Source organism: Rhizobium sp. SG741, from assembly GCF_012275435.1.
Classification (GTDB): domain Bacteria; phylum Pseudomonadota; class Alphaproteobacteria; order Rhizobiales; family Rhizobiaceae; genus Rhizobium; species Rhizobium lusitanum.
This window is the reverse complement of sequence record NZ_JAAZQP010000010.1, coordinates 115,072-170,517: the sequence shown is the minus strand read 5'-3', so window position 1 is coordinate 170,517 and position 55,446 is coordinate 115,072. Positions and strand designations below refer to the sequence as shown.

The 55,446-nt window shown below is 60.0% G+C and carries 58 protein-coding genes and 1 tRNA gene (2 of these 59 cut by a window edge); 24 read left to right on the top strand and 35 right to left on the bottom strand.

Annotated features, from left to right (window positions below):
* From FHT29_RS24075 to FHT29_RS24065, 3 genes are all read right to left on the bottom strand, one after another.
* A protein-coding gene (locus FHT29_RS24075; RefSeq protein ID WP_092573926.1) for a mechanosensitive ion channel family protein crosses the window boundary here: on the bottom strand, positions 1-639 show its start. 1,956 nt of this gene lie to the left of the window's left edge; only the first 639 of its 2,595 coding nucleotides appear in the window; the start codon lies at positions 637-639; the stop codon falls past the left edge of the window.
* A 417-nt stretch (positions 640-1,056) separates the two neighbouring features.
* Positions 1,057-2,472 (bottom strand): FAD/NAD(P)-binding protein, encoded by a 1,416-nt coding sequence (locus FHT29_RS24070; RefSeq protein WP_037202612.1) that lies wholly within the window; start codon positions 2,470-2,472, stop codon positions 1,057-1,059.
* A 381-nt stretch (positions 2,473-2,853) separates the two neighbouring features.
* Positions 2,854-3,453 carry an alpha/beta hydrolase gene (locus FHT29_RS24065; protein ID WP_047558122.1) on the bottom strand — a complete coding sequence of 200 codons (600 nt, stop codon included), beginning with the start codon at positions 3,451-3,453 and terminating at the stop codon, positions 2,854-2,856.
* A 195-nt stretch (positions 3,454-3,648) separates the two neighbouring features.
* On the opposite strand from FHT29_RS24065, the gene FHT29_RS24060 reads away from it, so the two are divergent.
* Positions 3,649-4,845: an SfnB family sulfur acquisition oxidoreductase gene (locus FHT29_RS24060; protein ID WP_047557961.1), complete on the top strand. Its 1,197-nt coding sequence runs from the start codon at positions 3,649-3,651 to the stop codon at positions 4,843-4,845.
* A 45-nt stretch (positions 4,846-4,890) separates the two neighbouring features.
* Here FHT29_RS24060 and FHT29_RS24055 read toward each other — a convergent pair whose 3' ends face one another.
* Positions 4,891-5,358, bottom strand: a complete 468-nt coding sequence (locus FHT29_RS24055; protein WP_047557963.1) for an Rrf2 family transcriptional regulator — start codon at positions 5,356-5,358, stop codon at positions 4,891-4,893.
* Between the two features lie 206 nt (positions 5,359-5,564).
* Positions 5,565-7,025: an FAD/NAD(P)-binding protein gene (locus FHT29_RS24050; protein WP_047557965.1), complete on the bottom strand. Its 1,461-nt coding sequence runs from the start codon at positions 7,023-7,025 to the stop codon at positions 5,565-5,567.
* 1,136 nt (positions 7,026-8,161) lie between these two features.
* Here FHT29_RS24050 and FHT29_RS24045 point away from each other — a divergent pair.
* The gene (locus FHT29_RS24045) at positions 8,162-8,425 is read left to right on the top strand and encodes a PilZ domain-containing protein (protein ID WP_037202620.1); all 264 of its coding nucleotides are present in this window, start codon (positions 8,162-8,164) and stop codon (positions 8,423-8,425) included.
* A gap of 332 nt (positions 8,426-8,757) precedes the next feature.
* Positions 8,758-9,093 (top strand): DUF982 domain-containing protein, encoded by a 336-nt coding sequence (locus tag FHT29_RS24040; protein ID WP_348644880.1) that lies wholly within the window; start codon positions 8,758-8,760, stop codon positions 9,091-9,093.
* Positions 9,094-9,176: 83 nt separating this feature from the next.
* Here the strand turns inward: FHT29_RS24040 and FHT29_RS24035 are convergent.
* The 8 genes from FHT29_RS24035 to FHT29_RS24000 form a co-directional block, all read right to left on the bottom strand.
* Positions 9,177-9,252 (bottom strand) — tRNA-Lys (locus FHT29_RS24035).
* A gap of 124 nt (positions 9,253-9,376) precedes the next feature.
* Entirely contained in the window at positions 9,377-10,294 is a 918-nt protein-coding gene (locus FHT29_RS24030; protein ID WP_168600245.1) for a PhzF family phenazine biosynthesis protein, read from the bottom strand.
* 68 nt (positions 10,295-10,362) lie between these two features.
* Complete coding sequence (locus tag FHT29_RS24025; RefSeq protein WP_037202622.1) at positions 10,363-11,103, bottom strand: DNA mismatch repair protein MutT; 741 nt, start codon at positions 11,101-11,103, stop codon at positions 10,363-10,365.
* Positions 11,100-12,215, bottom strand: coding sequence for an endonuclease/exonuclease/phosphatase family protein (locus tag FHT29_RS24020; protein ID WP_037202624.1), 1,116 nt, complete (start codon positions 12,213-12,215; stop codon positions 11,100-11,102). Before FHT29_RS24020 ends, FHT29_RS24025 begins: the two co-directional genes overlap by 4 nt.
* Before the next feature lie 51 nt (positions 12,216-12,266).
* Positions 12,267-13,262 carry a 2OG-Fe(II) oxygenase family protein gene (locus FHT29_RS24015; RefSeq protein ID WP_047557968.1) on the bottom strand — a complete coding sequence of 332 codons (996 nt, stop codon included), beginning with the start codon at positions 13,260-13,262 and terminating at the stop codon, positions 12,267-12,269.
* 80 nt (positions 13,263-13,342) lie between these two features.
* The gene (locus tag FHT29_RS24010; protein ID WP_037202628.1) at positions 13,343-14,374 is read right to left on the bottom strand and encodes an ABC transporter ATP-binding protein; all 1,032 of its coding nucleotides are present in this window, start codon (positions 14,372-14,374) and stop codon (positions 13,343-13,345) included.
* Positions 14,362-16,056 carry an iron ABC transporter permease gene (locus FHT29_RS24005; protein ID WP_047557970.1) on the bottom strand — a complete coding sequence of 565 codons (1,695 nt, stop codon included), beginning with the start codon at positions 16,054-16,056 and terminating at the stop codon, positions 14,362-14,364. The genes FHT29_RS24010 and FHT29_RS24005 overlap by 13 nt, the downstream gene beginning before the upstream one ends.
* A gap of 17 nt (positions 16,057-16,073) precedes the next feature.
* Positions 16,074-17,054 carry an ABC transporter substrate-binding protein gene (locus tag FHT29_RS24000; RefSeq protein ID WP_047557972.1) on the bottom strand — a complete coding sequence of 327 codons (981 nt, stop codon included), beginning with the start codon at positions 17,052-17,054 and terminating at the stop codon, positions 16,074-16,076.
* A gap of 172 nt (positions 17,055-17,226) precedes the next feature.
* Between FHT29_RS24000 and FHT29_RS23995 the strand changes: the two genes are divergently transcribed.
* The gene (locus tag FHT29_RS23995) at positions 17,227-18,285 is read left to right on the top strand and encodes an aldo/keto reductase (RefSeq protein WP_047639848.1); all 1,059 of its coding nucleotides are present in this window, start codon (positions 17,227-17,229) and stop codon (positions 18,283-18,285) included.
* Between the two features lie 159 nt (positions 18,286-18,444).
* On the opposite strand, the gene FHT29_RS23990 is transcribed toward FHT29_RS23995, so the two are convergent.
* Positions 18,445-19,674, bottom strand: a complete 1,230-nt coding sequence (locus FHT29_RS23990) for a PLP-dependent aminotransferase family protein (protein WP_113108163.1) — start codon at positions 19,672-19,674, stop codon at positions 18,445-18,447.
* Between the two features lie 158 nt (positions 19,675-19,832).
* Here FHT29_RS23990 and FHT29_RS23985 point away from each other — a divergent pair, with 158 nt between their 5' ends.
* Complete coding sequence (locus FHT29_RS23985) at positions 19,833-20,420, top strand: class I SAM-dependent methyltransferase (protein ID WP_047557977.1); 588 nt, start codon at positions 19,833-19,835, stop codon at positions 20,418-20,420.
* A 103-nt stretch (positions 20,421-20,523) separates the two neighbouring features.
* Here the strand turns inward: FHT29_RS23985 and FHT29_RS23980 are convergent, their stop codons facing one another.
* From FHT29_RS23980 to FHT29_RS23970, 3 genes are all read right to left on the bottom strand, one after another.
* Positions 20,524-21,279, bottom strand: coding sequence for a hypothetical protein (locus FHT29_RS23980; protein WP_051964424.1), 756 nt, complete (start codon positions 21,277-21,279; stop codon positions 20,524-20,526).
* 119 nt (positions 21,280-21,398) lie between these two features.
* Positions 21,399-22,418, bottom strand: a complete 1,020-nt coding sequence (gene ilvC, locus FHT29_RS23975) for a ketol-acid reductoisomerase (protein ID WP_037202641.1) — start codon at positions 22,416-22,418, stop codon at positions 21,399-21,401.
* 43 nt (positions 22,419-22,461) lie between these two features.
* A complete protein-coding gene (locus FHT29_RS23970; RefSeq protein WP_037202871.1) occupies positions 22,462-23,112 on the bottom strand; it encodes a TetR/AcrR family transcriptional regulator C-terminal domain-containing protein in 651 nt (216 codons plus the stop codon).
* A gap of 180 nt (positions 23,113-23,292) precedes the next feature.
* Between FHT29_RS23970 and FHT29_RS23965 the strand changes: the two genes are divergently transcribed.
* Entirely contained in the window at positions 23,293-23,805 is a 513-nt protein-coding gene (locus FHT29_RS23965) for a hypothetical protein (RefSeq protein ID WP_246703089.1), read from the top strand.
* Positions 23,806-23,807: 2 nt separating this feature from the next.
* Here the strand turns inward: FHT29_RS23965 and FHT29_RS23960 are convergent, their stop codons facing one another.
* The gene (locus FHT29_RS23960; protein ID WP_047557979.1) at positions 23,808-24,719 is read right to left on the bottom strand and encodes an AraC family transcriptional regulator; all 912 of its coding nucleotides are present in this window, start codon (positions 24,717-24,719) and stop codon (positions 23,808-23,810) included.
* A gap of 200 nt (positions 24,720-24,919) precedes the next feature.
* On the opposite strand from FHT29_RS23960, the gene FHT29_RS23955 reads away from it, so the two are divergent.
* Entirely contained in the window at positions 24,920-25,963 is a 1,044-nt protein-coding gene (locus FHT29_RS23955; RefSeq protein ID WP_037202644.1) for an NAD(P)-dependent alcohol dehydrogenase, read from the top strand.
* A gap of 53 nt (positions 25,964-26,016) precedes the next feature.
* On the opposite strand, the gene FHT29_RS23950 is transcribed toward FHT29_RS23955, so the two are convergent.
* From FHT29_RS23950 to FHT29_RS23940, 3 genes are all read right to left on the bottom strand, one after another.
* Complete coding sequence (locus FHT29_RS23950) at positions 26,017-27,279, bottom strand: NAD(P)/FAD-dependent oxidoreductase (protein WP_168600212.1); 1,263 nt, start codon at positions 27,277-27,279, stop codon at positions 26,017-26,019.
* A 106-nt stretch (positions 27,280-27,385) separates the two neighbouring features.
* Entirely contained in the window at positions 27,386-27,946 is a 561-nt protein-coding gene (locus tag FHT29_RS23945) for a PH domain-containing protein (protein ID WP_168600211.1), read from the bottom strand.
* 116 nt (positions 27,947-28,062) lie between these two features.
* Entirely contained in the window at positions 28,063-28,527 is a 465-nt protein-coding gene (locus tag FHT29_RS23940; protein WP_047557986.1) for an Lrp/AsnC family transcriptional regulator, read from the bottom strand.
* Positions 28,528-28,687: 160 nt separating this feature from the next.
* Between FHT29_RS23940 and FHT29_RS23935 the strand changes: the two genes are divergently transcribed.
* The 5 genes from FHT29_RS23935 to FHT29_RS23915 all read left to right on the top strand — a co-directional run bounded on the left by FHT29_RS23935 (position 28,688) and on the right by FHT29_RS23915 (position 33,006).
* Entirely contained in the window at positions 28,688-29,407 is a 720-nt protein-coding gene (locus FHT29_RS23935; RefSeq protein WP_037202648.1) for an aspartate/glutamate racemase family protein, read from the top strand.
* A gap of 74 nt (positions 29,408-29,481) precedes the next feature.
* Positions 29,482-30,411 carry a helix-turn-helix domain-containing GNAT family N-acetyltransferase gene (locus tag FHT29_RS23930; RefSeq protein ID WP_047557988.1) on the top strand — a complete coding sequence of 310 codons (930 nt, stop codon included), beginning with the start codon at positions 29,482-29,484 and terminating at the stop codon, positions 30,409-30,411.
* A gap of 84 nt (positions 30,412-30,495) precedes the next feature.
* Positions 30,496-31,002: a GNAT family protein gene (locus FHT29_RS23925; protein ID WP_047557989.1), complete on the top strand. Its 507-nt coding sequence runs from the start codon at positions 30,496-30,498 to the stop codon at positions 31,000-31,002.
* Between the two features lie 111 nt (positions 31,003-31,113).
* Positions 31,114-31,731 carry a TetR/AcrR family transcriptional regulator gene (locus FHT29_RS23920; RefSeq protein WP_047557991.1) on the top strand — a complete coding sequence of 206 codons (618 nt, stop codon included), beginning with the start codon at positions 31,114-31,116 and terminating at the stop codon, positions 31,729-31,731.
* A gap of 60 nt (positions 31,732-31,791) precedes the next feature.
* Positions 31,792-33,006, top strand: coding sequence for an MFS transporter (locus FHT29_RS23915; RefSeq protein ID WP_047557994.1), 1,215 nt, complete (start codon positions 31,792-31,794; stop codon positions 33,004-33,006).
* On the opposite strand, the gene FHT29_RS23910 is transcribed toward FHT29_RS23915, so the two are convergent.
* Positions 33,007-34,254 carry an NAD(P)/FAD-dependent oxidoreductase gene (locus FHT29_RS23910; protein WP_047557996.1) on the bottom strand — a complete coding sequence of 416 codons (1,248 nt, stop codon included), beginning with the start codon at positions 34,252-34,254 and terminating at the stop codon, positions 33,007-33,009.
* An 8-nt stretch (positions 34,255-34,262) separates the two neighbouring features.
* Positions 34,263-34,679, bottom strand: coding sequence for a helix-turn-helix domain-containing protein (locus FHT29_RS23905; protein ID WP_047557999.1), 417 nt, complete (start codon positions 34,677-34,679; stop codon positions 34,263-34,265).
* 138 nt (positions 34,680-34,817) lie between these two features.
* Between FHT29_RS23905 and FHT29_RS23900 the strand changes: the two genes are divergently transcribed.
* Positions 34,818-35,705, top strand: a complete 888-nt coding sequence (locus FHT29_RS23900) for an SDR family oxidoreductase (protein ID WP_047558001.1) — start codon at positions 34,818-34,820, stop codon at positions 35,703-35,705.
* Between the two features lie 305 nt (positions 35,706-36,010).
* On the opposite strand, the gene FHT29_RS23895 is transcribed toward FHT29_RS23900, so the two are convergent.
* Positions 36,011-36,595, bottom strand: coding sequence for a glutathione binding-like protein (locus FHT29_RS23895; RefSeq protein WP_047558003.1), 585 nt, complete (start codon positions 36,593-36,595; stop codon positions 36,011-36,013).
* 125 nt (positions 36,596-36,720) lie between these two features.
* Here FHT29_RS23895 and FHT29_RS23890 point away from each other — a divergent pair, with 125 nt between their 5' ends.
* Positions 36,721-37,089, top strand: coding sequence for a helix-turn-helix domain-containing protein (locus FHT29_RS23890; protein WP_047558005.1), 369 nt, complete (start codon positions 36,721-36,723; stop codon positions 37,087-37,089).
* Between the two features lie 33 nt (positions 37,090-37,122).
* On the opposite strand, the gene FHT29_RS23885 is transcribed toward FHT29_RS23890, so the two are convergent.
* Positions 37,123-37,875, bottom strand: a complete 753-nt coding sequence (locus FHT29_RS23885; RefSeq protein ID WP_037202658.1) for a pyridoxine 5'-phosphate synthase — start codon at positions 37,873-37,875, stop codon at positions 37,123-37,125.
* Positions 37,876-38,061: 186 nt separating this feature from the next.
* The gene (locus tag FHT29_RS23880; protein ID WP_047558007.1) at positions 38,062-39,189 is read right to left on the bottom strand and encodes an ATP-dependent RecD-like DNA helicase; all 1,128 of its coding nucleotides are present in this window, start codon (positions 39,187-39,189) and stop codon (positions 38,062-38,064) included.
* A gap of 152 nt (positions 39,190-39,341) precedes the next feature.
* Here FHT29_RS23880 and FHT29_RS23875 point away from each other — a divergent pair, with 152 nt between their 5' ends.
* Genes FHT29_RS23875 through FHT29_RS23865 form a run of 3 tightly spaced genes read left to right on the top strand, consistent with a single transcriptional unit; the run spans position 39,342 to position 41,060 of the window.
* A complete protein-coding gene (locus FHT29_RS23875; RefSeq protein WP_047558010.1) occupies positions 39,342-39,722 on the top strand; it encodes a lipoprotein in 381 nt (126 codons plus the stop codon).
* Between the two features lie 25 nt (positions 39,723-39,747).
* Positions 39,748-40,260, top strand: a complete 513-nt coding sequence (locus FHT29_RS23870; RefSeq protein ID WP_047558128.1) for an RNA polymerase sigma factor — start codon at positions 39,748-39,750, stop codon at positions 40,258-40,260.
* Positions 40,257-41,060: an anti-sigma factor gene (locus FHT29_RS23865; protein WP_047558012.1), complete on the top strand. Its 804-nt coding sequence runs from the start codon at positions 40,257-40,259 to the stop codon at positions 41,058-41,060. Before FHT29_RS23870 ends, FHT29_RS23865 begins: the two co-directional genes overlap by 4 nt.
* A 17-nt stretch (positions 41,061-41,077) precedes the next feature.
* Here FHT29_RS23865 and FHT29_RS23860 read toward each other — a convergent pair whose 3' ends face one another.
* The 3 genes from FHT29_RS23860 to nthA are packed head-to-tail and all read right to left on the bottom strand — an operon-like array spanning position 41,078 to position 42,721.
* The gene (locus FHT29_RS23860; protein WP_131512094.1) at positions 41,078-41,467 is read right to left on the bottom strand and encodes a nitrile hydratase accessory protein; all 390 of its coding nucleotides are present in this window, start codon (positions 41,465-41,467) and stop codon (positions 41,078-41,080) included.
* Positions 41,436-42,095: a nitrile hydratase subunit beta gene (gene nthB, locus FHT29_RS23855; protein ID WP_047558016.1), complete on the bottom strand. Its 660-nt coding sequence runs from the start codon at positions 42,093-42,095 to the stop codon at positions 41,436-41,438. Before nthB ends, FHT29_RS23860 begins: the two co-directional genes overlap by 32 nt.
* Positions 42,092-42,721 carry a nitrile hydratase subunit alpha gene (gene nthA, locus FHT29_RS23850; RefSeq protein WP_037202665.1) on the bottom strand — a complete coding sequence of 210 codons (630 nt, stop codon included), beginning with the start codon at positions 42,719-42,721 and terminating at the stop codon, positions 42,092-42,094. Before nthA ends, nthB begins: the two co-directional genes overlap by 4 nt.
* Before the next feature lie 137 nt (positions 42,722-42,858).
* On the opposite strand from nthA, the gene FHT29_RS23845 reads away from it, so the two are divergent.
* Together FHT29_RS23845 and FHT29_RS23840 are read left to right on the top strand one after the other, a co-directional pair.
* Positions 42,859-44,148, top strand: coding sequence for an SDR family oxidoreductase (locus tag FHT29_RS23845; protein WP_047558019.1), 1,290 nt, complete (start codon positions 42,859-42,861; stop codon positions 44,146-44,148).
* A 2-nt stretch (positions 44,149-44,150) separates the two neighbouring features.
* The gene (locus FHT29_RS23840; protein ID WP_047558130.1) at positions 44,151-44,627 is read left to right on the top strand and encodes a DUF2269 domain-containing protein; all 477 of its coding nucleotides are present in this window, start codon (positions 44,151-44,153) and stop codon (positions 44,625-44,627) included.
* On the opposite strand, the gene FHT29_RS23835 is transcribed toward FHT29_RS23840, so the two are convergent.
* Positions 44,619-45,212 carry a LysE family translocator gene (locus tag FHT29_RS23835; protein ID WP_047639863.1) on the bottom strand — a complete coding sequence of 198 codons (594 nt, stop codon included), beginning with the start codon at positions 45,210-45,212 and terminating at the stop codon, positions 44,619-44,621. The genes FHT29_RS23840 and FHT29_RS23835 overlap by 9 nt on opposite strands.
* Before the next feature lie 219 nt (positions 45,213-45,431).
* On the opposite strand from FHT29_RS23835, the gene FHT29_RS23830 reads away from it, so the two are divergent.
* On the top strand, positions 45,432-46,277 hold the full coding sequence (locus tag FHT29_RS23830) for an aldo/keto reductase (protein WP_037202668.1): 846 nt from the start codon (positions 45,432-45,434) through the stop codon (positions 46,275-46,277).
* A 2-nt stretch (positions 46,278-46,279) separates the two neighbouring features.
* Here the strand turns inward: FHT29_RS23830 and FHT29_RS23825 are convergent, their stop codons facing one another.
* The 3 genes from FHT29_RS23825 to FHT29_RS23815 form a co-directional block, all read right to left on the bottom strand.
* A complete protein-coding gene (locus FHT29_RS23825; protein WP_037202669.1) occupies positions 46,280-47,314 on the bottom strand; it encodes a capsular biosynthesis protein in 1,035 nt (344 codons plus the stop codon).
* A gap of 93 nt (positions 47,315-47,407) precedes the next feature.
* Positions 47,408-47,980 (bottom strand): acetolactate synthase small subunit, encoded by a 573-nt coding sequence (ilvN, locus tag FHT29_RS23820; RefSeq protein ID WP_037202670.1) that lies wholly within the window; start codon positions 47,978-47,980, stop codon positions 47,408-47,410.
* A gap of 101 nt (positions 47,981-48,081) precedes the next feature.
* Positions 48,082-49,875, bottom strand: coding sequence for an acetolactate synthase 3 large subunit (locus FHT29_RS23815; protein WP_168600210.1), 1,794 nt, complete (start codon positions 49,873-49,875; stop codon positions 48,082-48,084).
* Between the two features lie 328 nt (positions 49,876-50,203).
* Here FHT29_RS23815 and FHT29_RS23810 point away from each other — a divergent pair, with 328 nt between their 5' ends.
* Positions 50,204-52,240 carry an ATP-binding protein gene (locus tag FHT29_RS23810; protein WP_168596946.1) on the top strand — a complete coding sequence of 679 codons (2,037 nt, stop codon included), beginning with the start codon at positions 50,204-50,206 and terminating at the stop codon, positions 52,238-52,240.
* Between the two features lie 9 nt (positions 52,241-52,249).
* Here FHT29_RS23810 and miaA read toward each other — a convergent pair whose 3' ends face one another.
* Entirely contained in the window at positions 52,250-53,146 is an 897-nt protein-coding gene (gene miaA, locus FHT29_RS23805; protein ID WP_168596947.1) for a tRNA (adenosine(37)-N6)-dimethylallyltransferase MiaA, read from the bottom strand.
* On the opposite strand from miaA, the gene serB reads away from it, so the two are divergent.
* The 3 genes from serB to FHT29_RS23790 are packed head-to-tail and all read left to right on the top strand — an operon-like array spanning position 53,145 to position 55,229.
* Positions 53,145-54,035, top strand: coding sequence for a phosphoserine phosphatase SerB (serB, locus tag FHT29_RS23800; protein WP_168600209.1), 891 nt, complete (start codon positions 53,145-53,147; stop codon positions 54,033-54,035). The genes miaA and serB overlap by 2 nt on opposite strands.
* Before the next feature lie 34 nt (positions 54,036-54,069).
* Positions 54,070-54,633 (top strand): GNAT family N-acetyltransferase, encoded by a 564-nt coding sequence (locus FHT29_RS23795; protein WP_168600208.1) that lies wholly within the window; start codon positions 54,070-54,072, stop codon positions 54,631-54,633.
* Positions 54,630-55,229, top strand: a complete 600-nt coding sequence (locus FHT29_RS23790) for a GNAT family N-acetyltransferase (protein ID WP_168600207.1) — start codon at positions 54,630-54,632, stop codon at positions 55,227-55,229. Before FHT29_RS23795 ends, FHT29_RS23790 begins: the two co-directional genes overlap by 4 nt.
* Here the strand turns inward: FHT29_RS23790 and FHT29_RS23785 are convergent.
* Positions 55,207-55,446, bottom strand: partial view of a DegQ family serine endoprotease gene (locus tag FHT29_RS23785; protein ID WP_168600206.1) — the end only. It continues 1,473 nt past the right edge of the window; 240 of the gene's 1,713 nt are visible here — the last part of the coding sequence; its start codon lies off the right edge, out of view — the gene reads right to left on this strand; its stop codon occupies positions 55,207-55,209. The genes FHT29_RS23790 and FHT29_RS23785 overlap by 23 nt on opposite strands.

Sequence of the window (55,446 nt, the reverse complement as noted above, 5' to 3'; positions counted from 1 at the left end):
CGCGTCACGGAATTCGACGCCCTCGTCGACGAGCGCCGACGCTGCATCCTGGAATGTCCCTGCGGAAACCTCCGTGCGCTTTAGCAATGTCTCGGTAAACAGCCTGCGCCGCGTCTCCATGAGCTGCATCGAAAGTCGATTGGTCTCCGCGGTCAGATTGTCGGCGTCGAGACTTACGGCGCTGATCTGCTTGCGCTCGGCATTGAGGCGGTCTCGCTCCTGCGTGACGATGACAGCCTCGGGCGGCTGCCCCTCCTTAGGCGCGGCGCCGAGCTGGGTCAGGCGCGCATCGATCTCGGCGGAACGGGGTTTCAACCTTGTCGAAATTGCCGCAACAGAGCGGTTGAGAACGTCTACCTGGCCGGAAAGCGCCACCAGTGCTTCGTCGTCCGCTCCGGCCTGCTTGGCACTGTCTTGGATGGAGCCGTATTCCTTCTTCGCCTTGTTAAGATCGGCAACGGCGGCATCCAGTAAGCCGTTGGCAAGCTGGGGCGGCTGCTCGGCTTGCTGGGGCGGTTGCGACGGCTGCTGATCCTGCGCAAAGGCATCCCTGCCCACGAGTGGCACGGCGGCCGTGGCAAGGCCCAATCCCAGCAGCAAAAGCGGCAGAAGACGCAGACGGAATTTCAGCGGGCGCAAGCAAAGCTCCTCGTCGCAAATAAAGTCATGGGAAACTGAACCAGAATCGCCATGGACATGAAGGACAGATTCGTCCTCTACTGTGATTGCAGATTTCATAGTCTCTACGCGTACGCCTTGTAAGACAAAGAAAGGCGACACAAAGGCGTTCCACACCTTATCGGGCCGGACATACCCAAGGCCGAAGATCGCCGTTCTGACTTTCCGAAGGCTACACCCAAAGACAGGCCCGGAGATAGGCTGAAGAATGCAGCCGGCAATGGGGACGGCCCTGCTCGTACCATTTCGCAGGAATAAGGATGAAGGCTGCGTCCCGACTACAGCCGCAACCGTGCCGATCGGCGTGTCCTGCGACAGCGACGTCTATTCCGGAAGGACGAAGCGGCCGATCTGTTCGTGAAAAATCTGAAAAGTCGGCTAGACCGCCTTGCACTGCGGATGGAAGCGCTCCGCCATAGTCTCCGCGGCCGCATAAGCCTGTGTGACGATTTCAGGCACGAGGTCGATGTCAGGAAGACTGCCGAGCCCTAGCGGACCTATCGCAAAAATTCCGTCGGTCGTTCGTCCATCGACAGCAAGCGCGCCCGTTGCTTCAACGGCAAGGCCGAGGCCAAGTTCGTCCGGCACGGCAAGGCCGGCATCGATCAGTTTGCGCAGCAGCGGCGCATCGAGATCGGGCGCCTGGCACCGACAGTCGATCACCTCATCCGCATAGAGCTGTTCGATTTCCTGCTGTCCGGCGGGCCTAAGTGTCAATCCGGTCGGCGTCCGCCGGATAAAGTGACCTCGCCGCAGCAACGTATTGCCCTCAGCCAGTTCCTGTTTCAGGCGAACATGCAACGCCTCGGGCAGTCGGTTGCGGTGGCTGTCATAGAGTGCCCGCAGATGGCGGTTGAACCGCTGCTTCTGACCGGCAGGCAACGCTCGCCAGAGCGAGCGCGCGTGCTTGCGCAGGCCGTTCATGACGGATTGCCAACTCTGGCCGTTCGCTTCTGCATCTTCGCAGGCCCTGCGGATGAAGCGGATGATTTCGCTCAGCTGATTGGGCATCCTGTCGGCGGGAAAGACGGGCTCGGCATTGTTGCGCGTATGGCTCTGCGGCAGGAATCCACGTCTGGAAACAATGGTGATCTGACCCGCATAGCCGCCGTCGCGCATCTGCAGCAACCTGTCGACGACGCGCAAGCCGCTGCCGAGCAGCACCGTATGCGGCCGAGACACCAGGCGGCGAGCACGGACTGCCGTTGGGATATTCACCGATTCACCGCTTTGCGATTCCTGGTCGGCAATGCCATAGCCGGTCGCCAGTACGACCATATCGAACGGTGCGTTGGCGGCACCCTCGCTTTCCACCAGAAAGCAGCTGCCGCGCAGGCGGCGAAGGCCTGTGACCATCTCGCCGCTGACCTGAACCGTCACGTCCCGCCGCGATGCAAAGGCTTCGGAAAAGCGCTGATAGACATAATCGCTGAAAATGCTCTTCGGAACGAAGATCTGCTGAAAGCCCGGTATGGCCGCCGGGACGGCGCTGCGGAAGGGAGCATTGCCGCACAGCCATTCATTGAAGTCGTCAGGATCTCCGGCTGAAACGGAAAGGTCGCGAACGCGGCTGTTGAGGATTTCGCTGCTGTGGCCGGACGCCAGGGCCTGCCCCCCGCTGACGCTGGAATTCGGATCGAAAAGCTGCAGGTGGAACGGGTTGCGCACCGTCTTCATCAGGGCGATCGCGATCATCATGCCCGAGAAGCCGCGGCCGATAACGGCGATACGGGGCATCGCGTAAGCCTGGGCCGCCGCATTTGCCTTGGCGGAAAAAAATCCCTGAACCGTCATATCAACTCCTGGGGCGAGAAGTGGTCGATCATGCCTTTCTCGGGCTTGCTCACTTTACGGCCTGCGAAACACAAACTCTGATTATGATGTTTGGCGGCCAGAGCGCTGCGGCTCATAAAACGCATGAAAGCCGCATCGGTTCTCAAAATTCAGCGCATCGCCTTCAGCCGGGAATACCTTCCCCTCACGAAGCAAGATGCGACACGCAGGCTCAAACCCGGATTCAAGAACCGGACACCTGCAACTGGCTACGCACACGGCTGCCCGTCAAAATAGTCAGGCAACGGAATTGTTCCCATTGTCTACTCATTTAGTCGTATATGAAAGCGTGAAAATGCGCCGTTAGCAAGCGCTTTCTTGCCTACCGACCCCGGGAACGGATCAGAGCGATGATACCATGACGCAGGAGGCGGCCTGCGGTCGCAGGCCTTTTTGCGATCTACCTTCTACGGTTTCGGCAAAGGAAGAGAATAGCTTATAGCCTTCCCGCCAACGGCCGAAGCCGCTTTCGATATTGATATGACCGGCGTCTCCGAGATCGTGAATCTCGCTTCCCCAGCAGGCAGCATACCGCCGGAGCGTAGCGAAATCCATGTAACGATCGTCACGGCTGCCGACAACGAGACTTCTGAACGGCAAGGGCCTGGTCGGCATCGCACCGAATTCGATAGCGCCGGGATGAAGCCTCTCGGTCCTCTCAAGATCACAGGGCGCCACCAGAAAGGCGCCCTTCACTCGCCTGGCAGCCGGCCGATCGGCCAGATGGGCGGCAAGCAGGCAGCCGAGACTGTGTGTGACGAGCCATGCCTGCCCCGCTCGCTCCAGCTCGTTTTCGAGTGCCTGCAGCCACTGAGACAATACCGGCCTCGACCACGAAGCCTGTCGCACGATGGTCGCGGAGGCATGATCACGCGTCCAATGACGTTGCCAATGGCCCTCGGCGGAACCGTTCAGGCCGGGAAGGATCAAGATGGCGCCCATGAGGATCTCCTGGATGCAGGCGGCCACGCCTTCCGGCCGCGTGCTTACAATTTCTCCATTTGCCGCCTATTATGCCGAAAGGCAGCATCCGAATAAGCAAAGAAAATCCATTGTATACTAGATCCATAGAAATTAAGATCTTACGGATTTGCCCTGCCTGAAGAACCGATCTGGCGCTGGCTGATGGAGTGATGGATGGGGACTGTTTCGCAGTTGCACGAACGCGTCAGGCCACCCGCGCATCGTATTCAAAGTGAAGAGGAAGCGCTCGAAATCGCGCGGTCGCTGGCCGTCGGCTTCGCGCTGCAGGCCAGCGATCGCGATATCAACCGTGTCCTGCCCTATGACGAAATCGAGACCCTCTCCCAGTCAGGCCTGTTCGGGATCTCCGTGCCGTCGGAACATGGTGGCATCGATATTTCCAACTCCGTCCTTGCCGAAATCATCGCCATCCTGGCAGGAGCCGATCCCTCCATCGCGCAGATTTTGCAAACCCATTTCCACGTGCTGGAAGCGGTGCGTACCGGCGGCAGTGAGGAGCAGAAGTCGTCCCTTTTTGCCAGGGTCATGGCCGGTGACCGTTTCGGCAGTGTTTCTTCCGATGCCGGCACAGGCGGAGCCGGTCAAAGTGATCTGCAACTGACACATGACGGGCTAGGCTACCGCCTGAACGGCCGGAGCTTCCATTCCGCCAGCGTTCTCTTCTCCGACTGGATCGTCATGTTCATCGCCGATGCCGTGGCCGTCGTGCCGAGGAATACCGAAGGCGTCCAGATCATCGACGACTGGGATGGTTTCGGCCAGCGCACCTCCGGAAACGGAACAACCATCCTGCACAACATCTATCTCAACGTTGACGCGGTACTTTCGCATCATGAAAAGCTTGAGCAGCCTTCCGTCATCGATTCCGTCGGCCAGCTCACCCATGCCGGCATCAATCTCGGCATAGCCCGATCGGCGTTCGCGACGACCATCGAGCTCATGCGCGCCCATCCCTCGACGGACAATAGCCTGAAGCATGCTGCGGATGATCCGCTTATTATCACCAGAGTGGGAGAGATTGCCGTTCTCATTGAAGCAGCAACGGCGATGGTGGAGCGCGCCGGCAGCAAGATCGATGCCGCCCAGATCAATCTCACCGAGGATCATGTGATCGATGCCGCGCTTTCCGTGGCGGCGGCACAGACCGTGACTGCGGAGATCGCCATGGAGGCGTCCAACACGCTGTTTGATCTCGCGGGCGCGTCCTCGGCACGCATCGGCCTCAATCTTGACCGCCACTGGCGCAATGCCCGCATTCATACGCTCCATGATCCGGCACGACGGACATACAATGCCGTCGGCAACTATCATCTGAACGGCATAAAGCCGCCAAAGAGCTCATCGCCCTGAACGTCGGCTGCGCTGGGTCCAATAAAAAGGAAACGGCCGAAGGGTTCAGCCGATATTCGAAGCGCGGTAGTCTTCCCGTTCCGGGATCTCGATTTGCGAGCCGCCAGCGACGAACTGTTCCAACGTCATGTTATCGAGAATCTCAGCAATCGCGTCGCGGACCTCCGTCATCGAGCGACGCACCTGACAGCGCTCCGGATCCGAACAGTCGTCACAAGCCTCATAGGCCGTGCGGCTGGCGCAGCGGATCGGGGCAAGCGGACCGTCCAATGTGCGAATGACATGACCGATGCGGATTTCCGAAGCCGAGCGCGACAGCGAATAACCGCCGCCGGGGCCCTTCTTCGAGCGAAGCACACCGGCATTGCGCAATTCGAGCAGGATGGTATCGAGAAACTTCTTCGGAATGTTGTTGCGTAACGCGATATCGTTGATGAACGCTGTTTCGCCCGGCCCAAGACGAGCCAGATCCACCAGCGCCTTCAATCCATATTTTCCTTTTTTCGTAAGCATCGCTATTCGCTTTACTGCAAAGTCGATTGTTGGGAACCCGGCTCGGTTCGATGGGGACTCAGCCGGCTGATCTTGTCATCAGAGATTGCGGAAGTAACCCCGCCACCCCGGACAAACAAGACAATAACTCACAAATTGTATAGTTTATATGAGTAAATTTAGGCAAATGTATCGCCGAAGCAACGATTTTGCGGCTTTTCTTGGATTTAGGCGGCGCTACTATCCAAATGTGCTCCGCCATGCCCATGTTCGTGCTCGGCAATTGCCGAAGCCACCTGCTCGGCAACGAGGACAGCATGCTCCACCACTTCAGGCAAACCCATGAGCTCACCGAAGGTTCCCCGCGCCAATGGACCCGAGATGAACAACGCCGGCACGATCGCACCGTTAGCGTCGAGCGCCCGCGATTGGATGTCGCAAGCAAGTCCGAGCCCCGTAGGATCCATCGCTAGATATCCGGCCGTCGCAAGACCCTCGATCCAGCCTTGCGACTGCAGGATCCCGCGATGGCCGGGACCGGTGGTAACAACGACGGCATCGAATTGCCTTTCGACACCTCGGTCGGAGCGGCTGAGGCGGAGCCTGCAATCGATGCCGCCGTCTGCGACCTCGATGGAAGCAACCGAAGCCGCGAGCACTTCAAGCCGGCCGGCATCAATCGCCTGTTTGCTGACAGCCTCCACCTGCGGCGCGACGCGAAAACGATGCACGTCCCAGAAGGGCCGCAAATGCCTGACGACACGCCTTCGCTCCTCGACGGATAGCGCCCGCCACAAATGCCGCCCCTGCGCCCGCACCTGATCGATGACCGCATGCCAGCTGCGCCCCTCGCCTTCCGCTTCCCGGATGGCCGCGCGCACATGCCGTAGGAGATCCAGCGCCGTCCGCGACGGGTGACTGACGAAATCGCCGAACAGGTCCTGTTTCACCCGCGCATGGCCGCGTGAACGCAATCCGCGACGGGATATGGCGGTAATGAGGCCCTTGTGACCGCGCAGCTGGAGAGAGGCGATGACATCGGCCGAGGTCAGGCCATTGCCAACCACCAGCACGCGATCATCAGCCCGGACAGCCGCGAGCGCATCCGGCCGCGTAGGATCGGGAACGAAGCGCGGATGATCGGCAAGCGCATCCTGCAGCAATTGCGGCGGCAGGGGCGAGGGATGACTGGTGGCGATGACGAGAATATCCGCGTCCACGCGCCGTCCTGCCTCGCCTGTAATCACCCAGCGGCGACCCGACCGTGAGATCCGTTCGACCCCTTGAGCGATATGGGTGAGACGCCCCTCCTCTACGAAGGGACGTATCATGCTGGAAATATAATTTCCGAAAACGGCACGACGAGGAAACAGGCTGCCATTCGCCGCGACCGCCGCCTCATCACCTGCCAGCGCGCCCTGCTCCTGCAGCCAGCGCTGAAAATGCTCGAGGTCGTCAGGCAGGAGGCTCATTTTGGCCGCCGGCACATTGATGCGGTGAGCGGGATCGCGCGTATCATAGGCAAGCCCCGCCCCCAGACGGTCACGGGGCTCGAAAATGAAAAGCTGGCCGGGCCGCAACAACCGGCGTTGCAGCAGATGGAAGGCAACTGCCGTTCCGGAAACCCCGCCGCCGATGATCGCGATGACTGGCAGATCACGCGCCTGATGATCAGAGCTAATGGTCATAGCCATCTCCTTCCGGATCGATCGGCTGCGCGAACTCGCCGCCTGCCGATCAATCGCAATTACCGTTACGAGTGAAAATATACTCTATAAATTTTATTGACAATAGGATCCCGAGACGAGCGCACGCTCCCCCTTGCAACCCGGACAGTGGAATTGGTGCAGATAAGCCTTTGCAAACAAGCGCTTATTTGTGCCTCGCACAACATTGTTTTTGCACTGCAAGATGTAAAAAACTTGGCATGCACCAAATAAAAGAACATACTAATAGTTGTTCTGGTTCGTATTCTCTGTGGGAGGAGAAATATCATGGAACTACTTCGTCTGCTCACCCCCTTCGACTATACGTTGATGCTGCTCCTGGCCGTCATCTTTGTATTCAGCTTGATGGAAGGCGGACATAAAAAGCATTGAGCGCACGCCATTAAGGCGGCGAGATTTGCCCCGCGGCAAGCGCATCCGGGTGATCGTGTTCGATATGACCGAATGATGAAACTCATCGAGTGGAAGAACTCCAGTTCCGCTGTCAAATTCGGGTGCTGCCCGACACCGGCTTCCTGTTAGACGCAATTACTCCCCGATTTCCCGCCATTGAAACCGGCCAAGCGCCCGGTTTCATTTCAACACTTCTCTCCAATGCAGCCTTGAATAGCAGCGCGTCGCTCTACTTACGCTTGAAATTATTACGCTGTAAAAAATAGAATTTCCCCCATCAAAGATCGGTTTTAGCGCCAGCCGACATGATGTTTTCGGCAAGCTTCACGCAAACGACTCCTGCGATACTCCACCTGCATCGGATTTTTTTGAATCAGCGGGGGATATACTTATGGGATACGATTGGGACGGCATAAAAACACGCAGGATGCGGAAGCTGAAATACGCGATTTCCTTTTTCCTCCTTACGATGTCTCTGAGCGCGCCAACCATATTCCTGCTACATTTCCGCTGACGCCTCCGCCTGCAGAAAGGCGGCCGCAACACCACAGAAATGCAGGCGAGCTCAATCCCGCAGTATTGCTCTTGAGCTTTCCATGGACCATTGAGATTCGCGTAAGCTGTTTGTTTCCAAGAATTTCGTTAACGCTTCCGACACTAGAATATGCCAAATTAGTGAAGCATGGTGCACGGGAGCCAATGCTATGACGACAGTCTCGCCTGATTCACCTGAAGGCAGAGCATCGACGCGAAAGCGGACGTTTTTTGGTGCCAAGATCATATTCAATGATGGACATTCGGTCTTCGATTGTACCGTCAGAAACCTGTCCGATACCGGTGCGATGATCCAAATCGAGAACCCGCTTTCCGCACCGAACTCCTTCCATTTGCAGCTCTCGGACAACAGGCTGTGGGCGTGCCAGGTGCGGTGGCGAAAAATCAACAGCATGGGCATTCAGTTCGTTTGAGGATAGGCACTGTTTTGCGCCATAACCGCCGCGCGGTGCCGCAGTCAAAGTCTCAACTCCGATCATATCCTGTGAGAGCATAGCCGGGTTCGACTTCAACTCGACCATCGGCATGAGGATCGATATCGGCGGAACCTCGCCGTTCTCACGCGTCATCGACTTGCAGCTCATCGGGCCATGAAGAGGCACATCGAACCGTTCCACCCACCCGATCCTCGCGGCAAGGACGAAAATCGTTAATTGCACACCACAAATCGCCGCGACACTTGTCATTCTTTATTGCGGGCCTGTGGTCCCGGGATTCTAAAATGCCCATCGTATAACTCCGGACGATGACGATGAGTGATAGACCGTGGCTTTTCCCTGTGTGTGTAATTTGCACACGTACCAATCAAACTCTGAAGGTCGGCACGACCCGGGAGGCTTGGAAGATGCTTCTCGATATGTGGCCTGTTGCAGACGGCCACAAGTTTCTTTCTGCCCTCAAGATCTGCATGGATGTCGAACACGGCATAGGACAGCCGGCTGACGCACGCGATGCCTTCATCGCAGCCGCAGAAGAGGCCGGCGTAGCCATCGACACGTGCAGCGCCTCATCGTCGATAGTAAGCACACGACGAAGCCGCTGGAGGAACGTCAGGTTGAGATCGCGGCCGCCGCTTCTATGAAAAAGAAGGGAACCTGAATTCAAAGCATCGGAAACCGATGTCGGCTTCCGTCCGCGAATAAATCAGCGCTTTCAAGGAGATAATGGTGGGTGATGTAGGGCTCGAACCTACGACCCGCTGATTAAGAGTCAGCTGCTCTACCAACTGAGCTAATCACCCGTACCGCTTGCTGGCGGCGTGACCGGGCATATAAATAGGATCGGTTTGATTGTCCAGCGGCCAGACGAATTTTCTTTGATTATTTGTCAAAATAATTTCAGAGACCGCCGAAAAGCCAGCAAAATCAAAGCTCAAGAATTCCGGACCCGACGCGCACGGCCTGGCCGCCGATGCGGGCGTTGGCGATCAGGCCGTCGTCGACATCGAGGTGGAGATGAATCAGCGAGGGCCGTCCCATCTCGATACCCTGCTCAATGATGATGGGATGATGCCCGTCCGGGAGCGCGTCGAATTGATTGATCGCGCCCGACAGCGCCGCCACTGCCGAACCCGTCGCCGGATCCTCGACGATACCCATTCCCACGGGAAACATGCGCGCATGGAACTTGGCGGCATGATTCACGCCACCGCGACAATAGATGAAGGCCGAGGCCAGCGCGCCATCGACGAAGGGAACCGTCTTCTCCCAAAGCTGCAGATCGAATTCCAACCGCTCCGCCGCGCCGACATCATGCACCGGCACCAGCAGGAAAGGTACGCCGGCGCTCCAGATGGACGGCACGTGATTCTCGAAGCCGATCTCGGTGATCTTCAGGCTGAGCGCATTGGCGATATCGGCCCTGTCGAGCGGCAGCAGGATCTGCTGCGATTTCCTCGGCAGGTCGAACTCGGCAAAGCTCGCCTTGTCCTGACGCAGCCTGATCGCGCAGCGTACCGGCCCGACCCGTTCGTCCAACACGGAAACGAGATCGATGTCGCCGCCATGCGTGGCATGGGCCTTCTCCGCAAGTGCGATGGCCGTGCCCACGGTGGGATGCCCGGCAAAGGGAAGTTCGCGACCAGGCGTGAATATTCGCAGACTGGCCGTATGCGCCGGATTCTGCGGCGGCAGCACGAACACCGTCTCGGAAAGGTTCATCTCCCTGGCGATGGCCTGCATCGTCTCGTCGCTCAAGCCCTCGGCATCGAAGATGATCGCAAGGGGATTGCCCGCCAGCTTCCTGTCGGTGAACACATCATAGACACTGTAGCTGCGCGCCAATCCGGCCTCCATCCAAGTTTCCAGACTTAACCATTCATACCGGCAAGCGACTCCAGCGCAAGCCCAAGCTATTCCGCTTCGCCGAAGAACCAGGCGAGAATAGGCAGCATCGCAACATTGTAACGATGCGCCGTGGGATCGGCCGAGCGGATTGCGATCGCGCCGTCGATCTCATCCTCCTCGGCGACCAACATATGCGCTTCGATCCGCCGCAGCATCTCCTCCGCGGTCCATGGGAAGCGGAAAACGCGAAAAAGCGTTACGGAACGGTTCGCATGTGTAGCATAATAGCCAGGCTCGGCGGCTGCCTCATTCAGATCCAGGCCAGTTTCTTCCAGAACCTCGCGGCGCATGTTACCCTCGACATCGCAATGCCCATCCACGATATCGTTTTCATCCATCGATCCGGCGGCGCAATAGACCTGGCCCGGATTGGCCGTATGCGGCGCCATGCGAATCGCGATGATCGCGCCGTCGGACGACACCGCCACCGCAAATGCAAAGACGTGAAAGCCGCCCCGCTCCCTCTGCTTGCGCCACCAGAGGAATGTGGAAAACGGCGTCACATAGGCTTCCCCCTTCACCACACCATCGGCAAGCGAAAGCCGATGCTGGAAGATCATGCGGCCATCAAAGAGCGCAGGGTTGGCGGCGATCTCCTTCATCCAGTTCTCTCTTGCCGCCTCCAATTCGCTCAGATGGAAAGGATGCTCGCCAGGCAGCACGGCGAGATCGATCCGGGAAACTGGAAACACTGTACTTTCCGGCGGCCAGCCAGCCATGTTGCTCTGCAATTTCGGGGCGGTCATACGAGATCCAATGTGATGACAACGGGGCAATGGTCGGATGCCTTCGGCCGGTCCCAGCCGACGCGCGGATAGCGCTCCACCTCCTGTCCCGGCGGAAATATGGTCCGGAAAGGCTGGCCCGAGCGGACAATGTCGGGGACGCGCGTAGCATTGGCGCGCGCCAGAGCGGGAGACAGCCAGATGTAATCGAGCTGACAGAGCCGTTGCTCCTGCGGCCCCCGCGCATGATAAAGCGTCCAGCGGTCGAGCTCCTCCCGACGATGCATGACATTTTCGATAAAGCCGTCGCGACTGAAAACGTCGAGCGCACTTTCTCCTTTTTCTGTTCGGTACTCGAAACTATAACCGGTGCGGCGCGTGCCGATGACGTCGATCCACTCCTGATAGTCGTTCATGTCGCCGCAGATAGCGAAGTTCTTGGTCGCCGTATGGCCGGCGCCGAACCGGTCTTCGATGATGCGGCGAACGGCCATCGTCTCGGCACGGCGTATCGGTATGGTCGCCCGGCGGCCATCGACGCCCTCCCGCGCCGGCCCCATCGATTTCAGATGCACTACATAAAGCGAAAAAGGTACGCCGCCGATATGGAGATGGAGTTCCAGGCAATCGCGCTTGAAGATCTTGTCTTCCGAATGAAGGCCAAGTTCCGCCAACTCGTCATTGAAAAGGCCGAAATCGCCATAAGTCACCATGGCGTGACTCTTGATGTCATTAAGCACGATCGGCTGGCCGTCACGCGTTTCCTCGCGCATCATCACGGCGACATCGATGCCACGGCTGTCATTGCCTTCGATCAGGAATTTTTGCCGATAGCCATTGCCGACCATGCGGTAGAGATAGCCATATTCGAATGCCTGCAGCGCCGCCATGTTGTCGACCTCCTGCAGGCAGATGATGTCGGCATCCGCGTCGGCAATCGCGAGCGCCGTCATCTGCCGGGTGTCGTCAGCCGCGGCGACCACGCGGGCAGCTTCCAGCTGCTGATAGACATTCTCGTTGCGGACATCGAAGAGCTGCAACACGCGATCCTGGCGCAACTGATTGCGAAAGCCGGTGTAATCAAAACGGGTCAGCAGGTTTTCGACATTGAAGGTCGCAAGGCGCAGGGACATGAAGCATTCCAATTTCTGAAGAAGACTGAGAGCCGGCTTATCCTGCTCGCATTAGCCGGCCTTGGCGGTGACCGTCGATTTGAACTTACCCATGAGATAGGGGCCGGAAAAAACAGGTGCATATTTCGGCGCCTCTCCCGGCTTCAGGCACGAAGGCAGGCAGGCGATTTCGGCAAACCAGTTCGGCTGATGGAAGAATGCCAGCGACTGCCGCCGCCGCATACCGCCCTCTTCCGGCGGCGGATTGACGACGCGGTGCACGGTCGAAACCCAACGATCATTGGTCCAAAGCGCCATCAGGTCGCCGATATTGATGACGAAAGCGCCCTCCACCGGCGGCACCGGCGTCCAGCGACCGTCAGGTGCAATGATCTCCAGCCCCTTGGAGCCCGGCTGCGGCAGCAGGATCGTCAGGCTGCCGTAATCGGTATGGGCGCCAGCACGCAGTTGGCCCGGCTGCGGCGGCACATGCTGCTCGGGATAGTTCAATGCCCTCAGCGCGCTGATCGGCGCGTCCACGTAAGTATCGAAGAAATGCTCGTCGAGACCGAGCGCCGTCGCAAACACCCTCATGATCCGCGCCGCCAGATCCTCCATGGAGCTATAATAGGCCTTCCATGCCTCCGTGAAACCCTCCGGTCCCTCGGGCCAGATCGTCGCGGCATAGCAGAAGCCGAGCGCCTCCGGATCGCTCATGCCTGATGGCACGGCGAGCGGACCGCCATTGAAGCTTTCCTTCAAGTCCGGCGGCGTGTCGACATTGCGCGATTTCGCGAGGGCTTCCGTGCCGGGGCCGAGATAACCGTAGGGATAGCCCGGATAGAGCGTCTTGGCTCGCTGCTTCGTCTCGGCAGGCAGATCGAAGAAACTGTGGGTCTTGTCCCAGACATTCGCAATCACCGCATCCGCGACGCCATGATTGGCAATCGCCAGGAAACCGGTCGAGCGGCATATCCGGTCCACCTCGGTCCCAAGACGTCTCTTGTCCTCGAGATGTGCCGCCTCGAAGGCGCCGAGATCGAAAATCGGGAAGCTCTGACTGGACATGCGCGACTCCCATTCGTGACATCGGTCAAATCAAGCATAGGCGGCGGCGGCGAACAACCATCTTGTCTCCCGCCGCACAATCAGAGCCTCCAGGCCGAGCGGATGGCGACGGGATAGACGTCACCCGCCTTTACCACCTCGCGGCTATAGGCCCTGAGCATCTGCCCGTCCGGCAACGAGAGCCGTATCGCGTAACGCTCGCCCTCATAGAGAACCGAAACGACCCGACAGGAAATGCCCTGCGCGTCGGCGATCACATCCTCCGGCCGCACAAGGATATCGGCATGCTCAGAGGCGCCCTCCTGTTCGTTCCAGATCTTCTTCAAGGCGGACCAATCGATGAGACGGGGCCGACCATCGGGCAGGATCAGCGACAGGATGGCGCCCTGCCCGACCAGGCTGCCGACCATCCGCCCTTCGGGCCGGGCATAGATCTCCGCCGGAGGCGCCACCTGCAATAGCCGCCCCTCGGACATGACGGCGACATCGGTCGCCAGCGCCATGGCTTCGCTCTGATCATGCGTCACGTAGACCATCGTGGCACCCGAGCGCTGATGAAATTCACGGAACGTCTCCTCCATTTCTTTCTTGAGATGACGGTCGAGATTGGCAAGCGGCTCATCGAGCAGCACGACGTCAGGCGATGTCACCAGGCAGCGCGCAAGCGCTACGCGCTGGCGCTGGCCGCCGGAGAGATCGGCGGGCCGGCGCTCGGCATAGTCGGCCAAACGCACCGTGGCGAGCGCTTCACGCACCTTCTCGCGGTAACGTTCGCCGGAGATGCCACGCACCTTCAGCGGGTAGCCGACATTGTCTGCGACGTTCATATGCGGCCAGAGCGCATAGGACTGAAATACCATCGCCATGTTGCGCCGCTCCGGCGGCAACATGTTCGCCGCATCCGCCAGCAATCGCTCGCCGAGATGGATGGAACCATCCGTCGGCTGTTCGAAGCCGGCTATCATTCTGAGCACGGTCGTCTTGCCGCAGCCGGAGGGGCCTAGCAGCGCCAGGAAACCGCCCTCGCGCACGTCGAGCGACAGTGCATTGACGGCGGCGCGGCCGCCCGTGCCGAAATCCTTGCAGAGGTGGTTGAGGATCAGCTTCGCCACGGCACCACTCCTTTCGGCAGGCGCTTGGCCATGACTTCGAGCAGCACCATCATGATCACGACCATGGCAATGACGATGACGGACATGGCAGAGGCAAGATCGGCGCTGCCGCCATCGTCGAGATTGTAGATGACGACGCCGAGCGTCTGCGTGCCCGCCGACCAGAGCAGCGCCGAAACCGTCAGCTCGTTGCAGGCAATGAGGAAAACCAGGATCACGGACGCGCCCGCCGCCGGCGCGATCAGTGGCACGATGATATCCGCAAGGCGGCGGAAGAAGCCGGCGCCCGAAAGACGCGCCGCCTCTTCCAGCGCCGGATCGAGCTGCAGGAAAGCACTCATGACCGGCTTCAAGCTGACGGCGAAGTAGGCGGAGAAATAGGCCAGCAGAATGATCCAGATCGTGCCGTAGAGCGTGACGTTGAGGATCGGCAGGGGTGCTGCAAACACCAGGATGAAGCAGACGGCGATGATGATGCCGGGGAGTGCGTAGGGTATCTCGATCAGGCCGCCGACGATGCGGCTCAGCATGTCCTTGCGCCGCGTCAGCGCATAGGCGGCAAGAATTGTCACCAGCAGGAGACCGAGCGCCGTCGTCGCGGCGAGAAACAGGGAATTGGAAAAGGCCGTGCGTGTCACCGTCTGCCGAAACAGGATTTCCACGAAGGCGTTCAGCGACGCCGTCTTGAACGTCAGCGGCACGCCATAGGCCGGCACCAACGCGCCTGCAACCAGCGCCAGAAAGGGCGCGACGAGCATAATGAACAGGATCGCCCAGAGCACCGGCACGGCAACATAACGCCAGCGGCCGAGCGAAAAGGCAGCGGACGCGCCGGAAAGGCCGATGACACGATAGTCCCGCCCTTTCAACGCCTTGGCCTGCACCGCAAGTCCCGCAACGGCGATGACGGCGATCATGGTCGAAAGCACGGCGATATCGCCGAAAGTCCGTGGGCCGAAATTGGAGAATTTCGTGAAGATGAGGGTCGACAGCGTATAGATCGAGGCGGGAATACCAAGGATCGCCGGAATGCCGAAATTGCCGATCGAGGAGACGAAGGCGATTGCCGCACCGGCAATGACGCCGGGCAGCGACAGAGGCAGGATGATATCCCTGAAGACGCGCAGGCCCGAGGCTCCCGAAAGCCTTGCCGCCTCAACGCCATCGCGTGGGAGTGCCATCAATCCGGCCCTGAGCGCCAGATAGACCAGCGGCGCATGCTGCACGCCGTAGAGAAGTGCGATGCCGCCGATGGAATAGAGCGGCTGCGGCGAGCCGAGCGGCGGCGCGATATGCAGCGCCTTCAGCAGCGGGCTCGACGGACCGGACATCTGCACCCAGGCAAGCGCCATCACCTGCGGCGGGATCATCATCGGCAGTACGAAGAGGAAGCTGAGCGCGCCCCTGCCCGGCATGTCGGTCAATGTCAGCAGGAATGCGAAGAGGCAGCCGAGAGCCACGGAAATGATCGTGCCCAGCACGGCCGTTTCGATCGTGTACCAGGTGGAGCGCCACAGCGCGGGATCGGTGATGAGCTCATAGGTGCCGCCGCGCAGCAGCGCCTCAATGCCAACCATCGCCAGCCGTGCCAGCGGCAGAACGCTAAGCAGCAGCACGACGGCAACAACAAAAGGAAACAGCCAGGCCGGCTGGCTGTTTCCCTTACGCACATATCCGTACATTTAAAATCCGGGCCGGATCACTTCGACTTGAAGTAGGTGGAGAAAGTCTTCAGGTCTTGATCCGTATTCTTGAGAGCAGCGGCGGCATTCAACGGCAAAAGCTTGATGCTGTCACGTGCCGGAAAACCTTCCGGTAGCGGCGTGCCGTTGCGGGCCGGAATATAGCCGAGCTTCAGGAAGCCTTCCTGGCCCTTTTCGGACAGGACGTAATCGACGAACTTCTTGGCGGCGTCGGCATGCTGCGTGCTGGCGAGGATGCCGACCGGCTCCGTCACGGCCGAAACGCCTTCGGTCGGGAAAACGAATTCCAGGGGTGCGCCTTTAGCCTTTTCGCGGATCGGCATGTAGTCGACGATCATGCCATAGGCCTTCTCGCCGGAGGCGACCGCCTTGAGCACTGCGCCGTTGCCGCCCGAAGCGATAGCGCCGTTGTCGGCAAGATTCTTGTAATAGTCCCAGCCCAGGCTGCCGACGCCGGCGAGCGTCTGTGCGTGAATGAGAGCGGCACCCGAAGCAAGCGGGCTCGGCATGGCGACAAGACCTTTCGCTTCCGGCTTGACCAGATCCTGCCAACTGGCCGGCTTCATCGAAGCGGCTGTGTTGTAGACGATGCCTGTGGTGATCAGCTTGGTGGAATAATAGTAGCCATCGGCATCGTAGAGCGACGCGTCGTAGTTCGCGGCTTCCGGCGACTTGTAGGCCAGCAGCTTGCCGGCTTCCTTCAGGCGCTCCAGCGTCACCGTGTCGGCAATCAGGAGAACATCGGCAGCGGGAGCGCCGGCCTGCATTTCCGCCTGCAACTTGGCGATGATCTGCGGCGTGCCGTCACGAACCCAATCGACCTTGATGCCCGGATTGGCAGCCATGAAACCATCGACGGTCGCCTGCGCGTCGGCGTTCGGCTGGCTGGTATAGAGGACGAGGTCGGCGGCGGTGGCGGCGCCGGAGAAAAGAGCGACGGCCAGCAGGCCGGCGAAGGCGGAAACAAAGGTCTTCATAAGACGTCCTCGGCTAGGTTGTAGGAAGGTTCCTTAGACGTGCGGCTTAACATGATTGTGACAGTTGAATTTGAAGAAGATGCGTTTCATATGATGATTAAACCTTGACCGTCGGCGCCTCACGCTATTTCTTGGCACTCGAATTTCAGATGGGATCCGGGAGGACATATCCATGGAATATCGCCTGCTTGGCCGCTCCGGCCTCAAAGTTTCCACCATCACCATGGGCACGATGACCTTCGGCGGGGTCGGCTGGGCAAAGACCGTCGGCGATCTCGGCGTCAAGGATGCAAAGAAGCTCGTGGACATGTGCGTCGATGCCGGCGTCAACCTGCTGGACACGGCCGATGTCTACTCGCAGGGCGCCTCGGAGGAAATCCTCGGCGAGATCATCGGCGGCCCGCGCAAGGACGGCGTGCTCATCGCCACCAAGGCCCGCTTTCCGATGGGGCCTGGTGTCAACGATGTCGGCTCTTCCCGCCAGCATCTGATCCAGGCTTGCGAGGCAAGCTTGAAGCGCATGAAGACCGATGTCATCGACCTTTACCAGCTGCATGAATGGGACGGTCAGACACCGCTGGAAGAGACGATGGAAGCGCTCGATACATTGGTTCGCCAGGGCAAGATCCGCTACATCGGCTGCTCGAACTTTTCCGGCTGGCACATCATGAAGGCGCTTGGCGTCAGCGAGCGTGACAAGCGCGAACGTTTCGTCAGCCAGCAGATCCACTATACGCTGGAGGCTCGCGACGCCGAAAACGAGCTGGTTCCGATCAGCATCGACCAAGGCCTCGGCATCCTCGTCTGGAGCCCGATCGCCGGCGGGCTGCTGTCGGGCAAGCATCGCCGCAACCAGGCAACGCCTGAAGGCACGCGCCAGTTCGCCGGCTGGACGGAACCGCCGATCCGCGATGAGAACCGCCTGTGGAATATCGTCGATACGCTGGTGGAGATTGCCGATGGCCGCGGCGTCTCGGCCGCACAGGTAGCGCTCGCCTGGCTGATCGGTCGCAAGGGCGTGACCTCGGTCATCATCGGCGGCCGCACGAAAGCCCAGTTCCAGGACAATCTCGCCAGCGCCGAACTGAAGCTAACCGATGAAGAACGCAAGCGTCTTGATGATGTCAGCCTGCCGCCGCTGATGTATCCCTATTGGCATCAGCGCAACACCGCCAGCGACCGTCTGAGCGAGGCCGACCTTTCGCTGATCGACCCACATCTGGCGAAGTAAGAAGCTGCGTCTCCCCCTCGGGGAGAAGGTGCCCAAAGGGCGGATGAGGAGGTGGCGCGGCACATTCAGTGTCCACCATAACGGTGCGATGCCCCCTCAACCGACGCCACTTCGACAAGCTCCGGAGCCCATCCTTCTCCCCATCGGGGAGAAGGTAAATCAGGCGGCCAATGCCCCGATCTCGCCTGATATCAACTTGCCGAGCCGCGAAATGCCCTCTTCGATCATCTCGTCATTGGCGCAGGAGAAGCTGACGCGGAATGTATTCGCACCAGTGCCGTCGGCGAAGAAGGCCTGACCGGGAACGAAGGCAACCTTCGCGGTTTCGAGCGATCTTGCCAGCAGCTTGGCGCCATCCATGCCCTTCGGCAGGGTGACCCACACGAACATGCCGCCCTGCGGCTTCGTCCAGCTCGTACCTTCAGGCATATACTTCGCAAGCGCCGCCAGCATGCAGTCGCGACGGTGGCTATAGGTCTTGCGGACCTTGGCAACCTGCGCATCAAAACCGCGTTCGGCGACCTGATGGATGGCGATCTGGTTGATCGTCGAGGAATGCAGGTCCGCCGCCTGCTTCATCAGCACCAGCTTGCGGATGACGGGCGCATTGGCAACGACGAAACCGACGCGAAGACCCGGCGCCAAGGTCTTGGAAAAGCTGCCGCAATAGATCGTCCGCGTGTCGTTGATATTCCCCTTGCGCGCGATCTCCAGCGCCAGGATCGGCGGGATCGCCTCACCATCGTAGCGCAGCGATTGATAGGCGGCGTCTTCGATGATGGCGATATCGAGCTCGTCGGCGAGGTCGATGAGTTTCTCGCGGGCAACCAGATCGACCGTTTCACCGGTCGGATTGGCAAAATCAGCCGAGAGATAGGCGAATTTGACTCTGCCTCCGGCCTTCGTGGCAGCGGCGCTATAGGAATCCGGCGTCCGGTTGCCGTTCGGCGTCAGCTGGTCATAGGTCGGCTCGTAAGCATTGAAGGCCTGCAGCGCGCCGAGATAGGTCGGCGCTGTCACAAGCGCCGTATCCTTCGGCGACAGAAAGAGCTTACCGAGATAATCGAGCCCCTGCTGCGAGCCGGAGACGATGAAGACGTTATCGAGTTCGCAGGGAACGCCGAGCACCTTCATCTGGCCAACCAGCCATTCGCGCAGTGGTTTGTAGCCTTCGCTGACTGAATATTGCAGGGCGGCATTGACGGTCGGGCCAGAAAAAATATCGGCATAGGCCTGCTTGAACTCTTGATCCGGAAACAGCGCAGGGTCGGGAATCCCACCGGCAAACGAGATGATATCCGGCCGCTCCAGCAGCTTCAGCAATTCGCGGATTTCGGAGGCGCGCATACGGCTCGAACGCGTCGCAAAGATATTTTCCCAATTCAACATGGGGCTTCCTCGTAATTTTTGGTCTTTCCGGCACAAGATCACGCAACAAAAGATAAGTCAACAATACTGACCTAATTTGTTTTCATTGCCTCTCAGAATCGCAATCTTTCCTGATAGGAATGAGCTTCTGAACCCGAGTAACAGAGTCAAAAGAGATCATGAGCACGGATCCGACAACATCGTTTTACGCCGACAACGCCGCCCTCTATGCCGCGCGTAAACGCAATCTTCCGAGAAGCCGACTCGACGCGTTTCTTGCCGCCCTTCCGGCCGGAGCGTCTATCCTTGAGCTGGGATGCGGAGCCGGTCAGGATGCGGCCTACATGCTATCGCGTGGCTTCGACATCACGCCGACAGACGGTTCGGCAGAACTCGCCAATGAGGCTGAAAAGCTAATTGGCAGACCCGTCCGGATCATGCGGTTCGAGACCCTGGACGCCAGTGCCGCTTTTGACGGCATATGGGCGGAGGCCAGCCTCCTTCATGTACCGCGATCGGACCTCCCAAATATCTTCGATCGGATTCTGCGTGCTTTGAAGGACGGCGGCATCTTCCATAGCAGCTTCAAGGCCGGCGCTGCTGAGGGGCACGACACGCTCGGCCGCTACTACAATTATCCTTCGGCCGAATGGCTGAGGGCTCTTCTGAATGAAGGCGGATGGAGAGATGTAGCGATAACCGAAGCCGATGGAGGTGGCTTCGACGGCAAGCCGACGAAATGGCTCTATGTTAGCGTACGGAAATAGAAATCGGTCTGAACTTAGTTGTTGCTCTCATCGCCCCAAGCGGCTTGGAGTTGGCTCTGTTGACCCAAGCAAAACTTGCCCTGCCAGCTACTCCAAACCTGCGTTAACGGCAGGGCATCGCACGCAAAAGGGCCAAAGCAGCCTCAATGGAATCGATGCGCCACATATCTCTATCGGCTACATTGTCGACAACCGCCACTATGGCAGCTTGCAATCCATCGCCGCAAAGCCAATCGGCGATCGTCCGCCTTGTCGCCAAATCAAGATCTTCCCAAAAAGAGCGACCATATGGCAGCCCGTCCGACCGACTGATGACGTCAGCGAGTTGAAGGGCAGAATTCGGTGTCAGATTGGACAGCCATGACTTCAGAACAGAATCAATATCCTTTTCGAGACGAATTACGCAGGCGAACCAATTCGTCGCATCGAACTCGTCTGGATGCTGCAATCGTGCCCAGTGCCACGACGCGCGATAAACGTTCTCGATCGCAGAACGCTCTGACACTGGCCATCTACGCCAGTTAGCATATTCCAGCTTCGACAAGATTATCAGCGGATCAAAGCCTGGCTCACTCGGGGTCAAAAAAGCGTGCTGCAGAATGCGCGGCAGATAATGTCTGTATTCCTTGACTCCCCCAACGGTGGTCATGGCGCTCGTGGCGTAGCCACTCAGAGCGTTCCCACTTAAGTTCGCTAAAGGTGCAGAACGCAATTCGAGCAAAATCTTCTCCGCGTCAAGCAATGGCGACGCATCCAGAATTTCAGGAGATGGATATTCAGCAAATGCTGCATAGGCTGCCTGCCAATATCCATGGAGCTTGGTCGCCGCTCGAGCCAAATTGGTTTCATCGGAGTTCATATACAACCCTATAGCGAATTCGCGAATAGCTCGCCAGCCCGGATTAGGTCGCAGAAAATGAAAGGCCGAGGAAGTTTCCCTCCTCGGCCCCGCTTTCAATGCTTCATCGTACGGAAAGCTTAGTTGACGCTCTTGTCGACCAGCTTGTTCTTGCCGATCCAGGGCATCATGCCGCGCAGCTTGGCGCCGACTTCCTCGATCTGGTGGCTGTCGTTGTTGCGGCGGATGCCCTTGAAGCGGGCAGCACCCGAACGGTATTCCTGCATCCACTCGGAGGTGAACTTGCCGGTCTGGATGTCTTTCAGGACGCGCTTCATCTCAGCCTTGGTCTCTTCAGTGATGATGCGCGGGCCAGTGACGTATTCGCCCCATTCGGCCGTGTTCGAGATCGAATAGTTCATGTTGGCGATGCCGCCTTCATAGATCAGGTCGACGATCAGCTTCACTTCGTGCAGGCACTCGAAATAGGCCATTTCCGGAGCGTAACCGGCTTCGACCAGCGTTTCGAAACCAGCGCGAATGAGTTCGACGAGACCGCCGCAAAGAACGACCTGTTCGCCGAAGAGGTCGGTTTCGCACTCTTCGCGGAAGTTGGTTTCGATGATGCCCGAACGGCCACCGCCGACGCCGCAAGCGTAGGAGAGAGCGAGTTCAAGCGCATTGCCGGAAGCATTCTGGTGAACGGCAACGAGGCAGGGAACGCCGCCGCCCTTCTGGTATTCGCCGCGAACCGTGTGGCCCGGGCCCTTCGGCGCGATCATGACGACGTCGACCGAAGCCTTCGGCTCGATGAGGCCGAAATGGACATTGAGGCCGTGAGCGAAAGCGATTGCAGCGCCGTCGCGGATGTTCGGAGCGATGTCGGCCTTGTAGATGTCGGCCTGCAGCTCGTCCGGGGTCGCCATCATCATCAGGTCGGCCCATGCGGCAGCTTCGGCAACGGTCATGACCTTGAAGCCATCGGCTTCAGCCTTCTTGATGGTCGGCGAACCGGCCTTCAGCGCAATCACAAGGTTCTGAGCGCCGCTGTCCTTGAGGTTCAGCGCATGAGCGCGGCCCTGGGAACCGTAGCCGATGACGGCGACCTTCTTCGACTTGATGAGGTTGAGATCGGCATCACGATCGTAATAGACGCGCATTGTTTGTCCTTCCCTTTGCTTGTCTGGGTATAATTTCGATGTCTCAGACGGTCGCCGCTGCTTCCGCCAAAACCTTTTCCGTGCCGTAAAGCTTGAGGAAGGCTGTAACAGCCCTCTCCGCCTGACGGCTGGAATCCTTCAAACCGGGCTCGCCGAGCAGCATGCGGACATGCAGATCGGAAACGATGAGCCCGTAAAGCGTGTGATATGCCTCGTCGGCATCGGTGAAACGGAGCAGCCCTGCCCGCTTACCAGCGTCGATCAAGCCGCTGGCGCGGCGGTCGATCTGCCGGCGGCCGCGCTCCAGCAAAAGCTTGCCGAGCTTCGAGCCATCGCGGTTAGACTGGCCGATCGCCAGGCGGTTCAGCGCCAGCGAGACATCGCCCGCCAGAACTTCCAGCAGATCGCGGGCGAAGACAACGAGATGATCATGCAGGCTCGACACCGTCAGCCGCTCGCCGTTGCGCTCGAAGGTGCGCACCTTGCTCGCCTGATAGGCGATCATCGCCGACAGCAGACCGTCACGGTCGCCGAACCATTTATAGAGACTTTCCTTCGAGCAATTGGCGGCGCGTGCGACGCCCGAGGTCGTCAGCGCCTTTTCGCCGCCGTCGACGAGCAGACGCAGCGCCTGCTCCAGAACGGCGTTCTGGCGCGGCGAAAACTCGCTCGACTGTCCTACTTCGCTCAGCACGATGGCCACTCCCAAATGCGTACCGTACGGTACGGTTCGTGCCGCGTTATGCAGCACGCCGAAGCGGTCGTCAAGCGGAATTCGTTGCTGCACTGCGCCAAAAATCGGAGCGCGCTTGTCATGGCCGGCGCGTGGCGGATAGAGCTTACCGGCACATCCGTTTCCTTTCGAGATCCTTTGATGAAAGCCGCGTTCAACCTTCATTTCGAGACGTCACCTCACCGCTTCCCGGCTGGCAGCGGCATGGGCGGAAGCAAACAGCGGGCACCTACCCGCATTGTCGGGATCTGCCTTGTGCTCGGCCTGTTTCCCCTTCCCCTGTTTCCCCTTACAGTGTCGGCTCATGCAACGACAAAGCCGCTTACCGGACCCGACGGACATTATTGCGGCAAGCTTCTATCTAGTGGGTTGCTGGTGGATGTCGAGACTTCGCTACAGGCCGACCCAAAGGGCCACATATCGGGGACCTATCGTTTCGATGATGACGGCAATACAACGGCCGGCACCTTGTCGGAAATCGGGACGGCGCACGGCACCGTACGAACGCTGCATTGGTCCGACAAATATGGAATGGGTTCGCTGACGATCCGGTTCGATGCCGGCTACGGTCGTTTCGAGGGTCTGTGGGGACCTCAGGATGCCGTTCCCAGCTACACTTGGAACGGCGGCAATTGTGGCGCACCCATCAGCTAGGCCTATTCGGCCGCTACAGCATTATTGCGCATGGCCTCGACATCCTTGAGCGGCGGCAGGCCGTAAAGGCGGCTGTACTCGCGGCTGAATTGCGAGGGGCTCTGATAACCGACGCGATGGCCGGCCGAGCCGACGTCGAGCTGCTCGACGATCATCAGGCGACGCGCTTCGTGCAAGCGAAGCTGCTTCTGATACTGCATCGGCGACATGGCGGTGACAGCCTTGAAATGATGGTGCAGTGACGAAACGCTCATGCCGACACGCTCAGCCAGTTCCTCGATGCGCAACGGCTGCTCGAAATTGCCACGAAGCCAGGCAACGGCACGCGCCACCCGGTTGCTCTGGCTTTCCGCCATCGCGACCTGCAGCAGCCGGGGACCGTTCGGCCCGGTGAGCAGGCGATAAAGGATCTCCTGCTCGATCAATGGCGCCATGGCCGAAATATCCTCGGGCTGATCGAGCAATCTGAGCAGCCGCAACGAGGCATCGAGCAATTCTGGCGACGCCGCATTGACCGCAAGCCCACGCAAGGGCTCCGCCGTCACCGCTTGGCGTGGAACGTTGACGCGCGACAAAAGCTCCTTCAGGCGCTCACCGTCCAGCGCCATGCTAAAACAGAGATACGGCGTGTCACTGCCGACATTGGTTACCTGGCTCGATACGGGCAGGTCGAGGGCGGTCAAAATATACTCGCCGACACCGTAATGGTACGTATCAGCGCCAACAGTCAAAGTCTTCCGCCCCTGGACCACAATGGCGTAGCAAGGCCGATAAGCCCCATGCTGCCATACTGTCGCAGCCGACTGCCGGTATAGGTTGAGACCATCTATCGGCGTGCGGTATTCTCCGTCCTCCGTGGCGAAACGGGCAATGATGGATGCGAGTTCCTGATTGGGATTAAAGGGAAGTGTCATTCGCAACCAACTGTTTTAGAGTAGATATCAAGACGTATCTAGGTAACAGAAGCCCGCTGCGAAAGGGCAGCTGCGCATTTAGATTCGCAGGATCGTACATAAAGCTTGCAGGATCGCTCTAACGCTCCGGTCCGCTCCCGATGCATAGTGCGCCATCCCAATTCCACTCCCACCCCATCCGAAAAACAAGGAAGTCTCCCATGCCTATCGCAAAGGGTTATGCTGCCACCGACGCGTCGAAGCCGCTCACGCCGTTCACCTTCGAACGCCGCGAGCCGAACGACGACGATGTCGCGATCTCCGTCAAATATTGTGGTGTCTGCCATTCCGACATCCACCAGGCCCGCAATGAATGGGGCTTCTCCAAGTACCCGATGGTGCCGGGCCACGAAGTTGCCGGCATCGTGACTGCCGTCGGCTCCAAGGTGACGAAATTCAAGGTCGGCGACCGCGTCGGCGTCGGCTGCTTCGTCGATTCCTGCACGACCTGCGCCACGCGCGACCTGGATTACGAACACTACATGCCTGGCCTCGTCCAGACCTATAACGACGTCGAAGCCGACGGCAAGACGCCGACTTTCGGCGGCTATTCCGACTCGATCGTCGTCAAGGAAGGCTATGTCCTCTCCTTCCCGGAGAATATCCCGCTCGACGCAGGTGCGCCACTCCTCTGCGCCGGCATCACGCTCTATTCGCCGCTGCGTCATTGGAAGGCAGGTCCGGGCAAGAAGGTCGCGATCGTCGGCATGGGCGGCCTCGGTCACATGGGGGTGAAGCTGGCGCATGCCATGGGCGCTGACGTGACGGTTCTGAGCCAAACGCTGTCGAAGAAGGAAGACGGCCTCAAGCTCGGCGCTGACCACTACTACGCCACTAGCGATGCCGAAACCTTTACCAAACTTGCAGGCAGCTTCGACCTTATCCTCAATACGGTCGGCACCGCCATCGACTGGAATGCCTACCTGAATCTCCTGAAATACGACGGCAGCATGGTGCTGCTCGGCGTTCCGGAACATGCCGTCCCGGTCCATGCCTTCTCGCTGATCCCTGGCCGTCGCAGCCTTTCCGGCTCGATGATCGGCTCGATCAAGGAAACCCAGGAAATGCTCGATTTCTGCGGCAAGCACAACATTGTCTCGGAGATCGAGGTGATCAATATCGATCAGGTCAACGAAGCCTATGAGCGCGTCCTGAAGAGCGACGTCCGCTACCGCTTCGTCATCGACATCGCATCGTTGGCCTAAGCGTCACGGCGCAACGGCTTATAAGAAAGGGCAGCCACTGTGGCTGCCCTTTTTCATTCCTCGCGCATGGTTTCCTTCTGCGTGATCAGCCGGGCGCTGTGCTGCCGGCTGATATAGATCCACAGCCAGCTCCAGGCGACCGCGATGCGCCAGCGGGTGCCGATCAGGAAATAGATGTGGGCAAGGCCCCAGACCCACCAGGCGAGCCATCCCCTGAGCTTGATCCAGCCGAAATCGATGATCGCGGCACTCTTGCCGATCGTTGCAAGGCTGCCCTGATGCCGATAGCGAAACGGCCCGGGTGCCGGCTTGCCCGCCAGCTTCGCCTTGATGACCTTGGCGACATAACCTCCCTGCTGCTTGGCGGCCGGAGCGATCCCCGGCACCGGACTGCCATCCTCGCGCAGGACGGATGCGGTATCGCCGATGACAAAGATATCTTCCTTGCCCGGCGCCCGCAGCTCCTTGTCAACAACGGCGCGACCGGCGCGGTCGGCCGGGATATCCAGCCATTTCGCCGCCGGCGACGCTTCGACACCCGCCGCCCAGACGATTGTGCGGCATGGCACGAAGCTATCGCCGATCGTCACCCCTTCCGCACTGCAGGAGGTGACAGGTTTGCCGAAGCGGATGTCGACGCCGAGCGCCTCCAGCGCCTTGAGAGCATAGGCGGACAGGTCTTCGGCGAAGGCCGCCAGCACCCGCGGCCCGGCTTCCACCAGGATGATCCTTGCCTTGCTGGTGTCGATGTTGCGGAATTCCTTCGGCAGCGTCGTCCTTGCCAGTTCCGAGATGATGCCGGCCAGCTCGACGCCCGTGGGACCCGCGCCGACGATGGTGAAGGTCAGGAGCGCGTCGCGCACCGCCGGGTCGCTCTCCAGTTCCGCCTGCTCGAAGGCCAGCAGGACGCGGCGGCGGATGGTCGTCGCATCCTCCAGCGTTTTCAGGCCGGGCGCCACCGGCTCCCATTCGTCATGGCCGAAATAGGCGTGGGTCGCCCCCGTCGCCAGAACCAGCGTATCGTAGGCAATGGTCTGGCCGCCCTTCAGCAGCACCTGATGCGCCTCGCTGTCGACGCCGACGACCTCAGCCAGCAACGTCGTCACCTCGGGCCGATCCCTGAAGAAGCTGCGGATCGGCCAGGCGATTTCGGAGGTGGCAAGCAAGGTGGTCGCGACCTGATAGAGAAGCGGCTGAAACAGATGGTGGTTGCGTCGATCGATCAGCGTGATGCGGACAGGCGCACCCTTCAGATCATTGGCGAGTTGCAAACCGCCAAAACCGCCCCCGACGATGACAACGTGATAATCCTGCATGGCGACCCCTCATGTCTACGGTTCATCGAAAACGTAGAGTTGCGAAGGATGAGCGGCAATCATCTTTTATGCATGGCACCCCTGCGGCCGCCAGCTGTGATACAAGTTAAGATGGTTTCGTCGACTGCGCTTGTTGGATGAGACTGAATGTTTCACGCGCCTCGGTGATACCAAGAAATTGAGGAGCATTTGAAAGCGCGGGAGTCCAGGCGCTTATGCCGTTGCGGCGGCCATAGCCAACTTGGGCATCGCTTCCAAAGCTGATTGTCCCCGTGCCATCGCCTCTCTGACCCAAATCAAGAGCCGGCAACCTCTGCAACGGCAAGGTCAGAAGCTTGGAAAACCAGCCTTCGCGCAAGATTATTATGCGCTGATCGCTGACCGCATACTGTGTCCTGGCGCGAACAAACGCATCCAGCGCAAAACGGCCAATGATGAGGTACAGGCCAATTAATATAAACGGCACGCCCCATAATCTAAAAAAGAGCGGAGCATTGGCCTGGCGCATGGCCATACTTTCCCAGAAGACTGCAAAACCGCCCCATATGAGCGAAAACGGCACTTGCAGCATGTCTTTCTTGCTAAACATGAGGCCTTGTTTCGGCCGGCCTAGCCACAACAACTTTTCACCGGGCAGAAAGTAGTTTTGAATATCTGCATTGCTCATTGCGAATTGCCTCCACGGCCATAACCACGAATGTGATTGTACAACCCAAAAGCACTTGCTCCCCATGACACCTTTAACAAGGTGATATGCAAAATCAGCACGTGATTGTGGCGAACTTACTGCGCATAGCCGACGGGAACGGAAGCACCGCTTTTCAGCTCTTCCATCGAGATTGACGCCGAAACATCGAACAGCTCGACCCTGCGCACAAGCTGCTTGTAGACGACGTCGTAGTGCTCGACACGGGGCAGAACGATCTTCAGAATGTAGTCGTAGTTGCCGGTCAGCCGATGCGCCTCGACGATCTCGGGAATGTCGCCGATCGCCTTGCGGAACGTCTCTATCCATTCGTCGGCGTGATGCGCTGTTTTGATCATAGCATAGACCGTCGTCGGTACGCCCATCTTCTCGCGGTCGAGCACGACGATGCGCCTGGCGATGTGGCCGCTCTCCTCCAGCCGCTGGATGCGACGCGAACAGGCAGAGACTGATAGAGCCACGCGATCGGCGAGTTCCGTCACCGATATGCCGGCATCCGCCTGCAAAAATTCCAGAATCTTTCGGTCACGTTCATCAAGCATGTGCAGAAATCCCTATCATCACGCCGTCATTTTGCACAAAACATGAAATATGTGCAAATCATTGCAGATTCAATTGCAGGCATCACAAAGTTTGCAAACACAAGGCGCATGAATTGCGGCACCATTCCTCCATTCACAGACAAGAGCGGAGAACAGCAATATGCGCACCATAGGCCTGATCGGCGGCATGAGTTTCGAGAGTTCGGCGGTCTATTATCGCCAGATCAACGAAATGGTTCGCGACCGGCTGGGCGGCCTCTCCTCCGCCGAACTGCTGATGTACTCGGTCAATTTCGAAGAGATCGTGGCCTTGCAGAAGGCCGGGCGCTGGGGCGATGCCGCCGCCCGCCTCGGCGATGCCGCACATCGCCTGCAGACAGCCGGCGCCGAATGCGTGCTCATCTGCACCAACACCATGCACCTGATCGCGCCGGAAGTTGCCGCCCGTATTTCCGTGCCGCTCATCCACATTATAGACGAAACCGCTGCCGCGCTGAAGGCTGCGGGTCGCGTCAAGCCGCTGCTGCTCGCCACGCGCTACACCATGGAGCACGGTTTCTATGCCGAACGCATGGCTGAGAATGGCGTCTCCATCATGGTGCCCGGCCCCGAAGACCGCACGGTGACCCACGACATTATCTTCAACGAACTCTGCGCCGGCGTCATCAAGGACGAATCGCGCCGAAAGCTGCATGACATCATCGAGCGTGCCAAGGCCGAGGGCGCCGACAGCGTCATTCTCGGCTGCACCGAGATCTGCCTCATCCTCGATCCGAATGCGCTGATCCTGCCCGGCTTCGACACGACGACCATCCATGCTGAAGCTGCCGTCGATTTTGCTCTTGCGGAGGAAGGCGCCCGCAGTAGCCGCGCCGCATAGGTGAAAACCAATTTACTTGACTCAGTCAAATAGATGATGGACATCGTCTCTTATATCTGAGGAGACGATGTTCCATGACTGTTGCTGCAGAATTCGCGACCATAGATGCCGTCCGCGACTTCAATCGCTTTTACACGAACTTTCTCGGCGTGCTGAACAGGGCCTATCTCGATAGCCCCTATACGCTGACGGATGCGCGCGTCCTGTTCGAAGTCGGCTCTCGCGGTGGCGTCGCCGCTTCGACACTGACGCGCGAGCTACATCTCGATCCCGCCTATCTCAGCCGCATCGTAAAGCGCTTTCGCGAGGACGGGCTCATCGAGACGGAGCCCGACCCGAGCGATGCGCGCAGCCAGATCATGAATGTCACCGATAAGGGGCAGGCTCAGTTCGAGGAGTTCGTCCGCCGCTCCCGCACCCAGATCGCGGGATATTTCGACAGGCTTGCCATCGGCGAGCCCGAGCGCATCGTCGAAGCGATGCGGACGATCCAGGATACGCTCGGCACGGACCAGGCCGCTGCGCCCCCTGCCATCATCCGCGCCCCGCGGCCCGGTGACATCGGCTGGATCGTCCACAGTCAGGCGCGATTCTATACCGAGGAATTCGGCTGGGATCATCGGTTCGAGGCATTGGTCGCCGACGTCGCGGGCAAGTTCCTGTCCAACTTCAATCCGGCAAAGGACCGGTGCTGGATCGCCGAACGGAGCGGCCTGAATGTCGGCTCCGCCATGGTCGCCGACGGCGGCAATGGTGTCGCCAAGCTCCGGCTGCTCTACGTCGACAAGGCGGCGCGCGGCCTCGGCCTCGGCAAGCTTCTGGTCGACGAATGCATCCGCTTCTCGCGCGATGCCGGCTATGACAAACTTTCGCTGTGGACCAACGACATCCTCGATATCGCTCGCGGCATCTATGTCAAAGCCGGATTCAGGCTCGTCGCAGAGGAAAGACATCGTATGTTCGGCCCGGAATTGAACGGCCAGACATGGGAGCTCGACCTGTGAGCATCGATCGGATGCGGAGATAGACAGGGTAAGGGTTGAGCCCTATCCTCGATACATCCCTGATTTGCATCGAGATATCCATCCATGATCGCCAGCGCCGATATCCTTATCCAGCCCATCGCCAGCGAGCACATCGAAGGCTTTCACAAGGCGCTCGACACCGTAGCGCGCGAGCGGAAGTACCTGACATTGCTCGAAGCATTCCCGCTGGAAGAGACGCGTGCCTTCGTGCTCGGCATGATCGTGAAAGGCAATCCGCAATTCGTTGCTTTGGCTGGCAGCGATGTTGTCGGCTGGTGCGATATCAGCCGACATACTTTCCCTTCCCATGCCCACGCAGGTCATCTTGGAATGGGAATCATCCCGTCCTATCGCGGTCAGGGTCTGGGCCGCAGGCTCATAGAAGCGACATTGCAGGCTGCCCGCGATACCGGTATCGAACGCGTGGAACTCAGCGTCCACGCCGACAACAGCCGGGCCATCGCGCTCTACGAAAAGGTCGGCTTTGTCCGGGAAGGGCTTGCGTGCAGAGCCGTGCGTATAGACGGGCACTACAAGGACGCGATCCATATGGCGATCATTTATCAATAGCGGCAACGAAACCCGCGATTTGCCTTCGTAGGATGCCCATCGTGAGCGACAATTCTGTTGCAACGCAAAAATCCGCTTGATTTGGAAACGATCATTTCCTAAAAGAGTCGCATGACAACGGACACCATCGATATCGCGCCCAGACTTCGCGGCCGCCCCAGGGAATTCGATATGAACGCAGCGCTCGACGAAGCACTGCGGGTCTTTTCGGAGCGGGGCTATTATGCCGCCTCGATCAGCGAATTGACTGAGGCCATGGGGCTGACCGCAGGCAGCGTCTACAAGGCTTTCGGCGACAAACGCGGCGTCTTCCTGGCCGCTTTCGATCGCTATCGTCATGTGCGCCAGCAACTGATCGACGAGTCTTTGGCGAGCGCCACAAACGGCTATGAGAAGCTGCACGCATTGGTGACATTCTTCGCTGAAGCCTCGTGCGGCGAGGTCGGCAGAAGAGGCTGCCTCGTCGTCGGCAGCGCGACAGAACTCGCGCTCTTCGACGAGGAGGTCGCCGGCCGCGTCGGCGTCGCTTTCGATTTTGACGAGCGGCGTATCCTCGATCTGATCCACCTCGGACAAGCGGATGGTTCCATACCACAGCATGTCGATGCCAAGGTCGCCGCCTGCGCGATGCTCTGCCTCACGAAAGGCATGCGCGTAGTCGGAAAGACCGGCCGTAAGCATGAAACAATGCTCGCGGTTGCCGAGGTCACCATGAAACTGCTGGATTGATTTTTCGCTAGAATTTCGGGGAGCCCACTCTCCTGCCCGCCCCCATCAAGGAATAGAGCCATGACTGCAAGTGCCGCCGCCAGGACCGAGAGCATGCCGCTCCCTGAGAAGACCATTTCGCCGCTGATGACCTTCATGTTCGCCGCCGCCTGCGGGCTGGTGGCTGCCAATCTTTATTACGGTCAGCCGCTGGCCGGTCCCATCAGCCAGTCGCTCGGCTTCTCTCCGGCGGCAACCGGCCTGATCGTGACCCTGACCCAGATCGGCTATGGTCTCGGCCTGCTGCTGATCGTGCCGCTCGGCGATCTTTTGGAGAACCGTAAGCTGGTACTGACGCTGGTAGCGCTTGCGGCGATTGCACTTGTCGGCGCCGCCCTCGCCTGGTCGCCGTCGCTGTTCCTGCTCGCCTCGCTCTGTATCGGCATCGCATCTGTCGCCGTGCAGGTCCTGGTGCCCTTCGCAGCCCATATGGCGCCGGATGCCAGCCGCGGCGCGGTCGTCGGTAACGTCATGAGCGGCCTGCTCTGCGGCATCATGCTGGCCCGCCCGGTGGCAAGCTTCCTGTCAGAACTCCTTTCGTGGCACGCCGTCTATATCATCTCGGCCGCCATCATGATCGGTCTCGCCGTCATACTGCGCGTCGTGCTGCCGACCCGGGTACCGCATACAAGGCTGCATTACGGTCAGCTGCTCTCCTCCATGGGTCACCTCGCCCTGCATACGCCGGTGCTGCAGCGGCGCGCGCTCTATCAGGCCTGCATGTTCGGCGCCTTCAGCCTGTTCTGGACGACGACGCCGCTCTTGCTGGCCAGCCCCGCTTTCGGCCTGACGCAGAACGGCATTGCCCTCTTCGCGCTCGCCGGCGCGGCTGGCGCAGTCGCCTCGCCGATTGCCGGCCGGGTCGCCGATCGCGGCTGGACAAAACTTGCCACCGCCTTCGCCATGGCGCTCGCCATCGTCGCCTTTTTTATCGGCCATGTCTCAGGCAGCGGTTCGCTGCTGGCACTGATCACGCTGACGCTCTCCGGCATCATGCTCGATTTCGGCGTGCAGACCAATCTTGTCCTCGGCCAACGCGCCATCTACGCGCTGAGCGCCGAACATCGCAGCCGGCTGAATGGCCTTTATATGGCAACCTTCTTTGGCGGCGGCGCCATCGGTTCGGCGCTCGGCGGCTGGGCCTATGCCGCCGGTGGCTGGAATCTCGCCTCGTGGTTCGGCATCGCCTTCCCGGTGATTGCGCTCCTCGCCTTCCTGACCGAGCGGGAAAAGTGATCAGGACGGCTGAGGAGCGGAAGCCCGCAGCCAGTCGCATTCGCTGAGGCCGGCGGCCGCAAAGGGATCGACCAAGGTGCCGGAAACGATCGCCGCGAGGATCTGCGGCGCCGGGGGCACCTTGGCGATGGTCGCCACCAGCCGGTCCCGGATCCAGGCCAAAGCGGCCGAATCCGACTGATAAAATGGCGTGAATGCCAGCGACAGCAGCTGAAACAGCCGCACATGCATCCGTCGCGCTCCGGCATAGGCGGAAAGTGCTGTTTCTATCGTGTCATGGCTCGCAAGCGCATGCGCCAGCGCCGCCACATCAAGCAGCGCCATGTTGGCGCCCTGCCCGAGTTGCGGGCTGGTGGAATGAGCCGCATCGCCGACGAAGACCGTTCGCCCGTTATAGGGTACTTTCACGGTGCGGTGCGCATAGCGCGCCAGCGTCAACTGCTCCCAATCCGTCACCTGCTCCAACAACGGCTCGCATTCAGGCCAGTAACCACGGATAGTCTGCTTCCAGCGATCGAGCCCGCGCCTGCGAACTTCGTCGACATCGGCGACCTTCAAGCTCCAGAACAAAGCCGCCTGCTTCGGCATATCCGGTTTTCTGCTGCCGATCGGCAGAACCCCGATCATCACGCTCGCCTTGTCGTAACGCTGCGTCAGCGCCGCCTGATCCACGAGCCCATCCGGACAATCGAGCGTCGCCCAGAAGGCGCCATAGACAAGATTGCGCGCCCGCGGCGCCAGCGGTGAAGCCGCTGCCAGCTCTGACCGCGCGCCGCTGGCATCGATGACAAGATCGTATGGCCCGAGACGCTCTGCACCCTCGACAGAGAGATAGCTGCGATCACGCTCTTCCATCACGCCCACGATCTTCTGTCCCGTGAAGATCGGGTGTCTCCTAGCGGAGACTTCATCGTAAAGCGTATCGAAAAGAGCCGCCCGATGGACGCCGAGCCCATAGCGCCCGCTCGGCAGCGCGTTATAGCGCACGTCGAGGACGGTGCGGCCACGGGTGGTTTCCGTGCCGAACAAGCGGTCGATGCGGTTGCCGGTTGCGTGGATGGCCGGGCCGAGCCCGAGTGTTTCAAGCACGGTCAATCCGGTCGGCTGCAACATCAGCGCCGAGCCGACCGGCGCCGGGCTGTCGAAGCGTTCGATGATGTCGGTAATATGACCGGCGCGCGTGAGAAAGAGAGACGCGGCAAGGCCGGCAGGCCCGGCGCCAACAATGGCGATCTTCAAAGGCTTCACTGCGAGGCTCAGTCCGGCGATTGATCGAAACGGGCGCGCGCTGCGCGCACGGACTCGTGATTGGCCTCTGCCCAGTTCAAAAGCTGTGCCAGCGGCTGACACAGCGAATGGCCGAGATCGGTCATGCTGTATTCGACGCTCGGCGGCTTTGTCGGGAAAACCTCGCGGTCGATATAGCCGTCGCGCTGAAGGTCGCGTAGCGTCTGCGTCAACATACGCTGGGAAATATCGGGCACCAGACGGCGTAACTCGCCGAAGCGGTAAGGCCGCTTTGCCAACGTTTCCAGCAACAGCACCGACCACTTGCCGCCGATTTGCGATATCAAATCGCGCACAGGACAATTGCTGAAATCGAGATTGCTGAGGTCGACGTCGCGCAGCGGCGGATCTATGCTGCGCAGATTGACGACGGTGCTGGCGCTCATGCCGGTTCCCTTTTGGTAACTTGGAGCCGAAAAACTGCCTCCTTTACATCTAGAAGTCAATTCCTATTCTAGTGCTAGTCTCTTTTTGAGAGCAACCCAGACCCTTGCAATGCGCGGCGGTCAAACAAGGATAAAGACATGAGCAGCACTCTTCTCGTCACCGGTGCCGCAGGCCAGCTCGGCCAGCGCGTCATTCATCACCTGCTGGAGACATATAAGGTAGCCCCCGGCCGCATCATCGCTGCCACACGCAGCCCGGAGAAGCTTGCCGATCTCGCCGCCAAGGGCGTCATCACCCGCAAGGCCGATTTCGACGATGCCGCCACGCTGCCCACCGCCTTTGCCGGCGTCGACCGCCTGCTGATCATCAGCACCGACGCACTCGCCGTTCCCGGTCTGCGCCTGAAGCAGCACACGGCTGCCGTCGAAGCTGCAAAGAAGGCTGGTGTGAAACACATCCTTTATACCTCCATGCCGGCTCCGGAAAACTCGCTTGTCTCCTTCGCACCCGACCATCTCGGCACGGAAAATGCCATCAAGGCGAGCGGTATCGGCTACACGATCCTGCGCGACGCCTGGTATTTCGACAACTATATGATGGGCTTGCCGCATAATCTTGCCGTCGGCAAGTGGTACACAGCGACCGGCGGCGGCCGTACCAGCAACATCAGCCGCAACGATTGCGCGCTCGCTATCGCTGCAGCACTTGCCTCCGACACCACCGACAACGCGACCTATACGCTGACGGGCTCCACATCCCTGACGATCGAAGATGTCGCAAGCGTCGTCAGCAAGATCACCGGCCGTCCTCTGGAAGTCGTACAGGTCAACGACGAGCAGTTCGCCGCGGGCCTGACCGGCGCCGGCCTGCCGAAATTCGTGGTCGACATGCTCGTCTCCGCCGACGCCAACACCCGCGCCGGCAAATTCGACATTCTCACCAACGACTTCAACAAGCTGACCGGCAAGGAGCCACAGACTCTGCGCAGCTTCGTTGAGGAACACAAGGCTGCATTGCTCGGTTGAGTTATCGGAGCGGCAAGGCAAGGCTTTTTTGCCGCAGCCTCAAGCATAGCCCCTCACCCAGCCCTCTCCCCGCAAGCGGGGCGAGGGAGTTTTCACGCTCTGGACGCAAATTCTAACCGCGTCGCGTCGGAGAACCTGTTCGGTATCATACAAGAAATACCACCAGCCGTTTCCCGGCGCTCCTGAAGACCATTTTGCGCCATTTGCGGCCCTTCGTTCACTGGCGCCCCTCCCAGCCAAACGCACCGCCATTACGGGTACGCCCGACAACGGGGCATGCGCGGCTCGTTCGGACTGTCGCCCGGTCAACTCAATCCCTCCTCTGCGAGCGCCTGGATCACGGAAGGCATCGCCTTCATGCGATCCAGGCAGTTCCGCAGATTTTTCGGCAGCTCGATGCCGCTTCTCGGCGCGGCCATCAGGACCCAGAAGAGATAGCAATCGGCGATCGTCATCTCGTTGCTCACCAGGAATGCCTTGTCGCCCATCTGATCGGCGAGAATGGCGAAGGCCTTCTTGAGCTTCTCGCGGGCGCGCTCCTTCTCCGGCTCTGGGAAATCCCTGAAGAATGGGTTGTAGCTTCCATGGATTTCGGAGGACATGAAGGCGAGCGCCTCGAAGGTCCGCCACCTGAGAATGCTATCGTCGGGCAGGAGTTTGCCGCTCTGTTCCGCAATATAGGCGAGGATGATCTGGTTCTCCGTGAGGATCGTTCCGTCGTTCATCTCGAGGGTCGGGATATAGCCCTTCGGATTGATCAACAGAAAATCCCGGCCATCTTCCGTCCTTTTTTCGCGGTTGATGCTGAGGAGCTTATAGGGAAGCCCGGCCTCGATGAGCGCTATGTGATCGGCCAGGCTGCAGGCGGCGGGATAATAGAAGAGATTCATTGTGGTCTCCGCGGGTGACCCCATCTCGACATTTCCGGGTCGAAAATAAGGTCTACAATGTTGACCACAGCCATTTATGAGACCAAGAAGTAACCGTCAAAAGCATATTTTTAGGAGCAGGTCAGATGGATGTGACCGGCACGCCCGCAGGAGCTGACTGCAAGGGGGTAAGCGAGATCCTCAGCCGCGTCGGCGACAAGTGGACGATCCAGGTGGTCGTCACGCTTCGCGCCGGTTCACAGCGTTTCAATGCAATCAAGCGGCAGGTGGGCGGTATTTCGCAGCAAATGCTGACGAGAACACTCAAGACACTCGAACGTGACGGCATGGTCGAACGCACCGTTCGCGATAGCACGCCGCCGCAGGTCGAATACACGCTGACACCGCTCGGACATTCCTTGTCAGAAACCGCGCGGCATCTCGCCGATTGGGCGGCAGCTCATCGAGGACAGATCGAAGACAACCGCCTTCATTACGACGCTCGCCAGCTTTGATGGATCCGCGATCCCGATGCTTGCAGCCGCTGATTAAACCGCTTGCCCGCAGGCCCGGCGGAAGCGCCGCACCGTTTCGGCCATGCCATATTCCAGCGCATCGGCGGTCAGCCCGTGGCCGATCGACGTTTCGGCAAGTTTCGGAATCCGCTTGAGGAGCGCAGGCAGGTTGGCAACCGTCAGATCGTGGCCGGCATTGACATCAAGGCCATTGGCGAAGGCGGCATCAGCTGTTTTGCCGAGCGCTTCGAGAATGACGGCAGCGCGTTCCGGGGCGTCGTAGCAGCCGCCGTAGGGACCTGTGTAAAGCTCGATGCGATCGGCACCGACCTCCTTGGCAATTTTCACGGCGTCGGCATCGCCATCGCCATCGGCAAACAACGACACACGGCAGCCGATCTTCTTGTACTTGGCAACGACGTCGATCAGCAGATCGCGGTTCTTGCGGAAATCCCAGCCGTGATCCGAAGTCGCCTGCGAGGGATCATCAGGCACAAGCGTCACCTGCTCAGGCTCTGCCGAAGCACAGAGATCGAAGAATTCGTCGCTCGGATAGCCCTCGATGTTGAACTCCGCCTCCGGAAATTCGTCATCGATCAGCGCCCGGATCTCGGGCAGGTCGGAGAAGCGGACATGCCGCTGATCGGGCCGTGGATGCACCGTGAGGCCGCTGGCGCCGGCAGCAAGCGCGATCCGACCGAGCCCCGTGACGCTCGGCCAGGGAAGGTCACGCCGGTTGCGCAGCATGGCTATGGCGTTGAGGTTCACGGAAAGCTTGGCAGGCATGATCGAAATCCCTGATTTTCGAAGAGGATAATACCGCCGTTTTATGCCATTGCGGACAGCAAGACCAACGAGATTCGAACATCGACCCATGCAAAAGATTGATGAAGCGCTCGGCGGTCCATCACCGCCCAGCGACACCCGGACAGAGGCTGGCCCTATCGCGGTTTGCACGGAAAAAAAGCGGTTCTAGCGGACGATGGTCAGCGTCTCGGCGGCGCGGGTGATGGCCGTATAGAGCCACCGTTCGCGCGTATCGCGGAACGCCCAACTCTCATCGAACAGCACGACATTGTTCCATTGCGAGCCCTGCGCCTTGTGCACCGTCAAGGCATAGCCGTAGTCGAACTCGTCGTATCGCTTGCGCGTCGACCAGGGGATCTCGCCCTCGACATCCTCGAAGGCCTGCTTCAGCAGCTTGATCTTTGCGGCACCCCTGTCCATGTCGTCGTCTTCCGGGCGCACCAAAAGATTGATACCCGGTTTCGCCGTTTCCCTGGATGAGGTCATGACCTGCCAGAGTGAGCCGTTGAGCAGGCCCTTGGCGGGATCGTTGCGCAGGCAGACGAGCTTGTCGCCGGATTGTGGATACTCGGCCGTAAAGCCCTTGAGCTCGCGCAGACGCTGATTGTAGCGTTTGCGGGTGCGGTTGGTGCCAACAAGCACCTGATCCGCCTCCATCACCAAAGGCTGCGTAACCTCGTTCTTCGAAATCACCTGCGCGGTGCCATAGTCGCCATGCATGATCTCCTTGCCCTCGCGCACATGCATGGCGAGTTGGATGATCGGATTGTCGCGGGCCTGTCGGTGAATATCCGTCAGCAGATAATCCGGCTCCTCATTGGTGAAGAAGCCGCCGCCGGAGATTGGCGGCAACTGACCGGGATCGCCGAGCACGAGGATCGGCGTGCCAAAGCTCATCAGATCCCTGCCGAGCGCCTCGTCCACCATCGAGCATTCGTCGACGATGATCAGCGCCGCCTTGGCGACCGGGCTTTGCCGGTTGATGGTGAACATCGGCGCGATCGAGGTCTTGCCGGTTTCCTCATCCTCGACGGCCTCTTCGCCGCGCGGACGATAGATGAGCGAATGGATTGTCTTGGCGTTGCTTGCCCCGCGCGAGCGCAGCACTTGCGCCGCCTTGCCCGTAAAGGCCGCAAACAGAACTTCGCCATCGACATTCTCGGCAAAATGCCGCGCCAGCGTCGTCTTGCCCGTGCCGGCATAGCCGAACAGGCGAAACAGCGGTGAACGCCCTTCCTTCAGCCATTTGGCCACGGCCTTGAGCGCTTCGTCTTGTTGCGGCGCGAATTGCATGGGCCGACTTGGCAGGATTCGGCGTCGGGAAGCAAGCCGTAAAAAAACACCTGGCGGGCGGGAATAAAATCGGGGCGGAGCGTGTCTCACATCCGGCAGCGCAGAATGCGAGGCCTGGACGAATACCCGTCCATCACCCGAGGAGAGATATCATGAAGACCGTGACATTCCTGGCTGCGCTCGCCGCGGCATCGGCCTTTGCCACAGCCGCCTTCGCCGCAGCACCGGTAAAGACAGTCGAAAGCGCCAAGGGCAAGGTTCTTGCCGGCGAAAACGGCATGACGCTTTACACCTTCAAGAACGACAAGTCGGGCGAGTCCAATTGCAACGGTGATTGCGCGAAAGCCTGGCCGCCGCTCATGGCCGATGGCAAAGCCAAGGCGGAAGGTGCATATTCCATCATCACCCGCAAGGATGGGATGAAACAATGGGCAAAGGACGGCATGCCGCTCTATTTCTTCGTCAAGGATGCAAAGTCCGGCGACGTCGCCGGCGATGGTTTTAAGGGCGTATGGGATGTCGCAAAGCCCTGACGGGAGCGGAAAGGGCGCGGCGGCAATGCCTTCCGCGCCCGATAGTTTCGAGGCGGAGGTGCTGGCGCTCCTCCCCTCGCTGCGACGCTATTCGCGCAGCCTCGCCCGCTCCGACGCCGACGGTGAGGACCTGCTTCAGGACTGCGTGGAGAAAGCGCTGGTGCGGCGCGGCCAATGGCGCGGGCTGAACCTGCGCGGCTGGATTCTCACCATCATGACCAATCTCTATCGCAACGGATTGCGCCAACAGGCCAACCGCAATTTCGTCGACATCGACGACAACAGCCATTTGCCTGCGACCGAGACGGACAACGACCCGCTGCAACGGTCGCAGCTGGAAGCGGCCCTCAACAGCCTGGCCGAGGACTATCGCGCGGTACTGATGCTCGTCGTCGTCGAAGGCTACAGCTATCAGGATGTCGCCGGCATGCTTGATATCCCGATCGGGACCGTCATGTCGCGTCTCTCACGCGCGCGCCAGAAGATGACCAGCCTATTGAGCGCCGACAATGTCATTACGCTTCGGAGACCAAAATGACCGAACGCAACCTGACCGTGACCGAAGCGGACCTCCACGCCTTTGCTGATGGTTTACTGCCGCCGGAGAGACACGCGCAGCTGGAGGCATGGCTTACCGAGAACCCCGAAGACGCCGCTGCGGTCGCCGCATGGCAGGCCCAGAACGAGGGCATCAAAGCCTTGTTCCAACCATATGCGATATCGAAGGACGGCGATCCGGATCTGATCGCGAAAGGCAAGGAAACTTCGCCGAAAAACGAGGCAGCGCAGCATCGGTTTCGCCGCTTGACTACGGTCGCAGCCGCGCTGACGCTCTTCCTTGCCGGCGCTGCCGCAGGCCATTTCGGCCCGGATCTGTTTGCGCGGCCTGAATTGCAATTGACCGCCATGGAAGCATGGCCACAGCAGGCGCATTCGGCCTTCATCGTCTATGCCAGCGAGGTGCGCCATCCCGTCGAAGTCGGCGCGGATCAGGAAGCGCATCTCGCCACATGGCTTGGCAAACGCATGAATGTCGCCGGCCTCAAAGTGCCGGGCCTGCAAGTGCTTGGCTTCCAACTCGTCGGCGGCAGGCTCTTGCCGATCAACGGCACGCCGGGAGCCATGTTCATGTATCAAAACGCAGCCGGCCAGCGCCTGACCGTGCTCGTCGGGCACAATACCGAAAATACCACGACCAGCTTCCGTTTCGCCAGCAGCGGAGATGTCGAGACCTTCTACTGGATCGATGGCAGTCTCGGCTACACCGTGACCGGCGAGATCTCCCGCGAGATGCTTCAGCAGGTTGCCGACGAGTGCTACAAGCAGTTCTCGTCCTAGGTCTGTCTAGAATTGCTCTAGCGCTGCGGATCGTTTTCCAGAACGATCGGCTTGCCGTGCGGCGTGGCCTCCGCCGCCCGCTGCCAGCTTCTCTGCAGCTCGGCGATCACGTCCGCATCAGCAATGCCTTTCGCCACCAGCAGGCCGGAGAGAGCCGCCACCCAGCAATCGAAATAATCGCTGCCGTCAGGCGCGCGGCCCGGTTTGTGCAGCTCGGCCGAAAGCCGTTCCGCCCATTCACTCCAGGCAAACAAGCCTCTCTCATGCAGATGCACGGTCATGGCGAAAGCTTCGGCAGCCCACGGCTCGGGAAAAACCGGCGCGCCATCATCGGACTTCGGCATTTCAGGCGATTGCGCCAGAGGCGAGACGATCTCATAGGCGCTCAAGATAGCTCTCCCAGGCATCGATGGAGACCGTGAGCGAGGGATCGGCACCCTCGCCCCAGATTTCCAGCGCGTCGAAGACAACGGTATAGACCCATTGCGGATTCTCGCCCCGGCCATGGGCATTGTCATCGGGGAACACGAAGGAGCCTTGTACGGCCTCGACCACGCCGGCCTTGGCGCGAGCATAACGCGGCAGCCTTGTGTGGCCAGTCGGATTGAAATTCCTGGTGCGCACGCGCTCGCCGACGGCAAAGAGCGGTGCGGAATCAACAGGCCGATCGCAAGGGCCACCTTTGTTGAGCGCCGCATCGACCATGTCAGCCTTCAGAACCCGCTTCGGCACCGCACCCTGCTGGAGAGAATGACCGGTTTGCAACTCCTCGGCCGTCGCGAAACCATGCCGCTCCAGCAGCATGTCGATGGCTCGGGTCCAGATCTCGTAGTAGCTGGCGGCAAGATAGTTGGCCGGCGGAATATTCTCGCGCGCATGCCGGCTCTCGTCGATACTCCAGGCCCCAAAGGCACCACAGGAAAGCGTGATGCCAAGAGCGCGTTTTTCCCACTCGGCATGGAAATACGGCTCGTTCGGTTCCGGCGCAACCGGGCCGAACCCCATTTGCCCGCCGAGATCATGCGGCCCGTTCATATCGCTGCCTCCGGGGATCTGGCGAGCGCCGTTCCGATCATGGCATCGCGGCTGACGAGATCGGCCAATTCAGCCTCGTCCAGACGCTCAGAGCCGGCGGGCCGCTGCGGGATGACCAGATAGCGCAGCTCTGCCGTCGAATCCCATACACGGATTTTCGTTTCCTGCGGCAGCGTCAGGCCGAATTCGGCCAGCACGCTGCGCGGATCGATCACCGCACGCGAACGATAGGCCGGCGCCTTGTACCAGACCGGCGGCAACCCGAGCACGGACCATGGATAGCAGGAGCAAAGCGTGCAAACGACCAGATTGTGCGTATCCGGCGTATTGAACACCGCGCGCATATGCTCGCCCTGCCGGCCGGTAAAACCGAGGCTCGCAATCGCTGCCGTCGCGTCACGCCGCAGCCAGTCGGCAAAGGCGGGGTCGCTCCAGGCCCTTGCCACCACCTGCGCCCCGTTTCGCGGCCCGATCTTCGTTTCATAGGTTTCGACGATGCGATCGATCGCCGCCGGATCGATCAGGCCCTTTTCCGTCAGCAGCGTTTCCAGCGCTTTCACGCGCGCCTGCATGTCGGAATAACTGTTGTCGTGATCATGGTGATGGTGGTCGTCATGATCGTGCATCATGGATCTCCCTATCGGATGGGACTCGAGCTTAAGCTTTAGCCAGACGGTCGCCAAGCATCTTCTTCATTGTTTCAACCGCGCCTGGATGCCGCAACCCACTGCCTTTGCTAGCGCTTTTGGCTAATCTGCCTGTCATGAACATTCTGATTCTCGGCGCAACTGGTTTCATCGGCTCAGCGGTCGCGGCGCGATTGCACGCGGAAGGGCATCTGGTTACGGGTCTTGCCCGCAATCCCAGCCGGGCGCGGATCAAATATCCTTCGATCACCTGGATCAAAGCCGATCTGGCGACGATGACGGATCCTTCGAACTGGCAAGTGCCGCTGAGCGGTCATCAGGCCGCTATCAATTGTGCAGGCGCGCTTCAGGACGGGCTTTCGGACGATCTTGCCGCCACACAGGAAAGGGCGATGCACGCCCTTTATGTCGCAGCCAAACAATCGGCGATCGACCTCATCGTGCAGATTTCCGCGCGTACCGATGGCGGCGGCAAGGAGCAACCATTCCTGACGACAAAACGCAACGCCGATGAGGCACTTGCGGCCAGCGGGCTCAACCATGTGATCCTCCGACCCGCCCTTGTTCTCGGCCGTAATGCGCATGGTGGTACGGCACTGTTGCGCGCGCTTGCCGCCATGCCCTTTGCCTTCCCGCTCATCCATGCCCAAAGCCCGATGGAAACGATCTCGGTCGATGATGTCGCAGCGGCCGTCTCAAAAGCAATCGCCGGTCAATTTCCATCCGGCGCAGATATCGATCTTGCCAACGACGATGTGTTGACGCTCCGCGAATTGGTCACACTTCATCGAAACTGGCTTGGCCTAGCGCCAGTGCCAGTCGTAGCTATACCGGCCGGCCTAGCAAGACCGGTCACATGGGCTGCCGATATCGCCGGACGGCTCGGATGGCGCTCTCCGCTCCGCTCCACCGCTATGGCGGTGATGTCCGAAGGTGTTCTCAGCCGTCGGAGTGCGCGACATCGTCTCAGCCAGCGTCTGACGACGGCGGCGGAGATACTCGACGCCAATCCTTCCGGCATTCAGGATGTGTGGTCCGCCCGTCTTTACCTGCTGAAGCCCCTGATGATCGCTGGCCTGGCGCTGTTCTGGATAGTGTCCGGAATTGTGCCAATACTGGCTCCGATCACCGCGAGCCGGCATTTCCTGCCCTTTATGTCTCAGGACATGGCGACGACGCTGACGATCGCAACCTGTTTCATCGACATGGCCCTCGGCGTGCTGATCCTGGTGCGGCCGTTCGCGCGCACGGCGTTATACGGGATGCTCGCGGTCACGCTCGCCTATCTCGCCGGAGGCACCTTACTCGAACCATCCCTTTGGCTCGATCCGCTCGGACCGCTTGTCAAAGTCCTGCCGTCGATCCTGCTGACGGTTGCCACACTTGCGGTATTGGAGGAACGCTGATGCTGCTGGAGGAATTTCTTCGTCTCGCGCATGTCGTCGGCGCCACCGTGCTTTTTGGCACAGGAGCGGGCATCGCCTTCTTCATGGTCATGGCGCATCGCACCGGTGATACCAAACTCATTGCACATGTCGCTGGCACGGTCGTCATCGCCGATACCATCTTCACCGCGACCGCTGCCGTTCTCCAGCCGGTAACAGGCTATCTTCTGGCGCAATCGATCGGCTGGTCGCTTCAGGAGGGGTGGATCGCCTTGTCCCTGCTGCTCTACGTTCTCACAGGGATTTTCTGGTTGCCGGTCGTCTGGATACAAATCCGGCTGCGCAATCTCGCACGGTCGGCGTCAGCGGCAGGATTGCCGCTGCCTTCAGCCTATCACCGGCTCTACCGCGTCTGGTTCGCCTGCGGCTTTCCCGCGTTTTTTTCCGTAGTCGGCATATTCTGGCTGATGCTCAATAAGCCATCCATAGCGCTATTTTAACATCGGCCAGAGACTGAGCACCAGCAGCACCGCCATTGTTATGTTGAACCATTTGAGGCGAACTGGATCGGACAGCCAGTCGCGCAGCGCCGAGCCGAAGCCGGCCCAGGTCGAGACGCTCGGAACATTCACAGCAGCAAAAGCCAGGCCGACCAGCAGCACGCTGAAGAGATAGAGCTGCTCATTGGTGTAGGTCGCCATGGCGGTGACGGCCATCACCCAAGCCTTGGGATTGACCCATTGAAAGGCGGCGGCACTCATGAAGCTCATAGGCTGGGCACCGCTTTCGCGCTCGCTGAGGCTGCGCGACGTGCCGATCTTCCAGGCAATCCAGACGAGATAAGCCCCGCCGGCGAATTTCAGCGCGGTATAGAGCAGCGGCACCGTGTGCAGAAGCGCGCCCAATCCCAACCCCACCGCAATCAGCAGCACGAAAAAGCCGACGCCGATGCCGAGCATATGCGGGATGGTGCGCCGAAAGCCGAAATTCACGCCCGATGTAAACAGCATCATGTTGTTCGGCCCCGGCGTGATCGAGGTCGTGAATGCGAACAGAAGAAGAGCCAGAAATGTATCCAGCGCCATGGAGCCTCCCCGGACACCGTATTGTAACAAAGGGCGGCATCCAAAATTTTTCTCGTGATTCTTGTCATGCGCGCCGAGTATGGCGACGCATGTCTGGCCTGACACTAATTCGCGCGCAATCCGAAAGCCATAATGCGATTGTCACGGTGACATCAGCCGTGTCGATTGAAATCTGGCGGAATGAAACTATCCTTCCGCTCTCTGCAGTGAGGACATACCATGCGAGACCCCATTCCTACCGTCACCCTACCCTCCGGTGTCACGGTTCCCGCACTCGGTCAGGGAACGTGGAACATGGGAGACGATGCCGCCCAGGCCCGGGATGAGATCGCCAGCCTGAAGATCGGGCTGGATCTCGGTATGACGCTGATCGACACTGCCGAAATGTATGCCGATGGCGGCTCGGAGGAGATCGTCGGCAAGGCGATCGAGGGGCGGCGCGACGAGGTTTTCCTGGTCAGCAAGGTCTATCCGGCCAATGCAAGCCTCAGAGGTGCTATCGAAGCCTGCGAGCGCAGCCTGAAGCGCCTGAAGACGGATCGCATCGATCTTTATCTGCTGCATTGGCGCGGAAATCATCCGCTTGCCGAGACGGTGGAAGCATTCGAAGACCTGAAAGCGGTCGGCAAGATCGAAGCCTGGGGCGTGTCGAATTTCGACGTTGCCGATATGGACGAGCTTCTAGGCGTGCCGAACGGCGGCAATGTCGCCGCCAACCAGGTGCTCTACAATCTTGCCCGGCGCGGCATCGAATATGATCTGCTGCCCTGGTGCCAGGAACGCAGCATCCCGATCATGGCCTATTCCCCTATCGAACAGGGCCGGCTGACCCACCATCCGGATTTGATCCGCATCGCCAAAACCTACCAGGCCACCCCTGCCCAGATCGCTCTCGCCTTTCTGCTGGACCGCGATGGCGTGATAGCTATTCCGAAATCCTCGAACCCGCAGCGCATCGAGGAAAATCGTGGCTCCGTAGACCTCGACATTACCGACGAGGACTGGGCCGTCCTCGATGCCGCGTTTCCGCCGCCATCGCGAAAGAAGTCATTGGAAATGCTGTAGGCTCAGGCCGCCGCCCTCTGCTGCGCGACGATCAGATCGATAGCCCGGAAGACGGCGATCTCTCGCCAGTCCGCCGGATCGCGATAGGTCGGATAAAGCGAAAAGGCGGCAGCTGCGATCTGGTCGACGGATCGCAGCTTCGTGCGCCTGCCTGCCAACGCTGCTTTCGTATAGACGCCGAAATGATCCTGCGTCACACCCCAGCCGGCATAGAAGGGTGCCGCGTAGCAGCGAACCGGAATGCCGCGCAGCAGCGCATCGAAACCGAACTGGCTCGAAACCGTCCAGACCTCGTCGACGACCTCCAGGATCGACGCCACCGAAACGGCATCATCGATCAGTACCGCCCCACCCTTCGCGGCAGCGTCATTCGTAAGATATCCCTTACGAAGTCCCGCCATGACATCGGGATGGGTGCGGATCAGGCATTGCGCACCGCTTTTCAGCCCATCGGCAAGCATCCGCTCAAAGGAGGCCTGCGAACCGAGCGCCCTGCCAACCGAGACATCGCCGACGACCTGGTCGACCAACAAAATGCGGCGCTTGCCCGTCCGCTCGACTTGGGGCGGCCGATGCGGCAGGTGATTGTACTTCGAGAGCCTGTTGAGAATGATCTGCTCTCGAATGGCCCGGCCGAGCTCGCCCGCCTCGCCGGCGCCCTCGATCAGACGCTCGAGCCGCGACGACGTGTTTGCATCGACAGGTAGTCCGAGATCGTCAATGACGATGGAAAGCGGGATGGTCCCGGCCTTGCCGAGGCCGACGGAACGAAGAAAGCCGTCCTCCAGATGCCAGTGCGGCAGCCGACGAAACCGGGCGATCGCCGCTGCCGTCTTGGCCGGCACGCGGCCACCCCAGGAAACGATGCCGCCTATGCCAGGCGACAGGGTGGATGCGAACTTCTGTGAACCGAAATAGTGACCGAGCCAAGGGAAGTCGTTACGCACGAAGAAGGTAGCGCCGAGGCGCATTCCGGCCGGCGGATGCCAATGCTTCTCGCCGAGATCAGGCAAAATTTCCCCGACGACGAATGCCACCCTTCTTACCCCGCTGCAAATGCGGCCATCGATCCGGCCCGAGCGTCGCAAAGGCTAGGCGACGCCCGCAAACCGGTCAACGACGGATAGGTATCACATACCCTGCGGGCCGCGATTCATCGCCGCGATGCCCGTACGGCATACCTCGATGAGACCAAGCGGCTTGATGATGGCGATAAACTGATCGATCTTCGACGACTTGCCGGTGATCTCGAGAATGAAGTGCTCGACGGTCGCATCCACTACCTTGGCGTGGAAGGCGTCTGCCAGCCGCAATGTTTCGGCACGCAGCTCCCCGCTTCCGGTCACCTTCAGCAGCGCCACTTCGCGCTCGATCGGCCGCTCCTGGCCGAGTTCGCGGGCGCGCACCGTGAGATCGACGACGCGGTGAACCGGAACGATACGTTCAAGCTGCGCCTTGATCTGCTCCAGCACCTGCGGCGTGCCGCGCGTTACCACCGTAATACGCGACAGATGTGCCTGATGCTCGGTCTCCGAAACCGTAAGGCTTTCGATGTTGTAACCGCGACCGGAGAACAAGCCGATGACGCGGGCAAGCACGCCAGGCTCATTGTCAACAAGCACCGAAAGCGTGTGGCTCTCCGCTGCCGCCGTTTCTGGCGAGATGAAGTAGGCGGAGCCCGTGGGTTGAAGGTGTGCGTTCATTGTCCTTGTTCCGTTTCCTCAGTTCTTGTTCGGTATGCCAACACGACATTGGTAAGCTCGACGGTCCGGGACGCGGCGTCTGCCGCGCCCCGGCCATTCGATCAGACCAGCTGACGGCCCTTGGCGTCGATGGCGTTGGCGACGGCTTCGTCGGTGGCTTCGTCCGGCAGCAGCATCTCGTTATGCGCCTTGCCCGAGGGGATCATCGGGAAGCAGTTGGCGAGATTGGCAACGCGGCAATCGAAAATGACCGGCTTGTCGACGTCGATCATCTCCTGGATCATCGCATCGAGATCGCCGGGCTTTTCGCAACGCAGGCCGACCGCGCCATAGGCTTCCGCCAGCTTGACGAAATCGGGCATCGCTTCCGTATAGGAATTCGACAGGCGGTTGCCGTGCAGCAGCTGCTGCCACTGGCGCACCATGCCCATGTACTGGTTGTTCAGGATGAAGATCTTGATCGGCGCGTTGTGCTGGATCGCCGCCGACATTTCCTGAATGCACATCTGGATCGAGGCATCGCCGGCAATATCGATGACCAGGCTCTCCGGATGGGCGATCTGCACGCCGAGCGCTGCCGGCAGGCCATAGCCCATGGTGCCGAGGCCGCCCGAGGTCATCCAGCGGTTCGGCTCCTCGAAGCCATAGAACTGCGCCGCCCACATCTGATGCTGGCCGACTTCGGTCGTGATGTAGGTGTCGCGATGCTTGGTCAGCTCGTAGAGGCGCTGAATGGCATATTGCGGCATGATGACATCGTCGCTTGGCTTGTAGGCGAAGGAATTGCGCGCGCGCCAGCGGGCGATGTTTCCCCACCAGTCGCCAAGACGATCCGCGGCCGGCTTCTGGGGCAATGCCCGCCACAGGCGAACCATGTCTTCGAGAACATTGCCGACATCGCCGAGAATGCCGACATCGACGCGAACGTTCTTGTTGATCGAGGACGGATCGATATCGATATGGATCTTCTTCGAATTCGGCGAGAAGGCGTTCAGGCGGCCGGTAATGCGGTCGTCGAAGCGCGCGCCGATACAGACCATGACGTCGCAATCATGCATCGCCATGTTCGCCTCATAAGAACCATGCATGCCCAGCATGCCGAGCCAGTTCTTGCCGGACGCCGGATAGGCGCCGAGGCCCATCAGGGTCGACGTGATGGGGAAGGCGGTCAAGTCGACGAGCTCCCGCAGCAGCTTGCAGGCTTCGGGGCCGGAATTGACGACGCCGCCGCCGGAATAGATGATCGGCTGGCGCGCATTCTTCATCAGTTCGATGGCCTGGTTGATCTTGTTCAGATCGCCCTGAACCTTGGGCTGATAGCTCTTCTGGACATCATGCGCTTCCGGCGGCGTGTAGGTGCCGGTAGCGAACTGGACATCCTTCGGAATGTCGACGACGACCGGGCCTGGACGGCCTGACTGCGCGATACGGAAGGCTTCGTGAATGACGGCTGCGAGCTGGTTGACGTCCTTGACCAGCCAGTTGTGCTTGGTGCAGGGCCTGGTGATGCCGACCGTGTCGCATTCCTGGAAAGCGTCGGAGCCGATCAATGAGGTCGGAACCTGACCGGTCAGGCAGACCAGCGGGATCGAGTCCATCAGCGCGTCCTGCAGCGGCGTGACCGCATTCGTTGCGCCGGGACCGGAGGTGACCAGCATGACGCCGACCTTGCCGGTCGAGCGGGCATAACCTTCGGCCGCATGACCGGCGCCCTGCTCGTGGCGTACGAGAATGTGCTGGATATCGTCCTGCTGGAAAATCTCGTCGTAGATCGGAAGCACCGCGCCGCCCGGATAACCGAAGATGTGTTCGACGCCATTGTCCTTGAGCGCCCGCAACACGATCTCCGCGCCTGTCATTCGATTGTCGCTCGCCTGATTATCTGTGCCGGTCATACGTTTGTTCCGCTATCTGCTGGAGGTTTGGAAAGATGAAATCTCGATTTCGGGCATAAAAAAAGGCTCCTTGGGGAGCCTGTCGTCTAGCGCATGGGTGGCTGTCGCCGGATGGTTACACCATCCTGCCCATGCGCTTTCCCACCACGATAAGAACCGTCGAAATTTTCATGGGGTCGAGTGATAGACAGAAAATTTCGAAGCGTCAACGCATCAAGCAATAAAAAATCGCGCCCTCTCCCGATCCAAGTAAAAAGCATGGCTTGCCGACAGGATTTTGTTAAGCCGCCGACCCTATGCTCCGCTATCTAACGCTCGAGGTAGCCGTTTGCTCAATAATGATCTGCAGACGTCCGGCAAGGCTGGAGATTTTGATCGCCGCGACAAACTAAAGCCGGGAAATCGCTTTCTCGGTCGCGTTGTCGCGTGCAACGGCTCCAGCGCGACCATTGCCGCCGTCGCCGAGAATGGCGGCACCGATCTCACGGAACTTTGGTCGGTCGGCAAGCTGATCTCAATCAGCGTGGGGGCAAATCGCGTCGCAGCCATGGTCTACGCCATGAACACCAGCAATATCGGCTGGGGCGAAGAGCAGGACAACCTCTTCCGTATCGAAGTGGAGCTGCTGGGCGAAGTCCGTGTCGAGCCCGATGGCCGCGAGGAATTCTCAAGCGGCATTTCCGCTTATCCTTATCTCGGCGCCATCGCGCATCGCATCCGCGCCAGCGACCTGATGCGTATTTTCGATGCCGGCAAGGACAGCAGCTGCGTCATCGGCAAGCTGACGCAGGACGAAAGCATCGATGCCGCCATTCACATCCCGTCGATGCTGTCGAAACATTTCGCCGTGGTCGGCTCCACAGGCGTCGGCAAATCGACCGCCGTCTCGCTTCTGCTGCATAAGGCAATCGGCGCCGATCCGAAGCTGCGGGTGCTGATCCTCGACCCGCACAACGAATTCGCCGCCGCCTTTCCGAGGCACTCCGTCGTCATCGATACCGATACGCTCGACCTGCCCTTCTGGCTGATGCGGCTCGAGGAATTCAGCGAAGTCGTCTTCCGTGGCCGTCCGGCGGTACCGGAAGAGCTCGATGCGCTGCGCGATCTCATTCCGGAGGCAAAACGCGCCTTTCGCGGCAGCGATTCAACCTTGATGCGTCGCCAGTCGGAAAAAGCATCGGTGACGGCGGATACGCCGGTTCCCTATCGCATGGCCGACCTGCTGGCGCTCATCGACGAACGCATCGGACGGCTGGAGGGGCGCCAGGAAAAGCCGCACCTGCGCTCGCTGAAAATGCGCGTCATCTCGGCAATCAACGATCCGCGCTATAATTTCATGTTCTCCAACAACACGATCACCGATACGATCATGGAGACCATTGCCGAGATCTTCCGCATTCCGGGCGATGGTAAGCCGATTTGCACCTTCCAGCTCGCCGGAATTCCTTCGGAAGTCGTCAATTCCGTCGCGTCAGTCCTATGCCGCATGGCGTTCGAGCTGACGCTCTGGAGCGATGGCGCGATCCATATGCTCGTCGTCTGCGAGGAAGCGCATCGCTATATCCCCGCCGATCCGACGCTCGGCTTCCTGCCCACTCGGCAGGCCATTTCCCGCATCGCCAAGGAGGGACGCAAATACGGCGTTTCGCTTGGCATCATCACCCAGCGTCCGGGCGAACTCGACCAGACGATCCTGTCGCAATGCTCGACACTGTTCGCCATGCGCCTTGCCAACGATCGCGACCAGGAAATCATCCGTTCGGCCATACCGAACTCCTCCATATCGACGACGAGCTTTCTGTCATCCATAGGCAACGGCGAAGCCATCGCCTTCGGCGAAGCCATTGCCGTGCCGATGCGCATGCGTTTTTCCCGCGTGGCGGAGAATTTGCTGCCGAAAGCCAATGGCAGCGTGGCGAAAGCCAGCGAGGAATCACCTGACACCGTCGACCTGCGGACCATTGTCAGCCGCATGCGCTCGATCTCCGCTCCCGATATTTCCGCCCTGCAGCAGAGCTACAATGCCGCGAGTGAAGTTATGCCTGAGATCAGGAACGATCTTGGCGATGCCCCTATCGAACAATCCGCAAGGCGCCTGATCGAGGCGACCTTGCCATCGATTGAACCCTATCGCCCGGACATGCTGCCGCGCGCCGACGCTCTGCCGCCGACGGCGGCCTCCATGCAGACATCGATCGACAGCAAGCTCGCGGAACTGCGCCGCGAAATCCGTGGCGACGACACGGCTGGCGCTCGCGCGATGCCGACGAGAGACCCCGCTCCGTCCCTGCGGCGGGAGCCCGGCCTTTCGCTGCGTGACAGTATCCTGAAGAAACCGCTGAGCAGTCTTTACGACAAGGATTGATCGGTCAGCCTATGGGCTGACGCGCTCCCAGCTTTCGTCCATCTGATTGCGAAACCACGTCATCTGCCGTTTGGCATATTGCCGTGTAGCTGCCGCTCCGGTTTCGAGAACGTCCTCTCGCGTCATCTCGTCTCTTAGCATCGCGGCAATCTGCGACACGCCGATCGCCTTCATGACCGGCATCTCCGACGATAGCTCCAGCGCCAGCAGAGCCCGCACTTCGTCCGCAGCCCCCATCGCCAGCATCTTTTCAAAGCGGCTGTTGATGCGCTCGTGCAGCAAGGCGCGGTCCGGCAACACCACGATCTTCCGGGCGCGCTCAGGATCGATCACGACTGGCCCGGTCTTCCCCTGAAAGGCGGCGATGGATTGGCCTGTCGCTTCGATCACCTCCAGGGCGCGAACGATGCGCTGGCCGTCCTGAGGATTGAGAGTTTCAGCAACGGCACCGTCGCGGTCGGCAAGCTCGCGATGCAGCGCCTCGGCTCCCTCCGCCAGGAGTCGCGCGCGCAGACGGTTACGAATCTCAAGAGGAATGCCGGGCATGTCGGAAAGGCCACCTGTCAACGCTTTGAAGTAAAGCCCTGTTCCGCCGACGAAAACAGGCATTCGCCCCTCATCGCGCAATCGTTCCACCAATACGGCGGCCTCGCGCAGCCAGAAGCCGGTGGAATAGGCTTGCGCTGCCGGCACATGACCATAAAGATGGTGCGGAATGCCCTCCATATCCGCCTGCGAAGGCCGAGCAGTCAGCACGCGTAACGTATCATAAACCTGCATGCTGTCGGCATTGACGACCACGCCGCCATGCGCACGCGCCAATTCAACCGCCAGTGCGGACTTGCCGCTGGCGGTCGGCCCGGTTATCAGGATCGCGTCGATATCGCTCACAAGGTTTCTGCTCATGGCCTTCGTTGCCACGCTTATTGCCAATCCGTCAAATCCCGTTCTTGCTCCGGCCATCGCTGAACAGGCAGCAGATGCCGTCAAGGCCTCAGGGCTCTATTGGCTGGCCGACGGCATCGCTTGCGATATCGCGCTGCGCGACGATGCCGACCTGCGGGCGGCGGAAGCCAACATCCTCGCCGTCATCGGCGGCGCGCCGATCGACCTGGTGATCCAGGAAGCCGAAACACGTCGCAAGAAACTGCTGATCGCCGACATGGACTCGACGATAATCGGCCAGGAATGCATCGACGAACTCGCGGCCGAAGTCGGCCTGAAGGAGAAGGTCGCCGACATCACGGCCCGCGCCATGAACGGCGAAATCGCCTTCGAGCCCGCCCTGCGCGAGCGTGTGGCCCTGCTGAAGGGCCTGCCGATTTCCGTGGTCGACGATGTCATCGCAAAACGCATCACCCTGACGCCGGGCGGTCCTGAGCTGATCGCCACGATGAAGGCGAAGGGGTATTACACTGCCCTCGTTTCCGGCGGCTTCACCGTCTTTACGAACCGCATCGGCGCGACATTGGGCTTCGACGAGGATCGCGCCAATATCCTGCTGGAAGAAAGAGGCGTCCTCACCGGCCTCGTCGAAGAACCGATCCTCGGCAAGCAGGCCAAGGTGGATGCGCTGACCGAGATCGCCGAAAAACTCGGCATTTTGACCGACGACGCGCTCGCCGTCGGTGACGGCGCCAATGATCTCGGCATGTTGCAGCTCGCCGGCTCCGGTGTCGCACTGCACGCCAAACCGACGGTTTCGGCACAGGCTCGCATGCGCATCGACCACGGCGATCTGACCGCCCTGCTCTATCTCCAGGGCTATCGAAAGAGCGACTTCATCAAACCATAGAAACGGCGGAAGCCGCCAATGTCGGGTGCCATCGATGACCATCACCGAAACCGAACGCCTCATTATCCGCAACTGGCGCAAGACGGACCGAGATCTGGTCTTCGAGATCAATTCCGACGAGGCTGTGATGGAGTTCTTTCCCTTCCGCCGCAACCGTGCGGAAGCCGATGCCTTCTTCGATCGCGTCCACTCGATGATCGCCGAAACCGGCCTCGGCTTCTATGCACTGGAGGAAAAAGCCAGCGGCGAGACGATCGGCTTTTGCGGGCTGGCACGTGTCGATCACCTTGAGCCCCCCATAGCCAAGGGCACAATCGAAATCGGCTGGCGGCTCGCGGCTCGCTACTGGGGCAAGGGATTTGCCAGCGAAGCAGCGCGAGCGCTGCTCGCGCTTGGCTTCGAAAAGCTCGGTCTCGACCAGATCGTTTCCTTTGCCGTGCACGACAATACCAGGTCGACCTCCGTGATGGAGCGGATCGGCATGCATCGCGTCGCCGGTGGCGATTTCGACCATCCCAACGTGCCGGACACCTACCCACACTTGAAACGGCACGTGCTCTACCGCCTGACTGCGGATGAATGGCGCGTCGGGCGATGACCCTCCTCGAGACGTCCCGGCTGACCCTCCGGCCCTGCCGGGAAGAGGACCGCGATCTGTTCTACGAGCTCAGCTCCGATCCCGCCGTGCTTGCGTTCTTTCCCTTTCGCCGCAGTCGAGCAGATGCCGATACCGTCTTCACCATGATCCGGAGCGTCGTCCCGGAACCCGGCTTCGATCTTCTGGTGATAGCTTTGAAGCAGAGCGGCGAAGCGATCGGCCTTTGCGGGCTGTCGAAGCCGCAGCTCGAGCCCTATTTGCCGAAGGACGCGGTGGAAATCGGCTGGCGGATGTCAGCGCGCCACTGGCGCAATGGCTATGCCACAGAAGCCGGCCTGGCGCTCCTGCGCCACGGCTTCGAGACGCTGAAGCTTGATGAAATCCTGTCTATCGCCGTTCACGACAACCGTCGCGCCCTCGCGGTCATGCGAAGGATCGGCATGCATCCGGATCCGGCGATCGACTTCGACCATCCGCAGATCCCGGACACGCATCCGCAATTAAGACGCCACGTCGTCTACCGCCTGCGTGCCGCCGAGTGGCGGTCGCAGGGCAAACGGAAAACTGAAGTGTCTACTCGAGAGCAACAGCGATAAAGCGCAAGTCGCCACTTGGAGACGCAATCATCAACTGCGCATTGCGGCGCCCTTCCCGCTTCAGCGAGGCCACTTTTTCCGATGCGGCACTCGGCGTCTGCACGAATTCCTGCGCGACTTCGACGACAACATCCCCGGGCTTCAGGCCCTTCTCGGCGGCAGCCGAACCCGGTGCAACTTCCGTGATGACGACGCCATCGACGCTATCGGCGATACC

Excerpts from the sequence above, each read along its gene's own strand:
- FHT29_RS24070 (WP_037202612.1), bottom strand. The coding sequence starts at position 2,472 with ATGACGGTTCAGGGATTTTTTTCCGCCAAGGCAAATGCGGCGGCCCAG.
- FHT29_RS24065 (WP_047558122.1), bottom strand. The coding sequence starts at position 3,453 with ATGGGCGCCATCTTGATCCTTCCCGGCCTGAACGGTTCCGCCGAGGGC.
- FHT29_RS24060 (WP_047557961.1), top strand. The coding sequence starts at position 3,649 with ATGGGGACTGTTTCGCAGTTGCACGAACGCGTCAGGCCACCCGCGCAT.
- FHT29_RS24055 (WP_047557963.1), bottom strand. The coding sequence starts at position 5,358 with ATGCTTACGAAAAAAGGAAAATATGGATTGAAGGCGCTGGTGGATCTG.
- FHT29_RS24050 (WP_047557965.1), bottom strand. The coding sequence starts at position 7,025 with ATGACCATTAGCTCTGATCATCAGGCGCGTGATCTGCCAGTCATCGCG.
- FHT29_RS24045 (WP_037202620.1), top strand. The coding sequence starts at position 8,162 with ATGACGACAGTCTCGCCTGATTCACCTGAAGGCAGAGCATCGACGCGA.
- FHT29_RS24040 (WP_348644880.1), top strand. The coding sequence starts at position 8,758 with ATGACGATGAGTGATAGACCGTGGCTTTTCCCTGTGTGTGTAATTTGC.
- FHT29_RS24025 (WP_037202622.1), bottom strand. The coding sequence starts at position 11,103 with ATGACCGCCCCGAAATTGCAGAGCAACATGGCTGGCTGGCCGCCGGAA.
- FHT29_RS24020 (WP_037202624.1), bottom strand. The coding sequence starts at position 12,215 with ATGTCCCTGCGCCTTGCGACCTTCAATGTCGAAAACCTGCTGACCCGT.
- FHT29_RS24015 (WP_047557968.1), bottom strand. The coding sequence starts at position 13,262 with ATGTCCAGTCAGAGCTTCCCGATTTTCGATCTCGGCGCCTTCGAGGCG.
- FHT29_RS24005 (WP_047557970.1), bottom strand. The coding sequence starts at position 16,056 with ATGTACGGATATGTGCGTAAGGGAAACAGCCAGCCGGCCTGGCTGTTT.
- FHT29_RS24000 (WP_047557972.1), bottom strand. The coding sequence starts at position 17,054 with ATGAAGACCTTTGTTTCCGCCTTCGCCGGCCTGCTGGCCGTCGCTCTT.
- FHT29_RS23995 (WP_047639848.1), top strand. The coding sequence starts at position 17,227 with ATGGAATATCGCCTGCTTGGCCGCTCCGGCCTCAAAGTTTCCACCATC.
- FHT29_RS23990 (WP_113108163.1), bottom strand. The coding sequence starts at position 19,674 with ATGTTGAATTGGGAAAATATCTTTGCGACGCGTTCGAGCCGTATGCGC.
- FHT29_RS23985 (WP_047557977.1), top strand. The coding sequence starts at position 19,833 with ATGAGCACGGATCCGACAACATCGTTTTACGCCGACAACGCCGCCCTC.
- FHT29_RS23980 (WP_051964424.1), bottom strand. The coding sequence starts at position 21,279 with ATGAACTCCGATGAAACCAATTTGGCTCGAGCGGCGACCAAGCTCCAT.
- ilvC (WP_037202641.1), bottom strand. The coding sequence starts at position 22,418 with ATGCGCGTCTATTACGATCGTGATGCCGATCTCAACCTCATCAAGTCG.
- FHT29_RS23965 (WP_246703089.1), top strand. The coding sequence starts at position 23,293 with ATGAAAGCCGCGTTCAACCTTCATTTCGAGACGTCACCTCACCGCTTC.
- FHT29_RS23960 (WP_047557979.1), bottom strand. The coding sequence starts at position 24,719 with ATGACACTTCCCTTTAATCCCAATCAGGAACTCGCATCCATCATTGCC.
- FHT29_RS23955 (WP_037202644.1), top strand. The coding sequence starts at position 24,920 with ATGCCTATCGCAAAGGGTTATGCTGCCACCGACGCGTCGAAGCCGCTC.
- FHT29_RS23950 (WP_168600212.1), bottom strand. The coding sequence starts at position 27,279 with ATGCAGGATTATCACGTTGTCATCGTCGGGGGCGGTTTTGGCGGTTTG.
- FHT29_RS23945 (WP_168600211.1), bottom strand. The coding sequence starts at position 27,946 with ATGAGCAATGCAGATATTCAAAACTACTTTCTGCCCGGTGAAAAGTTG.
- FHT29_RS23940 (WP_047557986.1), bottom strand. The coding sequence starts at position 28,527 with ATGCTTGATGAACGTGACCGAAAGATTCTGGAATTTTTGCAGGCGGAT.
- FHT29_RS23935 (WP_037202648.1), top strand. The coding sequence starts at position 28,688 with ATGCGCACCATAGGCCTGATCGGCGGCATGAGTTTCGAGAGTTCGGCG.
- FHT29_RS23930 (WP_047557988.1), top strand. The coding sequence starts at position 29,482 with ATGACTGTTGCTGCAGAATTCGCGACCATAGATGCCGTCCGCGACTTC.
- FHT29_RS23925 (WP_047557989.1), top strand. The coding sequence starts at position 30,496 with ATGATCGCCAGCGCCGATATCCTTATCCAGCCCATCGCCAGCGAGCAC.
- FHT29_RS23920 (WP_047557991.1), top strand. The coding sequence starts at position 31,114 with ATGACAACGGACACCATCGATATCGCGCCCAGACTTCGCGGCCGCCCC.
- FHT29_RS23915 (WP_047557994.1), top strand. The coding sequence starts at position 31,792 with ATGACTGCAAGTGCCGCCGCCAGGACCGAGAGCATGCCGCTCCCTGAG.
- FHT29_RS23905 (WP_047557999.1), bottom strand. The coding sequence starts at position 34,679 with ATGAGCGCCAGCACCGTCGTCAATCTGCGCAGCATAGATCCGCCGCTG.
- FHT29_RS23900 (WP_047558001.1), top strand. The coding sequence starts at position 34,818 with ATGAGCAGCACTCTTCTCGTCACCGGTGCCGCAGGCCAGCTCGGCCAG.
- FHT29_RS23895 (WP_047558003.1), bottom strand. The coding sequence starts at position 36,595 with ATGAATCTCTTCTATTATCCCGCCGCCTGCAGCCTGGCCGATCACATA.
- FHT29_RS23890 (WP_047558005.1), top strand. The coding sequence starts at position 36,721 with ATGGATGTGACCGGCACGCCCGCAGGAGCTGACTGCAAGGGGGTAAGC.
- FHT29_RS23885 (WP_037202658.1), bottom strand. The coding sequence starts at position 37,875 with ATGCCTGCCAAGCTTTCCGTGAACCTCAACGCCATAGCCATGCTGCGC.
- FHT29_RS23880 (WP_047558007.1), bottom strand. The coding sequence starts at position 39,189 with ATGCAATTCGCGCCGCAACAAGACGAAGCGCTCAAGGCCGTGGCCAAA.
- FHT29_RS23875 (WP_047558010.1), top strand. The coding sequence starts at position 39,342 with ATGAAGACCGTGACATTCCTGGCTGCGCTCGCCGCGGCATCGGCCTTT.
- FHT29_RS23870 (WP_047558128.1), top strand. The coding sequence starts at position 39,748 with ATGCCTTCCGCGCCCGATAGTTTCGAGGCGGAGGTGCTGGCGCTCCTC.
- FHT29_RS23865 (WP_047558012.1), top strand. The coding sequence starts at position 40,257 with ATGACCGAACGCAACCTGACCGTGACCGAAGCGGACCTCCACGCCTTT.
- FHT29_RS23860 (WP_131512094.1), bottom strand. The coding sequence starts at position 41,467 with ATGCCTGGGAGAGCTATCTTGAGCGCCTATGAGATCGTCTCGCCTCTG.
- nthB (WP_047558016.1), bottom strand. The coding sequence starts at position 42,095 with ATGAACGGGCCGCATGATCTCGGCGGGCAAATGGGGTTCGGCCCGGTT.
- nthA (WP_037202665.1), bottom strand. The coding sequence starts at position 42,721 with ATGCACGATCATGACGACCACCATCACCATGATCACGACAACAGTTAT.
- FHT29_RS23845 (WP_047558019.1), top strand. The coding sequence starts at position 42,859 with ATGAACATTCTGATTCTCGGCGCAACTGGTTTCATCGGCTCAGCGGTC.
- FHT29_RS23835 (WP_047639863.1), bottom strand. The coding sequence starts at position 45,212 with ATGGCGCTGGATACATTTCTGGCTCTTCTTCTGTTCGCATTCACGACC.
- FHT29_RS23830 (WP_037202668.1), top strand. The coding sequence starts at position 45,432 with ATGCGAGACCCCATTCCTACCGTCACCCTACCCTCCGGTGTCACGGTT.
- ilvN (WP_037202670.1), bottom strand. The coding sequence starts at position 47,980 with ATGAACGCACACCTTCAACCCACGGGCTCCGCCTACTTCATCTCGCCA.
- FHT29_RS23815 (WP_168600210.1), bottom strand. The coding sequence starts at position 49,875 with ATGACCGGCACAGATAATCAGGCGAGCGACAATCGAATGACAGGCGCG.
- serB (WP_168600209.1), top strand. The coding sequence starts at position 53,145 with ATGGCCTTCGTTGCCACGCTTATTGCCAATCCGTCAAATCCCGTTCTT.
- miaA (WP_168596947.1), bottom strand. The coding sequence starts at position 53,146 with ATGAGCAGAAACCTTGTGAGCGATATCGACGCGATCCTGATAACCGGG.
- FHT29_RS23795 (WP_168600208.1), top strand. The coding sequence starts at position 54,070 with ATGACCATCACCGAAACCGAACGCCTCATTATCCGCAACTGGCGCAAG.
- FHT29_RS23790 (WP_168600207.1), top strand. The coding sequence starts at position 54,630 with ATGACCCTCCTCGAGACGTCCCGGCTGACCCTCCGGCCCTGCCGGGAA.